The following is a 57671-nucleotide window of genomic DNA, read 5'->3' on the forward strand; positions in this document are numbered from 1 at the left end:
GACATGCTCAGCGCCAGCTGAGCGCAATGGAGCTTGATGTGACAAGCAAAGACAAAGACAACGGCACGCAGTCAGCCACAGTCATCACTCCGCTGCATCTGCTGCAGACGCTTACCCGCACGCTGAACGAACATCTGGCTGATGCCTGCCGCGAAGCCGAGAAGGATGCACGCAAGGCGATGGAAAAGCTCACCCGTCAGCACACCAAGCTGCAGGAGAAGCTCGCCGAAGCGGAAGAAAAACTGGCCCACCGGAAGGAATCGGATGCTGATCGCAAGGCAATCGAAAAGAGCGAGCAGAAAATTGCCTCGTTGCTCCAGGGACTGAATGAGCTGCAGGAAGCTCGCACCTCGGCAGAAGCCTACACCCGACAGCTCCAGAGTGATGTGCGACAGACCTTGCGCATTGCCAAGGGGCTCGAGCGCATCGAAAGCCAGGCCGATCTGGCTATAGAAAAACGGAACAACCCCAAACCGCCGCGCCAGACGGCCAACCGGTCGCGCAAGCCACGCGGACGCAAGCCAGCGGTGGCCAGCTCCGACGAGCAGAAAGCCAAGCCGGGCACCGAGGCAAGCAGTAACGCTTGAGAGAAGCAGGCTTCAGCCTACTTCGGCGGCCCGCTCGGCCAACTCCTCTAACTGGGCTCGCAGCCTAGCGTTAACCACCACACCCTGTCCCACGCAGCAGCTGATCAAATGCTGCAGGCAGTCGGGAGGTGCGTCGGCGTCCGGTATCAGACGCAGGCACTCGCCTTCAAGGCGCTGCAGTTGCAGCCACTCGGCAGCCTGCTCGCACTCCTTGAAACGGGCATACAATGCCACGTCCCCGCCCAGGCCCCGCACCGCCATTCGCGCTGCGCGCAGCGGACCGATAACCTTCTGGTGCCAAGGCGCCTGCCAGGCGCAGATCGTACGCCAGTCGGCCACGGTCGCCGCCCTGCCGCCACAACCCAGCCAGCAGGCTGCAAGCAACAGCAGCACGTCCAGATCCTGCTCATTTTGCAGACGCAAAAGCAGCGACTCGACGCCCGGATAGGGGTAAAGCTGCGATACATAATCTGTAAGCGACGTTTTTCTGGTCAGCATGTTCCAAGCTTACTCCCTGGCGAAGGATCATCACAGCGGGTCGGGGCGCTGATATACTCCCGCCATGATCAGAATAGAATCCCTTACGCTTCAGCGCGGCCCTTTGCGCCTGCTGGAAAATGCCAACCTGACTTTACACCCCGGGCAGAAGGTCGGCCTTCTGGGTACCAATGGGTCGGGAAAATCCAGCCTGTTCGCGCTGTTGCGTGGCGAGCTGACTACCGACGCTGGCACCTGCTCGCTACCGGAAGAATGGCGCATAGCGCACATGCAGCAGGAAATCGAGAACCTTGAGCGCCGCGCCGTAGCTTACGTTCTCGATGGCGACACCCGCCTGCGTGATATCGAAGCCCGCCTGAGCGCTGCACAGGAACGCGAGGATGCCCATGCGCTCGGCACCCTGTACGCCGAGCTCGAGGCCCATGACGGCTTCAGCGCAGACAGTCGCGCCCGCACGCTGCTGGCGGGCCTGGGGTTTTCCACTGAACAGTGTGACGCCCTGGTAGGCGACTTTTCCGGTGGCTGGCGGATGCGGCTTAACCTGGCGCAGGCATTGATGTGTCCGTCGGACCTGCTGTTGCTCGACGAGCCAACCAACCACCTGGATCTGGATGCCATCCTCTGGCTGGAGGACTGGCTGCGGGCCTACCAGGGTACGCTGATCCTGATATCCCACGACCGCGACTTCCTCGATGCGGTGGTAGAGCATATCGTGCATGTCGAGGGACGCCAGCTGACGCTCTACCGTGGTGGCTATACGCAATTCGAGCGCACCCGTGCCGAGCGCCTGGCCCAGCAGCAGGCCGCGTTCGAGAAACAGCAGGCCGAGCGCGAACACATGCAGAAGTACATCGCCCGCTTCCGCGCACAGGCGACCAAGGCCAAGCAGGCGCAAAGCCGGATCAAGGCTCTGGAGCGCATGGAAACGCTGACCGCCGCGCATATCGATTCGCCATTCTCCTTCAGCTTCCGCGAAGCGGATCATCAGTCCAGTCCGCTGGTCGATCTGCACAAGGGCGTGCTCGGCTATGGCGAGCGGCAGATTCTCGAGCAGGTCAAACTGCAGCTGGTACCCGGTGCGCGCATCGGTGTTCTAGGCCCCAACGGCGCCGGCAAGTCCACGCTGATCAAGACCCTGGCAGGCACGCTTGCGCTGATGGACGGTGAACTGAAAACCGGCGAGCATCTGGCGATCGGTTACTTTGCCCAGCACCAGCTCGACAGCCTCGACGCCAAGGCGAGCCCGCTGTTGCACCTGGCCCGCATCGCGCCCCAGGAGCGCGAACAGAGCCTGCGCAACTTCCTCGGCGGGTTCGACTTCCATGGCGCGCGGGCCGAAGAACCGGTGCTGAACTTCTCCGGTGGCGAAAAGGCCCGCCTGGCGCTGGCGTTGATCGCCTGGCAGAAACCCAATCTGCTGCTGCTGGACGAGCCGACCAACCACCTGGATATGGAAATGCGCCATGCGCTGACCCTGGCACTGCAGCGCTTCGAAGGGGCCATGCTTTTGGTGTCCCACGACCGTGCGCTGATCCGCGATACCACAGACGAGCTCTGGCTGGTTGCCGACGGACGCCTGCGAACCTATAACGACGATCTCGATACCTATACCAAATGGCTCGCCCGTTTCCGCCAGCAGCAACAGGACGAAGTAAAGGCAGCCAACGGCGACAGCAACGCAGCTGACGATCGCCCGGATGCCAAGACCCAGCGCCGCGAGGCCGCCGAGCGCCGCCAGCGCCTGGCCCCGATGAAAAAGGCGATCGAGAAACTGGAAAAGGAGCTGGCCAAAGCCCAGAGCGAGTTGGCGGCAATCGAGAGTGAGCTGGCGGACACGACCCTCTATGGCGCAGAGCAGAAGGATCAGTTGAAACAGGTGCTGGCCCGTCAGGCAAGCTGCACCCAGAAAGTCGAGGAACTGGAAGAGCGCTGGCTGGAAGGCCATGAAGAGCTTGAAGCGCTGGAACAGGCTGAAGCCGGCTGAAAACTGTCCAGACTGTTATATTTCCGTGTTACCAGGGGATAGCCTGGCCATCCCAGGCATAGAAGTTGCCGCTGTCTGCAGGCGAACGCTCGTCTATTACTGCCAGCAGACGGTCGGCCACGAAGCGGGCGGTAAACAGCTTGCCCTCCGGGACGTTGGTCTGGAAAGGCGCGGACAACCCGGTATCCGTGGTGCCGGGATGCAACAGCACACAGATGCTCTCACGGTTGAGTCTGCGCCATTCGATGGCGAAGGTGCGCATCAACATGTTCTGCGCGGCCTTGCTGGCCCGGTAGGCATACCAGCCGCCCAGGTGATTGTCGCCGATCGAACCGACCCGCGCAGACAGGGAAGCGAATACACAGTGACGATGGCCCCGCAATAGCGGCAACAGCGCCTGGGCAAGCAGAATCGGCACACCCGCGTTGACCGCGAAGCTGTGCTGCAGGGCCGCCATATTCAGCTGCCTCAGGCTTTTTTCCGGCTGTTGGCCGCCGGGCTCGTGCAGAAATCCGACCGTATTGATAACCAGGTCGAGCTGATCACAGCGCTCCGATACGGTCTGCGCCAGTGAGTCGCGCGCTGAGTCTGCGGTCAGATCGGACTCGATCAGCTGCACGCGCGGATCGGCGGACAGGGTGCGGTCGTCCCAGCTACGCGCAACGGCAAAAAGACAATCGAAGTCATCACGCTGCAACAGACTATCGACCAGGGCGCGGCCAATACCCCGGCTGGCCCCGGCAATCAGTACACCCCGGAGCCTTTCGTGCCGCACATTGGAATCCATACTGCATACCTCGCAAGTTTGCGCCACACTATCCAGATTGCTGACGGAGCCTCATATGACCCTGTGGATTGATGCCGATGCCTGCCCCAGACCGGTCCGCGACATTGTCGTGCGCGCCGCCCGGCGGCGTCAGATAGAACTTGTGCTGGTGGCCAACAGTGCGCAGACCCTACCGCCGGGGCCCGGCGTTCGCCAGGTCACGGTCGCCAGCGGCGCAGACGTAGCCGACCAGTACATAATCGACCATGCGGTACCCGGCGATCTGGTCATCACCGCAGATATTCCGCTGGCCGCCGGCCTGGTCGAGCGCCATGTCACCGCGATCAATCCACGTGGCGAGATCTACAACAAATCCAACGTCGGCGAACGTCTCGCCACGCGCAACCTGATGGACGAGCTGCGCGGTGCCGGGCTCGCCGGGCGCAGCGGCCCGCCGCCCTATAGTGACCGCGACAAGCAGGCATTTGCCAATTCACTCGACCGCCTGCTGGCCCTGCTCTAGACGCGGTTATTCTTTCCCACCACCGCGCTGGTAACAAACCGCATCGCGCGATTCTCCAGGGTCCCGCGCAGACTATCCAGTTCCTGTGACAGTCCGTCCAGGGCGATAGCCTCGCTGGCATTGTTCCGGGCAACCTCGCTAACGCCTCGCAGATGCTGCGAGACGTCATCACCCACGGTGGACTGCTCCATCGTCGCGGTGGCAATCATGTCATTCAGGCGCAGAATCTGACCGAACTCTTCGACCATGCTGGCGAGCGTCGCTGCACTGGTATCGGCAGAGGCCAGACAGCGTTGCACGGATATCTGGCTACGCTCCATCGCCGATGTCGCCGCTTCTGATGACTGCTGCAACCGACTGATGAGATCCTGTATTTCGGCGGTAGACTTGGCGGTACGCTGTGACAGGTTGCGCACTTCGTCAGCGACCACCGCAAACCCGCGCCCGTGCTCTCCGGCGCGGGCCGCTTCAATCGCGGCATTCAGGGCCAGCAGATTGGTCTGCTCGGCGACACCACGGATCATATCGACCACCTGGTGAATTTCGTTGGCCACCTCGGCCGTGCCATTGACCGCACTGCCGGTAACCCCAAGATCGCCATTCAGGGAGTTGATTTCCAGGCGGATCTGCTGCATCGCCTGATTGCCCTGCTGCGCATGCTCGTTCATGTTGCGGGCGGCGCCCGCCGCATCGTCTGCGCTACGCGCCACGTCAGTGGTCGCCGAATTCAGCTCCTGCATGGCCTGGCTCATATACTCGGCCTCACTGGCCTGGCGATCGGCACCCTCACGCACCCGACCGGACTTTTCGGCTACCGAACCGCTCAACCCTCCCAGCGTGTTCAGAATGCCCTGCACCCCGGATATCAGCTCATCAAGCTGCGCTACAAAACTATTGAAGTTGCGCAGTACCGGAGTATAGGCATCGGCGCGGCGCGTCAGGTCTAGTGCCTCGGGATCCCTGAGTATCGCGGTGGTCATTGACGCCAGCATCTCGCCGTCGCGCGCGTCCCGGTAGCTCTCCTGGGCCAGATAGACCAGCACCGCTGTTTCCGCGACCACATAGCCTGCATGCACGAATACCAGCCCCCAGGACGCTTCCGCAGCCAGCCATACGCCCATAGCCCGCGACTGCAGGTAGAAGAAAAGCAAATGGTGGACCGCGATCACCACGGCAGCGACCACGATAGGCAACCAGTCGCGGTAGAAGATCAGCACTGCCAGCAACACGAATATCGAAAAGTGCATTTCGACCGTGCCCTGGCTCTGGTTGATGTGCAGTATCGACATCACCATCAGGGCTGCGCCCATAGCGCAGCGGAACAGCCGTGTGCCGCCAATCAAGGCGTGCAGCCCGTGCATCACTGCCAGCGTGCCACCACCGACCAGTAACGCCTGAAACCAGGTGCCGTACCATGTCGCCAGCCCCAACGCGTATAGCTGACATACCCAAAGCACCACGAGCATGACGCGGTCGGCCTTGTAATAATGCGCTGCAAGGGAACTGGCCTGCGTGGTATTCATAACAAATGCCTCATTCAAGGTCACACAGGCACGCTACTGTGTCCTGGGTGACGATGCTGACCGGACGACCGGCCAGCAGTGTTTTGATTACCGGCTCGATAAAGCTGCTGTCCCTGTTGCAGTGAGCCCCGTCGCTGTATGGACCGACGTATGCGAGATTGCCCTGCGCATCCCAGATCGCTACCGAGGGCGCTCCGGGCCAATTCTTCCATTCTGTTGGTATCGGCCAATAGGGGAGTTTCTTAAGCACCCCGGGCAGACCTTCCACATCTGAAGGTCCCGCGCGCGCAAACAGCACCCCCTGCTGCGTGAAGCGTTCGGTCATGTTATCCAGATAAGCTTCGTGCCCGCCGTTGCACGGACAGCCTGGCTGCCAGACATGCAACACCTGAACCTTGCCGGGAGTAAACGGCGGCGCTACGTTCTGCGCGCTGAAGTAGGCAGGTCGCTCAAAAGCTTTCACATAGCGTCCTTCAAACCACCAGAACGCCCAGGCCAACCCGGCCAACCAGGTAATCAGCAACAGACCGACTACGAGTTTTTTCACGGTCGAATGACCCTCATTCATCTCACTCAATGCATGGAACTCCACATTTGGGCCTCACAAACCGCACGCAATTATTATACATGAGGAGTATATTGTACAGGTATTGCAAAAGACAGCTGCTGCATTGTGCTAACTCCTCCACAGCTTGCGGTATCGGCTGACGATGCCACTATCCTGCCACTGTTGGCGGGAGTATCCTTCTAGCGCTGATGTCAACGCATGCAAGGGATCCGGCTGCTCCTCGCCGGACAAGGAAGAATACCCGCTATGCTCGGTCAACTGGATCTCTCTTCACTGGGTGTAGCCCTCTCGCTGGTTACCCTGAGTATGACACTGCTACTGGCCGTAGCTGCCTGGCATGCCGGCAGCGGCAATGGTCTGCGTCACTGGGCGGTGGGCAGTTTTGCGCTGACGCTAGGCCTGTTGCTCAACGTCAACCAGGAATATATTCATCCGAGCCTGTCGATCGTGCTCGCGAACGGCCTGATGACCCTGGGTATCGGTGTCACCTGGCTGGGTATCCGCGCATTCAAGGGCAAGAGTCAGCCGCAGGCCTGGCCGATCATGGCGGCGCTGGTAATGATGAGCTCGCTTTGGCTTTTCCGCTTCCAGGTCGACAGCTTTACCGCCCGACTGGGCATCGCCTCCGTCATCCTCGCGGGCATGAGCCTGCTCTGTGCCCGCGAATTGTTCGTGGCCCAAGAGCAGCCACTGCGCACCGCCTACTGGTTGACCGGCAGCATTGCGCTGCTCTGCGGCCTGGGCCTGATAGCCCGCACCATCTTAAGCCTGACCGATCTGGCGCCCGCCGCGGCAATCATCGACAACCCGCTGCAAAGCGCCACCTTGCTCGGGGCGATGGTCGCCCAGATATGGCTGGCCAGCGGCTTCATCCTGATGACCCACTACCGCACCACCATGGCACTGCATCGGCTGTCGGAGCGAGACTCGCTGACTGGTACGCTCAATCGCCGCAGCCTCCACGCCCGGGCTACCGATGTTCTGCTCAAGGCCGGGGAACTGCAGCTGCCGGTGACCCTGATCATGATGGACGCCGACCACTTCAAGCGGATCAATGATGAATTCGGCCACCAGACCGGCGATGCTGTGCTCTGTCATATGGTCAGCCGGATTCGCCAGCATCTGCGCACCAACGATCTGCTCGGCCGCTTTGGCGGCGAGGAGTTCGTGCTCATTTTGCCCGCCCTGGATACCCAAAGCGCCAGCCAGGTAGCCGAGCGGATCCGGGTCGGCCTGTGTAGCCAGCCATGGCATTGCGCAGACACCCCGGTGAACCTGAGCATCAGTCTGGGCGTAGCCTGCTCGGATCAACATGGCTACAACTTCGACACCCTCCTCGGCGCCGCAGACGGGGCGCTCTACCAGGCGAAAGCGCTGGGTCGCAACCGTGTGGAGCTAGCCAGCGATCCCGGCCTCGATGCCGACGAGCAAATGGCATTACGCTTGCTGTCGCAATTCCGTCATAATCTGAAGGTATAACGTCCCTTACAGACAGGTTATCGTGCAGACTCCTGTTGCCCATCACAGCGCCTGCACCCGAACCTGAGGAGTCCCAGTGAGTTTCAATCCTGCCAGCCGACAGTTTCCCAATTCCCGTTTGCGCCGCCTGCGTCGCGATGACTTCTCCCGCCGCCTGGTGCGCGAAACCCAGCTCAGCGTCGATGATCTGATCTATCCGGTTTTCGTTCTCGAGGGCACCGGCCAGCGCGAAGCCGTCGCTTCGATGCCGGGCGTCGAGCGCCTGTCCATCGACCTGTTGCTGGACGAGGCTGCCGAACTGGTTGAGCTGGGCATACCCGCCATCGCGCTGTTTCCGGTCACCCCGGTGGAGCGCAAGTCGCTGGATGCCGCCGAGGCATACAATCCCGAGGGGCTGGCGCAACGCGCCACCCGCGCATTGAAAGCCCGCTTCCCCGACCTGGGGGTCATCACCGATGTGGCCCTGGACCCCTTCACCACCCATGGCCAGGACGGCATCATCGATGATCATGGCTACGTGCAGAACGATGTAACGGTCGAAACTCTGGTCAAACAGACGCTGTCCCATGCACAAGCAGGCGCCGACATTGTTGCGCCTTCGGACATGATGGATGGCCGCGTCGGAGCCATGCGCCAGGCCCTGGAAGCGGCCGGATATGTGAACACGCGCATTCTTGCCTATTCGGCCAAGTATGCCAGCGCCTACTACGGTCCATTTCGGGATGCGGTTGGCTCGGCTGGCAACCTCGGCAAGGGCAACAAGGCGACCTACCAAATGGACCCGGCCAATAGCGACGAGGCCCTGCACGAAGTTGCCCAGGACCTGTCCGAAGGAGCCGACATGGTCATGGTCAAGCCGGGCATGCCCTACCTGGATATCGTTTACCGGGTAAAAAGTACCTTCGGCGTACCGACTTTCGTCTACCAGGTGAGCGGCGAGTACGCGATGCATTGTGCCGCCATCCAGAACGGCTGGCTAAGCGAGGCGGTGATTCTTGAATCGCTTACCGCCATCAAGCGCGCGGGCGCCGATGCGATTCTGACCTATTTCGCCAAGGCTGCCGCCAGGCAGTTGCAGCAAAAAAACTGACTATCAGAGGTACCCATGCAGGAGTTGAAGAGCGTGCGTGAAGAAACCACCGAGCTAGCGGAGGATTCCGCGACGGCGTCCAGCCAGAATCGCGCCGACGCATCCACGCACCGGCTCCCTGCGCCCGCCCAGCCGACCTCCGAGCCCTCTGCGCCCTCTGCGCCGCTGGCCGACATCAACGCGCCAGAGTTATACATCCATCGCGAGCTGTCCCAGCTGCAATTCAACATCAGGGTTCTGGAGCAGGCTCTGGACGAGTCCTACCCGCTGCTCGAGCGGCTCAAGTTTCTGCTGATCTTTTCCAGCAATATCGACGAGTTCTTCGAGATCCGCGTAGCCGGACTGAAGAAGCAGATCACCTTCGCCCGCGAGCAGACTGGCCCCGACGGACTGCAACCGCAGCAGGTACTGGCCAAGATCAGCGAGATCGCCCATCAGCAGATCAGCCGCCAATACGCCCTGCTCAACGATATGCTGCTGCCGCAGCTGGCGGAAAAAGGCATCCGCTTTGTTCGCCGCCACCAGTGGACGCACAAGCAGACCCTGTGGATCCGCCGCTTCTTCCGTCAGGAAGTCGCGCCCATCATCAGCCCGATCGGGCTGGATCCGACCCATCCGTTCCCGCTGCTGGTGAACAAGAGTCTGAACTTCATCGTGCAGCTCGAGGGCATCGACGCCTTCGGACGCGACTCGGGCCTGGCGATCATTCCGGCGCCGCGCTCGCTGCCCCGACTGATCCGCATGCCCGACGAGCTCTGCAACGGCGGCGACAATTTCATTTTTCTGTCCTCGATGATCCACGCCCATGCCGACGATCTGTTTCCGGGCATGAAGGTGATGGGCTGCTACCAGTTCCGCCTCACCCGCAACGCCGATCTGATCGTCGATCCCGACGAGGTCGATGACCTGGCCCGTGCCCTGCGTGGCGAGTTGCTCTCGCGTCGATATGGCGACGCAGTGCGCCTGGAAGTGGCGGACAACTGCCCGAAACCCCTGACCGATTTCCTGCTCAGGCAGTTCGGCCTGAGCGAGTCGGAGCTGTACGAGGTCAACGGCCCGGTCAACCTGACCCGACTGTTCTCGATCACCGCCCTGGACAACCATCCGAACCTGCAATTTCCGCCATTCAGCCCAGGCATTCCGAAACTGCTGTCAAACAATGACACCCTGTTCCAGGCAATCGGCAAGCAGGACATCCTGCTGCAGCATCCCTATGAGTCCTTCAGCCCGGTGGTCGATCTGCTGCGTCAGGCCGCGCAGGATCCCAATGTGCTGGCGATCAAGCAGACGCTGTACCGCACCGGCGCCAACTCGGAAATTGTCAACGCGCTGGTCGACGCCGCCCGGAATGGCAAGGAAGTCACAGTGGTGATTGAGCTGCGGGCGCGGTTCGACGAGGAATCCAACCTGCAGCTGGCAAGCCGTCTGCAGCAGGCCGGCGCAGTGGTGATCTACGGCGTTGTCGGGTTCAAGACCCACGCCAAGATGATGCTGATTTTGCGCCGGGAAGATAAGGTGCTGCGACGCTACGTACACATGGGCACTGGCAACTACCATGCCGGCAATGCCCGTCTGTATACCGATTACAGCATTCTGACCTCGGATCTGGCGCTCACCGAAGACGTGCACAAGCTGTTCAACCAGTTGATCGGGATGGGCAAGACCCTGCGCATGAAAAAACTGCTGCAGGCACCCTTCACGCTGAAGAAGCGACTGCTCGAGCTGATCAACCGCGAGACCATGAACGCCCTGGCCGGCAGACCAGCGCATATCATCGCCAAGGCCAATGCACTGACCGATGCGAAAATCATCAAGGCTCTATACAAGGCATCCCAGTGCGGCGTAAAGGTCGACCTGATCGTACGCGGCATGTGCTGTTTGCGGCCGGGCGTCCCCGGCGTCTCGCACAACATCACGGTACGCTCGATCATCGGCCGCTTTCTGGAACACAGCCGGGTCTATTACTTTCTCAATGACGGCCAGGAACAGGTGTGGATGTCCAGTGCCGACATGATGGAGCGTAACCTGGACAAGCGGGTGGAGACCTGCTTTCCGCTGGAGGGCAAGAAGCTAATCACACGGGTCAAGCAGGAGCTGCTGGTATTCATGACCGACAATACCCAGAGCTGGATCCTGCAGACCGATGGCACCTACGTGCGCAGCTCACCGACCGGCCATCAGCTTGCCCGCAGCGCCCAGAGCAGTCTGCTGGAAAAGCTCGCCAGTTCGCCTCAGCGCACGGTCAACGTGTAACCGGCCTTGGCCCAGATATCAGCTTCCTGGGCAAAGTCGGCATGGGTCAGCGGATTGGCATCCAGCCAGCCTTCCGGGAATTGCAGCTGCAGATGATCTGAACCTGCCTCAACGGCGAGCTCCGGCATCGTCTGGTTGCCACGAATGTGGTGATAGAGAATTGCCAGACGCAGCACCATGCACAGCCGTAGCAGATGGGTGGCATCCTCGCCGAACTCTGCCAGTCGCTCTGCGCTGGGCAAGTTGCGCCGGTGGCCACGCACAAGCTGCGCCAGGGCCTGTTGTTCCTGCCTGGAAAATCCCGCCAGGTCAGCATGCTCGATCAGATAGGCGCCGTGCTTGTGATACTGATTGTGCGCAATATCCAGGCCCACCTCGTGGGTCCGTGCGGCCCAGCACAGCATGTCGGCGTGCCGGGACTCTGTCAGCCCCCAGGTTCCGGCCACCTTGCCCAGCAGACTCAGCGCCTTTTGCTCGACACGTGCCGCCTGCTCGGCGTCCACATGGCAGCGCTCCATTAGTGCGCTCAGAGTCCTCTCGCGGACGTCTTCATGCTGGTGCCTGCCGAGCAGATCGTAAAGCACCCCTTCGCGCAGAGCGCCATCGGAATGCGCCATCGTTTGCACACCCAGTGCATCGAAAGTCGCTTCGAGAATGGCCAGGCCAGCAGGCAGGGTCGCACGACGGTCAGCCTTGAGTCCGGGAATGTCGATCTTGTCGACATGGCCAGCCTTGACCACCCTGCGCTTGACCCAGTTAAGACCCTCCAGCGTGAGCTTGGCATCCTTCTGCCCGGCCCCCTGCATGCACAGGCCAAGGGTGCGAATGGTGCCCGATGCACCTACTGCTTCCTGCCAGCCGAGACGGCCTATCGCCTGCTCGATATTCATCAGCTCAAGGCGCGCCGTGGTGTAGGCCTGCGCGTAACGGCTGGCATTGACCTTGCCATCGGCAAAATACGCCCGGGTATAGGAAACGCAGCCCATCTGCAGGCTCTCGCGCAACAGCGACTCGAAGCGCTCACCGACGATGAATTCGGTACTGCCACCACCGATATCGACTACCAGCCGCTTGCCCTGGTCATCCGCCTGGGTGTGAGCCACGCCCAGATAAATCAGCCTCGCTTCCTCTCGGCCGGAGATCACATCGACCTTGTGGCCGATAATCTGCCGGACCTGACGCATGAACTGCCCGCGGTTGCGTGCCTCGCGCAACGCATTGGTGCCCACTATGCGCACAGCGCCGTCGGGCAGACCATTGGTCAGCTGGGCAAAACGTCGCAGGCAGTCCAGGCCACGCTGCATCGATTCCTCGCTGAGCTCGCCCTGATCGTTGAGGCCAGCGGCCAGCTGTACCTTTTCCCCCAGCCGTTCGAGAATCCGGATCTCGCCGTGATCCACCCTGGCCAGCACCATATGAAAACTGTTGGAGCCAAGGTCAATCGCGGCCACCAGCGGGAAATCGGACCGTTCTCTGTGCACCATGCGCCTGCCTCTGGGGATGTGTTCTGCGGATTCTAACACTGCATAGAAGCCTTGTGCCCGCGCCCGGCTGTTCACAACTGCTTACCAGCTGCCTTCCGCTGTTTGCCGAGGTGGTGCTATAGTAATGGCTGATTTGTCTTTGAACCCTGGAGAAACAGATGAGCGATTTGATCGTGCATGTCACAGACAGCAGCTTCGACAGTGAAGTGCTGAAGGCTGACGGCCCCGTGCTGGTCGATTATTGGGCAGAATGGTGCGGTCCGTGCAAAATGATTGCCCCGGTTCTGGACGAGATTGCCAAGGAGTACCAGGGCAAACTGAAGATTGCCAAACTGAACATTGATGAAAACGCCGATACACCGCCCAAGTACGGCGTGCGTGGTATCCCCACGCTGATGCTGTTCAAGGACGGCAATATCGAGGCGACCAAGGTTGGTGCTTTGTCGAAGTCACAGCTCTCTGCATTCCTCGACAGCAACATCTGAGAAACCGGCTCCCGGCTGCTATTATCTGGCCGGGGGCGTTTCCAGCGTCCGTACTTTCTACATCCAGACTATGGACGTCACCAGCCAGCAGTGCTAGATTTGCTTCTCAATTCCTTGTCGCACCCTGCGATTGTGGCTTTCCAAATCAGCCAAACCCATCGCCCCATGCTTTCATGGCGGCTTCTTACTAACCCGTCCTGCCGAAAGACTATATCCTACCGAACCTATGAACCTGACCGAACTCAAACAAAAACCTATTACCGAACTGCTGGAAATCGCCGAACAGATGGGCCTGGAAAACATGGGCCGATCGCGCAAGCAAGATGTGATTTTCGCAACCCTGAAAAAACATGCCAAAGGCGGTGAAGACATTCACGGCGACGGCGTGCTGGAAATCCTTCAGGACGGCTTTGGGTTTCTCCGCTCCGCAGATTCCTCCTACCTGGCCGGTCCGGATGACATCTATGTGTCTCCCAGCCAGATCCGCCGCTTCAATCTGCGCACAGGCGATACCATCGCCGGCAAGATACGGCCCCCGAAGGATGGTGAACGTTATTTCGCTCTGCTGAAAGTTGACTCGATCAACTTCGACAAGCCGGAAAATACCAAGAGCAAGATTCTGTTCGAGAACCTGACACCCCTGTTCCCGACCCAGCGTCTGCCGATGGAAGCGGGCAATGGCTCGACAGAAGACCTGATGGCGCGGATCATTGATCTCTGCGCACCGATCGGCAAGGGCCAGCGCGGCCTGCTGGTCGCTCCGCCGAAGGCGGGCAAGACGCTGATGCTGCAGAATATTGCGGCGAATATTGCGCGCAACAACCCCGAATGCCACCTGATCGTACTGCTGATCGACGAGCGCCCGGAAGAAGTGACCGAGATGCAACGCACCGTGCGCGGTGAAGTGGTTGCCTCGACCTTTGACGAGCCGCCAAGCCGTCACGTCCAGGTCGCCGAGATGGTTATCGAGAAGGCCAAGCGCCTGGTCGAGCACAAGCAGGACGTGATCATTCTGCTCGACTCGATCACCCGTCTGGCCCGCGCCTACAACACGGTGATACCCAGCTCCGGCAAGGTGCTGACCGGTGGTGTTGACGCCCATGCCCTGGAAAAGCCCAAGCGCTTCTTCGGTGCTGCGCGCAACATTGAGGAAGGTGGCAGCCTGACCATCATCGCCACCGCGCTGGTCGATACTGGCTCGAAGATGGATGAGGTTATCTACGAGGAATTCAAGGGCACCGGCAACATGGAGATCCACCTGGATCGCAAGATTGCCGAGAAGCGTGTATTCCCCGCGATCAACATCAACCGCTCCGGCACCCGTCGTGAGGAGTTGCTGACCAGCGAGGACGAGCTGCAACGCATGTGGATCCTGCGCAAGATCCTGCACTCCATGGACGAGATCGGCGCAGTCGAGTTTCTGCTGGATCGTTTGAAAGACACGAAGACCAACAACGAGTTCTTCCAGTCGATGAAACGCAGCAAGAATTAAGCTCAAAGCGGCAAGCCTCAAGCTGCAAGCAGATCTACGCTGCTTGCAGCTTGTTGCATTTTACGCCACCCCGCAGATTGCTTTACCGGCATAATGCCCATCACACACACCCTGACGGCAGGCTTGCACTGACAACTTGCCGCTTGCCGCTTGAGGCCTGTAGCTGAGATGCAATACTCCGATCTACGCGATTTCATCAAAGGCCTGGAGCAGCGCGGCGAACTCAAGCGCATCCAGACGCCGGTATCACCGGTGCTGGAAATGACCGAGATCTGTGACCGCACGCTGCGCAAGGGCGGTCCTGCACTGCTGTTCGAAAACCCCGTGGGCTACAGCATGCCGGTGCTCGGCAACCTGTTTGGTACCCCACAGCGCGTTGCGATGGGTATGGGCGCGACCGAGGTCAGCGAGCTGCGCGAAATTGGCAAGCTGCTGGCATTTCTCAAGGAGCCCGATCCGCCTAAGGGCCTGAAAGACGCCTGGTCCAAGTTGCCCATTTTCCGGAAAGTCATCTCCATGGCGCCCAAGGTTGTGCGCGATGCGCCCTGTCAGGCCGTGGTAATGGAGGGCGAGGACGTGGATCTGGGATCGATACCGGTCCAGACCTGCTGGCCTGGCGATGCCGGCCCGCTGATTACCTGGGGTCTGGTGGTGACCCGCGGCCCGAACAAGGAGCGGCAAAATCTGGGCATCTACCGCCAGCAGGTGATCGGTCGCAACAAGCTGATCATGCGCTGGCTGAGCCACCGTGGCGGTGCGCTGGATTTTCGTGACTGGTGCGAGAAACATCCCGGCGAACCCTTCCCTATCGCTGTGGCACTGGGTGCTGATCCGGCCACCATTCTGGGTGCGGTAACACCGGTGCCAGACAGCCTGTCCGAATATGCCTTCGCGGGACTGCTGCGCGGCCAACGCACCGAACTGGTCAAATGTCGTGGTTCCAACCTGCAGGTGCCCGCCAGTGCCGAGATCGTCCTGGAGGGGGTCATTCATCCCGGCGAAATGGCCGATGAGGGCCCCTTTGGCGACCATACCGGCTACTACAACGAGGTAGACCGCTTTCCGGTGTTTACCGTCGAGCGCATAACCCAGCGGGAAAAGCCGATCTACCACAGTACCTATACCGGCCGGCCGCCGGATGAGCCGGCGATTCTGGGTGTCGCGCTGAATGAAGTCTTCGTGCCCATACTGCAGAAGCAATTCCCGGAGATCACCGATTTCTATCTCCCGCCGGAAGGCTGTTCCTATCGGATGGCCGTGGTATCGATGAAGAAACAGTATCCGGGCCACGCCAAACGCGTGATGCTCGGCGTCTGGAGCTTCCTGCGTCAGTTCATGTACACCAAGTTCGTGATCGTGACCGACGACGACATCGACATCCGCGACTGGAACGACGTGATCTGGGCGATTACCACACGTATGGACCCCAAGCGCGATACGGTAATGATCGACAACACGCCGATAGACTACCTTGACTTTGCGTCACCGGTGTCCGGGCTGGGTAGCAAGATGGGTCTCGATGCCACCAACAAGTGGCCAGGCGAAACAAGCCGCGAATGGGGTGTAGCCATCGCCCAGGACCCGGCGGTAAAACAGCGCATCGACGACATCTGGTCCGAGCTCGGTATCGATTGATGTCGCCAACCATAATCAGGCCAGAGAACAGACTATGAAGGTAACGCTGCAACCGGCGGGACACGTACTTGATCTGCTGCCGGACGAACGCATCCTCGATGCAGCGCGCCGGCTCGGGTTCGATGCGCCGCAGAGCTGCCGCAACGGTAACTGCTACATTTGCAGCGCGGAACTGCTGCAGGGCAGGGTGCTGCAGAATGACAAACTGCTGAGTAGCGGTGAAATTCTCACCTGCATGGCAAGCCCGCAGGAAGACTGCGAAATATTCTGGGAGCATGTTCTGGCACCTGACGAGCTGCCCCAGCACAGCGTCGCATGCCAGGTAACTGCCTGCGAGCCAATAGGAGCAGACGTCTGGCAAGTCAGCCTGCGCCCTCCGGCTGGCAAACCTCTGCGCTACCATGCCGGCCAGTATCTGCTGCTGCAACGTCCGGACGGCGAATCGACACCGTTCTCAATTGCGTCAGCCCCCCACCAGGAGCGCACGCTCGAGCTGCATATCCTGGCCCGCGATCCCGCGACCGAAGCGCTTATCGCGCAAATGCGCCACGAACGTATCGCCCATGTGCAGGTGCCCTTTGGCGACTGTCATTTAGCTACCTTGCCCGATCGTCCGCTGGTACTCATTGCGGCAGGCACCGGTCTGTCGCAGATGCAGAGCATCATCGAGCATTGTCTGAAGCAGCGGTTTGCCTATCCGATCCACCTCTACTGGGGTGTGCGGCACGGCGACGATCTATACGAAGCGGCACACTGGCAACGCTGGGAACAGCAGGAAAACCTGATTCTGCACAAGATTGTCAGTGACCATCCCGACTGGTCCGGTCGTCAGGGCATGCTACATGAGGCCATACATGAAGACCTGGGAGACCTGAGCCAGTACGAATTCTATGTCAGCGGCTCACCGCCCATGGTCTATGGCACGCTGGATGCGCTGGTCGAGGCCGGCATGCCGGCAGAGCAGATGCACGCCGACGTGTTTGCCTACGCCCCCAGGGATTGAGGGGCGCAGTCTCCCTGGCAGGGAAAGTCAGCGCAGGACCGGCACCTGCGCTTCCGGCATGGGCAAATCGGGCAGGTCATGCACCATCAGGTCGAACCCCTGGCGCAGCATCTGCTGGCTGCCCTTCTGGTCACCCAGGTGCTCCAGCAGCCTGACCAGCTCAGCACAGGTCTGGATATCTCGCTTGCTGGCGAAACTGGCATCCAGGTACTCCCTGGCCTTGCCCCACAGACTGTTGCGCAGTGAGAGGCGTCCCAGTGCGAGCAGCAACGATGCATTATGCGGATGATCGGCAAGCCAGTGTTCGGCACTGGCCAGCTGCCGAGCGGGATCCTTGCCCTCCACCAGGCCGTAGAGATGGATCAGGCGCTCGTTGAAACCCTGGCGCAGCGCAGCGCGCAGTGCCGTCTCGGCCTCTTCGCTCCTGCCCTGATGGCGTAGCTGCACGCAGTAGGCCTCGACCAGCGCCGGGTCATGCCTGAGATGCTTGGGCATACGCTCCCACACCGCGGTAAGCGCATCGCTCTGGCCTGGTTCAAGGTGCCGACGCTGACCGGCCTCGCCCAGCAGCGCAATATACACCTCGTGCTCCAGGCTCTGCTGATCGCCGGGCTTGAGCAGCTTGTGCCGGCGCAGCTCGGGCAACAGTTCCTCGAGCCGTGACCAGTCCTCGAGCCTTGCATACAACTGGCCCATCAGTTTCAACGCATACAGGTGCTTGGGGTGATCCTTGCGCAACCGCGTCAGGGTCGCCAGCGCCTGCTCCAGCTGGCCGCGGGCAATCTGTAACTGGGCCTGAGTTACCGCAATAGCGACGTCTGCCTGGGGTGTTGTTTCATAGGCTTCGCGCAGCAGGCCGTCACACTGGGCATAGTCTTCCAGTTCATGTGCGGCTCGGGCAGCAGCCAGATAATTGATCAGAGGCTGCTCGGCGTGCGGGGCCGATCGCTTGAGCAGGCGAATGGCCTCGGCCCAGTGGCCCTCGGCGAACTCTAGCAAACCCCTGGTGGTCACCTGATTGGCGCGGCGCTGGCGATTATGCCGGGACCAGGGATTGATCCTGCGTCCGGACACGTTGAGCAGGCGAATCAGAGCGCGCAGCAAAGAAAGAACCAGCCACAGCGCCAGCAGAAACGCGATGCCAACCCAGATACTGGTTTCGATCGACATGTTGCGCCAGGCGATCAGCAGATAACCGGGGTCCTCGGCCACCGCCATACCCAGCAGCGCAGCAACCAGCAGTACCGCAAGAACGGCCAGATAGCTTTTGCTCATTGGCCATTCTCCCCGTTATTGGCCGGACTGCGACGGCTCTGGATATACGCAGCGAGATCCTGCTGTAACTCCGACAGGTCCGGCGGATCGAGATCGACCTGGCGCTCGGCCAGCGTGGCGAGCTGATTCTGCATGGCCTTGACCTGCGGATTTTCCAGCTCGAAGAACTGCCGTAGAATATTTTTCGCCTGCGCCAGACTGGCCTGATAGATCGCGCTCTCACCCCGCAGCGCAGCCCATTGCGCCTGCTCCATGGTCAACTGCAGGGTCCGCCGTACGCGTTGCATCTCGGCCTCGTCAAGCAGCGGGGTGATCACCTTGCCGCGCTGAAAATCGACCCGCACATAACGCTCCAGACGCATCAGCACGCGCTCGGCGCGGGTACGGCGTGCCAGGCGGTCCGTGTATTCTTCCTCGACACTGACTTCATCCGGATCGAACTCCGGCACCGGCAGCAGCACCAGGCGGTTGACCTGCTCGTGCAGCGCTGCGAGCCGCAGATAGACACCGGAACGGTCGATCTTGGGCAACGCCTCGATTTCGGCCTGAACCTGCGCCAGCTCCTCACGCACGGAGAAGACGCCACTGTCGGGCTGCTCACGCAAGATGGAGTCCACTGCTTCAAGCAACTCGCGGGCCGACTCGACGTCCTGGGCGGCAAGCAATCGCAGACTGGCCAGACGCAGCAGGTATTCTGCCTCGGCCAGCTTCCAGTCGGCACGGGCATCGCCGCGCAGCACATCGAGCTCCTGACTCAGCGCCTGTTGACTGCGTTGCAGCTCGGCTGCCAGGTTTTGCATCTGCTGCCAGTCGCTCTGCTCGGGCAGCCCTTCCAGCCTGGCCTGCATCGATTGCTGGGCGCGCCGCTGGCTGTTGGCCAGCTGTTCCAGCTGTTGGTCCAGATCTTCGACCTGCGCTGCCTGTTGCTCACCGCCTCGCTGCCACTGCCAGGCCTGCAAGCCCAGCGCAACAACGGCAACCACCAATGCCACGGCCGCCAACCCCCGACCCTGGCGACCGGCGCCCTGGGGCGGTTTACCCCGCGGCGGGCCTGACTTGCCCTTGCCGCCAGCACTGGCATCTGCCGCGGAAGGGCCAACGGTGGATTTGGCGCTGTCGGCTTGCGCTCCGGCCCGGGAGCCGGAGTCCGTAGCGGAACCGGTCGTGGTCTGCGGCCTGGCCTCGCTGGGCGCTGCAGCGCTCGCATCGGTTTTTTTCGAATCGGACCGGCTACGATCACCGCTCGCATCATTCTCGGCAGCTGTTTCCTTGCCGGTGTTCTTGTTTGGGTCGATCGGTTCCACGCTATTCTCCTTGTGCTTTCAGCGGATGTGCTTCGATGGCGGCTATCACGGCGTCATCATCCGCTCCGCTGCACATGACTATGTCCTTGCAGCCCAGCTCGGCAGCCCGTTCGGCTACTCGCGCGCCGGGCACCCAGCAACGCCAGAGACGTTGCTGCGACCATTCGTTGCCGGCCGCGTTATGCCAATATTCGAGCGCCTGAATGCTGAGTACCACTATGCCACGGACCCCGGCCTGACGGGCAGCCCTAATCGATTGCGGCAGATTGTCGGCGGGCAGCCGCCGATACAACTCAAGATAGTCCACCTGACCGCCGGCAGCCCGTATTTGCGAAGCAAGGTGTTCACGCCCCCCCACGCCACGCCAGATCATGACACGCAGGTTCGGCTCGGCAAGTAATGCCTGCCAGCGCGGCAAAGCCAGCAACGCTTCACTGTCCTGCCCTTGCTCCGGCGCGCGGGCAGGCAACGGGTAATCACGCAGGATACCGGCCGTAGTCTCGCCGACAGCAAACCAGTCGATACCCACCGGCACCTGAGGCCAGTAACGGTCAAGTCGCTCCAATCCTAACCGGGCCGCCACCGGACTCACTGCTATCACGGCCTGATAACGGTCCAGATCCAGCAGCAAACTGCGCTGCTCGCTGCTCTCTTCCTCAAGCCGGATCTGTAAAAGGGGCATGCAGCAGGTCTGTATGCCCAGCGCGTCCAGTTTCGCGGCCAATCGCTGATTATCCTCAGGCAGCCGCGTAAGCAGCACTGCGGGTGTCACCGACCCTCGGCTCCTAGATAGACCGCATCAAGAATCTTCTGTGCACCCTGGCTCAGCAGATCTTCAGCCACCCGTATACCCAGCTCCTCCGGCGTGGCTTCCGGTCCGCGTCCCTCCGCCGTCAGCAGCAGGCTGCCATCAGGATCACCGACCATGCCACGCAGCCAGATCTCGCCATTCTGACGCTCGGCGTAACAGGCAATTGGTACCTGACAACCTCCATTCAGATGCGTGTTCAGTGCGCGCTCTGCGCGTACACGCAAGGCGCTGTCCTCATCGTTCAGCGGTGCCAGCAGGGCGTGCAGCTCCAGGTCGTCGCTGCGACATTCGATGCCCACTGCGCCCTGACCTCCCGCCGGAAGACTTTCCTCCGGCGGCATCGCATAGCGAATCCGGTCATGAAAACCCAGACGCATCAGACCCGCCGCGGCCAGGATAATCGCGTCGTATTCACCGGCATCGAGCTTGGCCAACCGCGTATTCACGTTGCCACGCAAAAAGCGCACCTGCAAATCGGGCCGCCGGGCCATCACCTGCGCCTGACGACGCAGGCTCGAGGTACCGACGACACTGCCTTGGGGCAAGCTATCGACGGAATCGTGGTGATTGGAGACAAAGGCATCGCGCGGGTCCTCGCGCTCACAGATCACGTACAGGCCCAGGCCTTCGGGAAAGGCCATGGGCACGTCTTTCATCGAGTGCACCGCCAGGTCGGCCTGATCGCTGATGATCGCCGCTTCGAGCTCCTTGACGAACAGGCCCTTGCCGCCAATCTTGGCCAATGGGGAATCCAGCAGCTGATCGCCACGGCTGACCATTGGCACCAGCGTGACGGTAATGTCGGGGTGGAGTTGCTCCAGGCGCGCCTTGACGTACTCGGCCTGCCACAGGGCCAGGGCGCTCTTGCGGGTGGCAATACGCAGATGTCGACTCATGGGATTCTCGCTCAAAACCAGCCTGCATGATACGCCATGCTCCGGCAGGCATCCACGCGCCCTTGCGCCGCATCCGGTATCACAGGTGATCCATCAGCTTGCGCACTCCGGGCACGTGGCGGCGACTGACTGTCAGGTTCTCGTCCGGCAGCCCCTTGAGATGCAGGTGGAAGTGGCCGACCGAGCTGCGCTGCAGACGCTCGATACGATGCCGCGCAACCAGCGCATTGCGGTGGATCCTGACGAAATAATCACCAAACTCGTCCTCCAGCGCTTTCAGCGGCTCATCCAGCAGAACCTCGCCTCCGCTGTGACGCAGGGTCACGTATTTGTGATCGGCAATGAAGTACAGCACCTCGTCGATCGGTATCAACTCGACGCCTTTGCGGGTACGCGCGCTAATGTGGCTGCGCGCCGGACTGCCATCGCCCTGCGCACTGGCGCGACCGAGACTGCATAGCTGCACCCGGTTGAGCTTCTGCGCCTTGGCCAGTGCATCGATCAGCGACTCGGTACGCACCGGCTTGAGCAGGTAGCCCACCGCGCTGACTGCGAAAGCATCGAGTGCATATTCGCCATGCGCGGTGCAGAAGATCACTGCGGGTGCATCGGGCATCTCGCACAGCTTGGCCGCTGTCTGTAGGCCGTCTAGGCCGGGCATACGTATATCCAGCAGAACAATATCCGGATGCTCACGCTCCACCAGCTCGAGCGCCTCCTGTCCATTGCTCGCCATATCCGGCAAGGGCTCATAACCGGGCAGCTCATCGAGCAAACGTGACAAGCGTTCCCGGGCCAGCGGTTCATCGTCGGCTACAAGTACTTTCATGCCTTCATGCCTTAATGACTTCTCTGCAAAATTGAGGACGTTTGAGTAACAGGATAGACCAGCCTGCTGAAGAAGCGCTCTCCTTCGCGCCAGGCTTCCAGTTTTGCCCGCGGACCGAACAACGCGTTCAGCCGCGCGCGCACATTTTCCAGCGCCATACGGCTACCCTGATGGCTGGCCGCCTGTGGTGGACAACTGTTTGACACCAACAGTTCGACAACGCCCCCATGTAATACTGCCCGAATGTGGATATCGCCGCCCGCCAGGCTAGGTTGCAGTCCGTGCAGGATGGCGTTTTCCAGCAGCGGCTGCAGCGTCAGCAACGGCATCGGCGTGGCCGCCGGCAGGGCGCCCTGCCATTCGACCTTCAGCCTGTCACCCAACCGATAGTGTTCGATGCGCAGATACCCTTCGCACAGGTGCAGCTCCTCCTCCCAGGTACCCACACCGCCTACCTCGGAAAGATTGGCGCGAAACAGGTCAGCCAGATCGAGCACGGCAAGCTCGGCCTTGGCCGGGGCACTGGCAATCAGGCTGACAATGCTATTGAGACTGTTGAACAGAAAATGCGGCTGGATGCGCGATTGCAGCGATTGCAGCCGCGCCTTGAGTTCGGCTTCATGCTGACGTTGCCATTGTTGTTGCAGATAGAAGTAACGCAACAACAGCCCGGTCATGATCATCGCGATCAGCCCGTGACGCAGCATCTGTTCCGACCGCAGTTGCGGATAGCCAAGCATGCCCTGCTCAAGCACCCACTCGGCCAGCACTGTAAACATCAGCGTCAGCCCGACCACTACCGCAAAACACACGGTGATCGCGACCCAGAGCGCGCGCCGCTGCATCCAGCCACGCAGCCGACATAGCAAAGCGGCGGACAGCAGCACTATCCACTGCACGAACAGGGAGGCCATAGCCAGACTCAGCCAGTCGAATCCGCTTGCCGATGGCACGGCCAGCACCCAGGTCAGCACCAGCAATTCGGCCAGCACGACCAGGGTAAAAACAGCAAACGACGAGCACAGATCGGGAAGGAAGAAATCTTCCCCCGAATAAGGTTGCCCGAGCAGTGACCAGAGTCCGTTCTTCATCGCCCAAGTGTCCGCCAGCGGGGCGGCATCGCGCAAGCCTGAAGTGGTATGCTATGGACTTTTGCCAGCGGAACGATCCGACTTATGAGCCAAGACCAGACAACCAACCAATCCTGGGGCGGACGCTTCAGCGAGCCCGTCGATGCCTTTGTGGCCCGCTTCACCGCCTCGGTCGATTTCGACAAGCGCCTGTACAAGCAGGACATCCAGGGCTCGATAGCCCACGCGACGATGCTTGCCCGCGTCGGCGTGCTAAGCGATGAAGAGCGCGACAGCATCATCGCCGGGCTGCGCAGCATCCAGAGCGAGATCGAAGCCGGCCAGTTTGACTGGCGAGTCGACCTGGAAGACGTCCACATGAATATCGAGGCGCGGCTGACTGCGCAGATCGGCGTTACCGGCAAGAAGCTGCACACCGGCCGCTCGCGCAATGATCAGGTGGCGACCGATATCCGTCTCTGGCTGCGCGAGGAGATTGACGTGATCCTGATCGAACTGCAGCGCCTGCAGACTGGCCTGCTGGACCAGGCCGAACGCCACGCGGCAGTCATCATGCCCGGCTTTACGCACCTGCAGACCGCGCAGCCGGTAACCTTCGGCCACCACCTGCTGGCCTGGTTCGAGATGCTCAGCCGCGACCGCGAGCGTCTGCTCGACTGCCGCAAGCGGGTTAATCGCATGCCCCTGGGCAGTGCCGCACTGGCCGGCACAACCTATCCGATCGACCGCAACGTCACCTGCGAGCTGCTTGGCTTCGATGCGGTCTCCGGCAACTCGCTGGACGGTGTGTCGGATCGCGATTTTGCCATCGAGTTCTGCGCTGCTGCCTCACTGGCGATGATGCACATGTCGCGCTTCTCCGAGGAGCTGGTGCTCTGGACCAGCGCGCAGTTCAACTTCATCGAACTGCCCGACCGCTTCTGCACCGGCTCCTCGATCATGCCGCAGAAGAAGAATCCCGACGTGCCAGAACTGGTACGTGGCAAGACCGGCCGCGTGTATGGCCAGCTGATGAGCCTGCTAACCCTGATGAAGAGCCAACCACTGGCCTACAACAAGGACAACCAGGAGGACAAGGAACCGCTGTTCGACGCGGTGGATACCCTGCGCGACTGCCTGCGCGCCTTTGCCGACATGATCCCGGCGATCCAGCCGAAGGTCGCGACGATGCGCGAGGCTGCACTGCGCGGCTTTTCCACCGCAACCGATCTGGCCGACTATCTGGTGCGTCGCGGCCTGCCATTTCGTGACTGCCACGAGATCGTCGGCCATGCGGTCAAGTACGGCGTGGACAGCGGCAAGGACCTGGCCGAGATGAGCCTGGACGAACTGCGTCAGTTCAGTGACCAGATCGAAAAGGACGTGTTCGATGTGCTGACACTGGAAGGCTCGGTGAATGCCCGCGATCATATAGGCGGCACCGCACCGGCTCAGGTGCGCGCTGCGGTAGCCCGCGGGCGCGAGCTACTGGCTGGCTGAGCCAGGCTTGCGGCCCGAGCCGGTCGCCCGATCAGGCGGCGGGCTGCTGCTGGGTAATGCAGTGAATGTTGCCACCGCCGAGGAGGATTTCGCGCCCCGGCACCATCACTACCCGGCGGTCCGGAAACAGCTGCTGCAGTAGCTCGCGGGCCGGCTCATCCTGCGGGTCGTCGAAGCTCGGCGCAATAACACCGTCATTGACGATCAGGAAGTTCACATAGGATCCGGCCAGACGAATCGACGCATCACGCGGCTGGCTGCCGGCTACGCGGTCGACGCCGGCACACTCCTCCACGGTCGCATACAGGGGCCCGGGAATCGGCATCTTGTGCACTACCAGTTCCCGCCCCTGGGCATCACGACTTGCCTGCAGCACCCTGAGAGCGGCCTGGCAACGTGGATAGTTCGGATCGGCCTCTTCGTCGGTCCATGCCAGCAACACTTCACCGGGGCGCACGAAACAGCAGAAATTGTCCACGTGGCCATCGGTTTCGTCGTTGTAGAGACCTTCCGGCAACCAGATCACCTTGCTGATACCCAGGTGATCAGCCAGTACCACCTCGATTTCCTCGCGCAGCAGGTGCGGATTGCGGTTGCTGTTGAGCAGGCATTCCTCGGTGGTCAGTAGCGTGCCCTCGCCATCCACATGGATGGCCCCGCCTTCAAGCACGAACCCCTCGGTGCGATAGCGCGGGCAGCGCTCGATCCCGAGTATCTTGTCGGCCACCTGATCGTCACGCTGCCAGGGCCAGTACAGTCCACCGTTGAAGCCGCCCCAGGCATTGAAGGTCCAGTCCACGCCGCGCAGCGCGCCCTGGCCATTGGTCACGAAGGTCGGGCCGGTGTCGCGCACCCAGGCATCGTCAGAGCTCATCTCGATCACCCGTATGCCCGGATGGCTGAGCTGCAGGTTGGCATTCTCGTATTGCGCTGCCGAGACGCAGACGGTAACCGGCTCGAAACCGGCGATAGTCCTGGCGACTTCGGCAAATGCGGCCTGGGCTGGCTTGGCGCCCTGGCGCCAGTTATCCGGTCGCTCGGGCCAGACCATCCACGTCTGGCTATGCGTAGTCCATTCCGCCGGCATGCTGTAGCCATCGGCGCGGGGGGTGCTGTGCAATGTATACATCAGGACTCCAGAGACCCATCCAGGGTTTTGATCGGGCCGTACAGATTCGGCCGCCGATCGCGGAAGCTACCCCAGGCGCTGCGGATATGCTCCAGGGCGTCGAGATCGAATTCCTGCACCAATACAGTCTCGTCGGTCTCGTTGGCCTCCTGCAGCTTCTCACCGAACTGATCGGCTATGAAAGAGGAACCATAGAAGGTGATCTCGTAACCGTCCTGCTCTTCGCGACCGATGCGGTTGCTGGCTACCAGCGGCATCAGGTTCGCGCCGGCATGGCCCTGCTGCACGCGCTGCCAGTGATCCCGTGAACTGATGGTCGGGTCGTGCGGCTCACTGCCGATTGCAGTCGGGTAGAACAGTATCTCGGCGCCCATCAATGCCATTGAGCGGGCACATTCGGGGAACCACTGATCCCAGCAGATACCCACCCCGATCTTCGCGTAACGCGTCTGCCATACCTTGAACCCGGTATCGCCGGGGTTGAAGTAGTACTTCTCGTGGTAGCCGGGGCCATCGGGAATGTGGCTCTTGCGATAGAGCCCCAGATTGCGCCCGTCGGCATCGATGATCACCACACTGTTGAAGCGCGCGCGGCCGGCCAGCTCGAAGAAGCTGATCGGCAACACCACCTCCAGTTCCTTGGCCAGTGCCTTGAAGTGGGCTATCGCCGGATTCTTATCCACCTCGGTAGCCAGTTGCAGGTATTCGGCGTTCGGCTTCTGACAGAAATAGGGCGTCTCGAACAACTCCTGAATCAGGATTATCTGCGCACCCTTGGCGGCAGCTTCACGCACCAGCTTCTCGGCTTTGGCGATGTTGTCCTGGCGATCCCAGGAACAACTCATCTGGCTGGCGGCGACACTGACAAGGCGGGACATGGCGATCTCCTGATAGGTTTGTGGAAGCTTTATACCGGATAAATATCGGCCGAACAAATGTTAATTACCATAACTTAAACACATAAAGCGATTAATACCGATAATTATCGGCTAACTACTCTAGAAGTCAGCTCCGCGGATCCTGCCGGTAAAAATCACTCAAATGCTGATACACCGCGGGCCAGGTGTCTGCCAACGGGCCTGGCTGCTCGAAAAACGCTTCGGTGAGCACGGCGAAGAATTCGGCTGGCGCTTCCAGCGCATAATCGTCCACCGGACTTGGCCGGCCACTGTGGATCCGCCGCTCGAGGTCATCCCAGGCAGCGGAAAAATCCTTTTTCCATGCCGCTGCATCCATTCCAGCATGCAGCGGCGGAGCGCCGTTGGCCCCTTCGCGGCGCATGTCCAGGGTATGCGCCAGCTCATGCAGAACCACGTTATGGCCGTTTTTGCCGCCGGCCGAGCGCACATCATCCAGCGACAGCACCACCGGACCATGGGAGGCGGCCTCACCGCAGAGCGCGCTACGCTCGGCATGAGCGATGCCGTATTCATCCAGCCACTCATGCCCGGCGATGAACGGGCCTTCGTAGATCACCAGGGTCTGCCAGCCGTCATACCAGTCCAGGCCCAGCTGCAGCACCGGCACCACGGCCATGCCGGCAATCCGCAAACGCATCTGGTCGCTGAGCTCGAGCTCCTTTGCACCCACCACAGCCTTGCGCAGCAATAGCCGCAGGGCCATGTCATGCAACCGCTCTCTTTCGCTGGCAGCAAAGCGCCGATACACCTGCCAGTCGCCCAGTGCCTGCCGCCAGTCTTCCTCTGTCACCTCCAGGCTTTGCAGGCGACGCCCCTCGCGCCATTCAGCCAATCGGGAGATCAGCCCCATGGGCAACCTCCGTTTCGACTGGGCGCCGCGGTGCGGGTGGTAGCACTGGCGGCAGATAGAGCCCGAGATAGGCGACCATCATCCTTTTCGCTTCACGGCGCATCGGCGAGGTCAGGGCGCCGTGCTGCTGATGATCGAGCGCCAGCAACTTGTCCGCGGCCTGCATTGCCAGCGTAAAAACATCCACATCACCGGGCAGGACCGGCAACTGATAGTAGCGCGCGAGGTAGCTGCGCAGGCTGTGACCCAGAAAATTGTCATGCTGGCGGTCGGCCTGGCGCACGCCTGCCAGCTCATGGGCGCCCAACAGCAATTCGCGGGCCGCCGGATGGGATTGATAGTACTGCTGGAAGCGGTCCTCCAACTGCTCGATCAGATCCATCCAGCTGGTCGGCCGAAGATCTTCAGGCGCCGCACCCAATACTGCATCGAGCTCGGCAAAGACACGCTGCGCCAGCGCAGCGAGCACATCGGCAAGCTGGGGAAAGAAATGATAAACCGAAGACGGCGGAATATCCGCCTGGGCCGCGATAGCGTAGATCGATAGCTCACTCAGCGAACGCTGGTCCAGCAGGTCCGCCGTTGCATCAAGAATACGGGCGATCCTTTCCTGGCTGCTGGCTCGGCGTCGGGGATGGGGTTTTACCGCTGTCATGGTGTCTCGCATCTGTGGGCATGCCCGCAGAAGATAGCACAGGTAGACGCAGTGGCCGGCAGCGCTGGGCAATACAGCTGCGCGCGTACCGCAGATTACAGGCATAAAAAATCCCGCCAGAAGGCGGGATTTTTACAGCGTACGGCAATGTCAGACCGTGTGCAGGTACCACATGTACTCAAGATCAGAGATGGTGCGCTCGAACTCCTCCTGCTCGCTCTCCTTGCACAGCACGAACACATCCAGATACTCCTCGCCGATGTATTCCTTCATCACCTCGGAGGTTTCCAGCGCCCGCAGGGCATCACGCAGGTTGGTCGGCAACGACGCCTCGTGCTGATCGTAGGCATTGCCCTCGGTCATTTCCGGCGGTTCGATCTTGTTGCTGATACCGTAGTGGATAGCCGACAGCAGCGCTGCCATCAACAGGTAGGGGTTGGCATCGGCGCCCGCCAGACGGTGCTCGATACGCATCGCATCCGGCTCACCACCAGGAACGCGCACGGCAACGGTGCGGTTGTCGATACCCCACGTGGCGGCGCAGGGCACGAAGAAGCTGGGGCTGAAACGGCGATAGGAGTTCACATTCGGGCACAGGAAGGCCATGTACTCGGGCAGAGTCTGCAACAGACCGCCCACCGCCCACCGCAGGGTATCGCTCAGTGAGCCGTCCGCATTGGGCGCGAAGATATTCTTGCCCTGCTCGTCTTCCAGGCTGATATGCACATGCATGCCATTGCCGGCCTGATCATAGTAAGGCTTGGCCATGAAGGTGGTGTCCATCTCATGATCATAGGCTACGCTCTTGATCACGCGCTTGAGCAGGACGTTGTAGTCACAGGCGACCACCGGATCATCCACATGATGCAGATTGACCTCGAACTGGCCCGGTGCCGATTCCGCGACAATGGCGTCAGCGGGGATGCCCTGTTCGTGGGCAGCTTCGATGACGTCCTGGAGGAATTCGGCGTATTCGTCCAGATCATCCATCGAATAGACCTGAACGGAATTGGGTCGCTTGCCGGACATAGGCGAACGCGGCGGCTGGGGTCGACCGGTAATGTTCTCCTGATCGATCAGGTAGAACTCCAGCTCAAAGGCCGAAACCGGCTTCAGGCCCAGCTCGCTGAAACGCTGGACGATCCGCTGCAGCACATAGCGCGGGTCGGCAAAGAACGGCGTCTTGCGATCGACCTCGTACATGGTCATCAGCAACTGGCCGGTGGGGCGCTTTTGCCATGGTTCGACATTCAGCGTGCCGGGAATCGGCAGACAGATCCGGTCGGCATCGCCAATCTCCAGTCCGAGGCCGGTTTCTTCAACCGTGGTGCCCTGGATGTTGAGCGCGAAGATCGATGCTGGCAGGGCGATGCCCCTCTCGTAAGCCTTGATCAATGCCGAGCGATCAATGCGCTTGCCGCGAACGATGCCGTTCATGTCGGCAATAAGAAGGTCTATAAAATGGATTTCCGGATGCTCGGCTAAAAAGGCCTCAGCTTCCTGGACACTGACTGGCGCCGCGATGGCTACCGCAGCGTCCGCTCCGGGTTGGGATTGCATGGGATATCACCTGTTTTTTGTAAAATATATCAATCACGTTGTCTGTAAGATGAGAGTAAATCCGAAAGCCTGTGGCGAGTCAATAGAATCGCCAACGCACGAGGATGGTGCATGCCGCACCAAATAAGGCCGCAAACAGGGCGGCGAGGCAATCTGCCGGCCTGTATCGAAGCCCCAGGAGCGGGTTTTGTGTTAATTATTTTTTGTTGCTATTGTATGAAAAATCGAACAACAATGATTTCATGTACGTTATTCACTACAGGCTGTAAAACATGTCATCCGCTCGAAAACCACTGATTGGCATCACCTGCTGCACCGATCAGCTGGGTCTGCATCCATTCCATATAGTAGGTGAAAAATACATCCTTGGCATCGTCGACGGTGCGGACGGTCTGCCGCTGCTTGTTCCCGCTCTGGGCGAGCGCCTGGCTATTGATCAGCTACTCGATACCGTTGATGGCCTGATGTTCACCGGATCACCCTCCAATGTCGAGCCGCATCACTATCAGGGGCCCGCGAGTGCCGCCGGTACGCGCCACGACCGCAAGCGCGACGCCACCACCCTACCGCTTATAAAGGCCGCGATCGATCGCGGCATTCCGGTACTGTGTATCTGCCGGGGATTTCAGGAAATGAATGTGGTCTTCGGCGGCAGCCTGCACCAGCGTCTGCACGAGGTGGGCGGCTATATAGAGCATCGCGAAGACAAGGAACAACCGGTGGAGATCCAGTACGGCGTGTCCCATGAGGTTCAGCTGGAACCGGGAGGATTGCTGCAACGAATTGCCGGTCGCAATTCGGCACAGGTCAACTCCCTGCATACCCAGGGCGTGGACCGGCTGGGTGTCGGATTGCGGACTGAAGCTACCGCTGCAGATGGGTTGATCGAAGCCTTCTCGGTTGTCGACTCCCCCGCGTTCGCGCTGGGGGTGCAATGGCATCCGGAATGGAAGGTTGGCGAGAACCCCTTCTATCTTTCCCTATTCCAGGCGTTTGGAGACGCCTGTCGCGCTCGAGCGGCGCGGCACTCCTGAGGACTTTATGAACAATATCGAAGCATGGCTGAAAGAACACAAAATTACCGAAGTCGAGTGCATGGTCAGCGACCTCACAGGCATTGCCCGGGGCAAGATCGCTCCTACCATGAAGTTCATTTCGGAAAAGGGCATGCGCCTGCCCGAAAGCATCCTGCTGCAGTCGGTCACCGGCGACTATGTCGAGGACGACATCTATTACGACCTGCTAGACCCGGCCGACATCGACATGATCTGCAAGCCGGATTTCACCGGGATTTACCTGGTGCCATGGGCGATCGAGCCGACCGCGCAGATCATCCACGACTGCTATGACAAGTCCGGCGAACCGATCGAGATGTCGCCACGCAACATCCTCAAGAAGGTGCTCAAGCTGTATGCCGACAAGGGCTGGCAACCACTGGTCGCTCCCGAGATGGAGTTCTACCTGACCAAGCGTAACGAGGACCCCGACCTGCCGCTGCAGCCACCGATAGGCCGTTCGGGGCGCCAGGAAACCGGACGTCAGTCGTTCTCCATTGATGCTGCCAACGAATTCGACCCGCTGTTCGAGGACATGTACGACTGGTGCGAGGCCCAGGGCCTGGATCTGGACACGCTGATCCACGAGGAAGGCACCGCGCAGATGGAGATCAACTTCCGTCACGGCGACCCGCTGCACCTGGCCGACCAGATCCTGGTATTCAAGCGCACCATGCGTGAGGCGGCGCTCAAGCACGACATGACCGCCACCTTCATGGCCAAGCCGATCACCAACGAACCGGGCAGCGCGATGCATTTGCACCAGAGCATTGTCGACCGCAAGACCGGCAAGAACATCTTCTCCAATGAAGACGGCAGCATGAGCGAGATTTTCCTGCACCACATCGGTGGCCTGCAGCGTTACATCCCGGAAGTGTTGCCGCTGTTCGCACCCAATGTGAACTCGTTCCGCCGCTTCCTGCCGGATACCTCCGCGCCAGTGAATGTGGAATGGGGTGAGGAAAACCGCACTGCCGGCCTGCGCGTGCCGGATTCCACGCCGCAGAACCGCCGCGTCGAAAACCGTCTGCCCGGCGCGGACGCCAACCCCTATATTGCCATCGCAGCCAGTCTGCTGTGCGGCTACCTGGGCATGGTCGGCAAGATGGACCCCTCGGCGCCGGTCAAGGGCCGGGCCTACGAGCGGCGCAATCTGCGCCTGCCGCTGACGCTGGAGTCTGCGCTGGAGCGGATGGAACAGTGCACGGATGTCGAGGCCGTGCTGGGCAGCAAGTTCTGCCGCGGCTATGTCGCGGTGAAGCGCGTGGAACACGAGAACTACAAACGCGTTATCAGCAGCTGGGAGCGCGAGTTCCTGCTACTCAGCGTATAGGGCGCCAGGCGCGCAACATGAACAGGTACCGGCGAGCACAACATCGGCTCGCCGGGATTAAGGACTGACAATGACTACACAGACTGCATACAGCACCGCACAGCTGCAGGCCATGGACCACGCTCACTACCTGCACCCGTTCACCGATCACAAGGATCTGGGTGCCAGGGGTACGCGTATCATCGAGCGCGCCGAGGGGGTCTATCTCTGGGACACTGATGGCAACAAGGTGCTCGACGGCATGGCCGGACTCTGGTGCGTGAACATCGGTTATGGTCGCCGCGAGCTGGCCGATGCGGCCTACCAGCAGATGCTCGAACTACCCTACTACAACAGCTTTTTCCAGTGTGCCAATCCGCCGGCCGTCAAGCTCGCCAGCGCCATTGCGGGCATCGCGCCGGCGCACATGAACCATGTGTTCTTCACCGGCTCCGGATCGGAATCCAACGACACCGTGCTGCGCATGGTACGTCGCTACTGGGACCTAAAGGGCAAGCCGACCAAGAAGACCGTGATCGGCAGGATCAATGGTTACCACGGCTCCACTGTCGCCGGTGCCAGCCTGGGCGGAATGTCGGTGATGCATGAGCAGGGCGACCTGCCGATTCCCGGCATTGTGCATATTCCGCAGCCATACTGGTTCGGTGAAGGCGGCGACATGACGCCCGACGAGTTCGGCCTGTGGGCCGCTCGCCAGCTGGAAGCGAAGATTCAGGAAGTCGGCGAGGACCAGGTCGCTGCATTCATTGCCGAGCCGATTCAGGGTGCAGGCGGCGTGGTCATCCCGCCGGATACCTACTGGCCAGAGATCAAGCGGATCCTCGCCCGCTACGACATCCTGCTGGTAATCGATGAAGTGATCTGCGGGTTTGGCCGGACCGGGGAATGGTTCGGTAGCCAGCATTATGATCTCAAGCCTGACTTGATGCCGATCGCCAAGGGCATGACCTCAGGCTACCTGCCGATGGGCGGAGTGATCGTGGGCGAGCGCGTGGCGGAAACGCTGATCGAGCATGGCGGCGAATTTTTCCACGGCTATACCTATTCAGGACACCCGGTGGCAGCCGCCGTCGGCCTGAAAAACCTTGAGATCCTGCGCGACGAGAAAATAGTCGAGTATGTGAAACAGGAAGCGGCACCGTATTTGCAAAGTAAAATTGCCCAGCTGGCGGAGCATCCGCTGGTGGGCGAAGTACGCGGTGTGGGACTGCTTGGCGCGATCGAGCTGGTCAGCAACAAGACCACGCGGGAGCGTTTTGCGGAACAGGGCATGGCCGGCAGTATCTGCCGCGACATGTGCGTTCGTAACGGCCTGGTGATGCGGGCGGTGGGCGACACCATGATCATGTCGCCACCCCTGATCATCAAGCCGGCGGAAATCGATGAGCTGGTCGACAAGGCATGGAAGGCGCTGGACATGACTGCCGAACAACTCGGTGTAGCTGTCTCCCCGCGCTAGCAGTTGGCGAAGACTCACGATAACGCGACCCGGGCCGCGTGGATAATAACGCAATGGAGAAGTCTGCAATGAGCATATCCAACAGCAAGACATTGTTCGCCGCGGCCTGCGTCATGGCCTTCAGCAGCACCGCTTTGGCCGAGGAAGTAGTCAACGTCTACAACTGGTCGGACTACATCGCCGAAGACACCCTGGAAGAGTTCCACAAGGAAACCGGCATCCGGGTGGTGTATGACGTGTTCGACAGCAACGAAGTGCTCGAGGCCAAACTGCTGTCCGGCAGCTCGGGATTCGATATTGTCGTTCCTTCCAACCAGTTTCTCGGCAAGCAGATCAAGGCTGGCGCTTTCATGCCCCTGGACCGCAGCCGTCTGGACAACTGGGACAATCTCGACCCGGTACTGCTCAAAGCACTGGAAACCAACGATCCCGGCAACCAGTATGCGTTTCCCTATCTCTGGGGCACCACCGGCATTGGTTACAACGAGGCCAAGGTGAAGGCAGTGCTCGGCGACGATGCGCCGGTTAACTCCTGGGATCTGGTGTTCAAGCCGGAGAACATGGAAAAGCTCGCCGAGTGCGGCGTGGCTTTCCTTGATGCTCCAGCAGAAGTCATTCCCTCTGCGCTGTTCTACCAGGGCCTGAATCCCAACAGCACCAACCCGGATGATTATGAGCAGGCAGAAGCGCTGATGCAGAGCGTTCGCCCGCATATCCGCTATTTCCATTCCTCCAAGTTCATCACCGATCTGGCCAATGGTGATATCTGCGTAGCCGTCGGCTGGTCCGGAGACATCCTGCAGGCCGCCTCGCGGGCCGAGGAAGCGGGCAATGGCGAAGTGGTCAAGTACGCCATCCCCAAGGAAGGTGCGGCGATGTGGTTCGACATGATGGTGATGCCGATCGACGCCAAGAATGTGGATAGCGCCTACGTGTTTCTCGATTACATCCTGCGCCCGGAAGTGATAGCCGACGTCACCAACTATGTCGCCTACGCTAACGGCAACAAGGCTTCCCTGCCGATGGTGGACAAGGAAGTACTGAATGATCCAGGTGTCTATCCGAGCGACGAAACCTTGAATAAACTCTTCACGCTGGCAGAGCTGCCAGCCAATATCGAACGGGTTCGCACCCGCGCCTGGACACGTATCAAGTCCGGACGCTGAAGCAGGAAATGGGTTCACCACCGGCCGGCGTCAATGGGCGCCGACTTCCAGCAAGAAAACAGACCAGGCCCGTTACGGGCTGGAGTCTGAAAGAGGAGAAGTCATGAAAGTTTCAGTGAAAATGCCAATAAAAATGAGCCTTCTGGCCCTGGCTACTGCCGGTTTGCTCAGCACCGCTTCAACCGTCAGCGCACAGGACGCCGGGGAGCTGAAGATATTCAACTGGTCGGACTACATAGCCGAAGACACCATCGATAATTTCAAGAAAGAAACCGGCATTGACGTCACCTACGACGTCTACGATTCCAACGAAGTGCTCGATGCCCGGCTGCTGACCGGTCGCTCGGGCTTCGACGTGGTGGTGCCCTCCAACCACTTCCTGACCAAGCAGATCCAGGCCGGCGTCTACCAGGAGCTGGACCACAGCAAGCTGCCCAATGCCGAGAACCTGGACCCCAAGCTGCTCAAACAGCTGGAGTCCGTGGGCCTGGGCACCAAGTACGCGATCCCCTACATGTGGGGTACCAACGGCATCGGCTACAACGTCGACAAGGTCAAGGCGATTCTTGGCGAAGATGCACCCACCGATTCCTGGGATCTGGTGTTCGATCCGGTCGTGGCCGGCAAGCTGTCCGAGTGCGGCATCTCGATGCTCGATTCCGGTGACGACATGATGACCTCGGCCCTGGGTTATCTGGGCCTGGATCCGAACAGCACCGACAAGGCGGACCTGAAGAAAGCCGAGGAGCTACTGCTTAGCGTGCGCGACTCGGTGCGCTATTTTCACTCCTCACGCTATATCAGTGACCTGGCCAACGGCGACATCTGTGTCGCGGTCGGTTTCTCCGGTGACGTTTTCCAGGCTGCCGATCGTGCTGATGAAGCAGACAACGGCGTGAACATTGCGTACACCATCCCCAAGGAAGGCACCCAGCTGTGGTTCGACATGATGGCGATCCCCAAGGATGCTCCGAACCCGGATAACGCGCACGCCTTCATCAACTATATCCTGCGTCCCGATGTGGTGGCTCCGATCACCGATTATGTGGCCTATGCCAACCCGAATGTCGGCGCCAACAGCCTGATCGATCCGGAGATCCTGATGGACCCTGCGATCTATCCGACCGCTGACGTTATGGACAAGCTGTACATTGCCGAGCCACGGCCGCTGGCAGCACAACGCACCGTGACCCGCTCCTGGAACCGGATCAAGTCCGGCCAGTAAGGCGACCGGGGCTGCCGCTGGCAGCCCCCTTTTTTGCCCTACCCCACATTGACAAGTTCATGCGCATAATGACGCGTGGACCACTGAATCGTACTCGCGGAGAATATTATGGTTGGTGCAGCAGGAGCCATGAAACAGGCAATGGCCAAGGCCGAACCCGACGAATTTGTGCGTATCGACCGGATCAGCAAGCGCTTTGACGACGCCCTGGCGGTCGACGATGTCAGCCTGACCATCAACCGCGGTGAAATCTTCGCCCTGCTCGGCGGCTCGGGATCGGGCAAGTCGACCCTGCTGCGCATCCTGGCCGGCTTCGAGCGCCCCAGCGAAGGCCGGGTATTCCTCGACGGTCAGGACATTACCGACCTGCCGCCATACGAACGTCCGATAAACATGATGTTCCAGTCCTATGCGCTGTTTCCGCACATGACGGTCGAGCAGAACATTGCCTTCGGCCTCAAGCAGGACAAGCTCAGCCGGGCGGAGATCAACGCGCGAGTCGCCGAGATGCTCAAGCTGGTGCACATGACCGAGTATGCCCGGCGCAAGCCCAACCAGCTATCGGGCGGCCAGCGCCAGCGCGTCGCCCTGGCCCGCTCCCTGGCCAAGAGCCCCAAGGTGCTGCTGCTGGATGAGCCGATGGGTGCGCTGGACAAGAAGCTGCGCTCGCAGATGCAGCTTGAGCTGGTCGAGATCATCGAGCGGGTCGGCGTGACCTGCATCATGGTCACCCACGACCAGGAAGAGGCGATGACCATGGCCCAGCGCATCGCGATCATGCACCAGGGCTGGATCGCCCAGGTCGGCTCGCCGATGGATATCTACGAGAGCCCGGCCAGCCGGCACGTGGCCGAGTTCATCGGCAGCGTGAACATCTTCGAAGGCCAGCTGATCGCGGATATGGAAAACCACGCGATCATCGAATGCGCCGAACTGGACCGGCCGATCTACATCGGCCACGGCATCACTACCCGTGTGCAGGACAAGAACATCACCTACGCGCTGCGTCCGGAGAAAGTCTGGGTGACGGTGGAAAAGCCCGAGTCGGAATACAACTGGGCCCATGGCGAGATCCACGATATTGCCTACCTGGGCGGCCACTCGGTGTTCTACATCAAGCTCGCCAGCGGCCATATCGTGCAGACCTTCTTTGCCAACTCCGAGCGCCGGCTGCCACGCATGACCTGGGAAGACCAGGTCTATATCAGCTGGGACGATGACAGCGGGGTAATCTTATCCTCATGAAAACCACGCTCTCGCGCCTGTTGCCCAGCGGCCGCTTCTGGGTAATCAGCGTTCCCTACCTGTGGCTGTTCCTGTTCTTCCTGCTGCCCTTCGCCATCGTGCTGAAGATCAGCTTCTCGCAGGCAGCCATCTCGATTCCGCCCTACAGCCCGCTGCTCGAATATGCCGAGCAGTCACTTACGGTGATGGTCAACCTGGGCAACTACATCTTCCTCAGCGAGGATTCCCTGTATCTGGCCGCCTATCTGGGCTCGCTCAAAATCGCGCTGATCTCCACGATCGTCTGTCTGCTGCTCGGCTACCCGATGGCGCTGGCAATTGCCCGCGCCCCGAGGGAGAAGCAACTGGTCTACCTGCTGTTGGTAATGATGCCGACCTGGACTGCGATCCTGATCCGGGTGTATGCCTGGATGGGCATTCTCAGTACCAACGGATTGCTCAACAACTTTCTGATGTGGGCCGGGCTGATCAGCTCGCCGATGGAGATTCTCAACACCAATACAGCGGTATATATCGGTGTGGTCTACGCCTATCTGCCATTCATGGTCTTGCCGCTGTATGCCAACCTGGTCAAGCACGACAATAGCCTGCTCGAGGCGGCCATGGATCTGGGCGCCGGCCGGCTCAAGGCCTTCTGGAAAATTACCGTGCCGTTGTCGAAAACCGGCATCATTGCCGGCTCGATGCTGGTATTCATCCCGGTGGTCGGCGAGTTCGTGATTCCCGAGCTGCTCGGCGGGCCGGAAACCCTGATGATCGGCAAGATCCTCTGGCAGGAATTCTTCAACAACCGCGACTGGCCGGTGGCCTCGGCGCTGGCGATCATCATGCTCGCCGTCCTGTTGATACCGATCATATTCTTCCATTACAACCAGTCCCGGGCAATGGAGAAAAACGCATGAGCAAGCGCCCCGATTTCTCCACCGTTGCACTCTGGGCAGGCCTGGCATTCATCTACATACCCATGGTGATCCTGGTAATCTACTCGTTCAACGCCTCACGTCTGGTGACGGTGTGGGGTGGCTGGTCGATCCACTGGTATGTCGGCCTGCTGGACAACACCCAGTTGATGAATGCGGTCAAACGCAGCCTGCAGATCGCCTTCTATACCGCCTGCGCCGCGGTGGCCCTGGGCACTCTGGCCGCATTCGTGATGACGCGGATCAAGCGTTTTCGCGGCCGCACGCTGTTCTCCGGTCTCGTCACTGCGCCACTGGTGATGCCCGAGGTGATCACCGGTCTGTCGCTGCTGCTGCTGTTCGTATCAATGGCGCAGCTGCTTGGCTGGCCGGCCGAGCGCGGCATCATGACGATCTGGATCGCGCATACCACCTTCTGTACTGCCTATGTGGCAATCGTGGTCAGCGGACGCCTGGGCGAGCTGGATCAGTCCATCGAGGAAGCGGCAATGGACCTGGGCTCGCCGCCGTGGAAGACATTCCTGTTGATCACGGTGCCGATGATTGCACCCTCGATCGCGGCCGGCTGGCTGCTCTCGTTCACCTTGTCACTGGACGACCTGGTTCTCGCCAGTTTCGTCTCCGGTCCCGGTGCGACCACCCTGCCGATGGAAGTGTTCTCGGCGGTACGCCTGGGGGTAAAACCGGAGATCAACGCGATCGCCAGCGTAATCCTGCTCGCGGTCGGTCTGTTTACCCTGCTGGCCTGGTTCCTGGTGCGCAGCGCAGACAAGCGCAGTCGCATTCCGCCGCCCGAAGACGACGAGCAGGTGACCTGGCACTCGGTCATCGAGAGCCGCAGGAGCTAGCCAGAGAGGCACAATCGGGTGACAAATCGGTTAGGATAACGCCTTTGATCACGCCGGCCCCCAGAGGGGCGCCGGCGTTACCTGACGCTTCCAAAGGAGAAACCCAACGTGTCCAGCCTGGTTCCCACCATTGATCCCGATGGTCTGCTCGAATACTCCGTGGTCTTCACCGACCGCTCGCTCAACCACATGTCCGCTGCGTTCCAGCAGGTCATGCGCGACATCTCCGGCACCCTGAAAGACGTCTATCAGGCCGCTGGCGTGGTGGTGGTTCCGGGCGGCGGCACCTACGGGATGGAAGCGGTCGCGCGTCAGTTCGCCCAGGACAAGCGCTGCCTGGTGCTGCGCAATGGCTGGTTCAGTTATCGCTGGAGCCAGATATTCGAAATGGGTCGTCTGCCCGCTGAAGAAACCGTTCTGAAAGCGCGGCAACTTCAACCCGGGGACCAGAGCCCGTTCACCCCGGCGCCAATCGACGAAGTGATCGCCGAGATCCGCGCCAACAAACCCGATCTGGTGTTTGCCCCGCATGTGGAAACGTCCTCCGGCATCATGCTCAGTGATGACTACCTGCGTGCGGTGGCCGATGCGGTGCACGAGGTCGGGGGGATGTTCGTACTCGATTGCATTGCTTCGGGCACCGTCTGGGTCGACATGCGCAACTGCGGCGTGGACGTGTTGATCAGCGCGCCGCAGAAAGGCTGGAGCGCCTCGCCCTGCAGCGCGCTGGTGATGCTAAGCCAACTGGCACTGGAGCGTATTGAAGGCACCACCAGCAACAGCTTCGCCTGTGACCTGAAGAAATGGCTGAACATCATGCAGGCCTATGAAAATGGTGGCCACGCCTATCACGCGACCATGCCCACCGACGCATTGCGCCAGTTCCGCGACACCATGCTGGAAACCCGTGACTACGGATTTGACAAGGTCAAGCAAGAGCAGCTGGCCCTCGGCCGCTCAGTGCGCGCACTGCTCAAGGAGAAGGGCTTTCAGAGCGTGGCCGGCGAAGGTTTCGAAGCGCCCGGCGTGGTGGTCAGCTATACCACCGAAGACAGCATCCAGAACGGCAAGGCGTTCGGTGCCCACGGTTTGCAGACTGCCGCCGGCGTGCCACTGATGTGCGACGAGCCGAAGGGCTTCAAGACCTTCCGCATCGGCCTGTTCGGTCTCGACAAGCTGCACAACATCGAGCGCACGGTAGGTAATCTGAGGAACGCACTGGAAGCGATCTAACCCGCCAATCCGAATGTCTGCGCCAGGCACGAGCGGCGCAGATTATTCTGTCTTGAGCCAGGGCGCAGGCCGGTTTGCTACCGCTGGTGACTTGCCGCTCAGCCCTTCTTCTGCTGCACCATGATCTCTTCCATCTTCAGCCCGGTCAGGCCATGGATGGTGCGCCACAGATAGACCATGATCAGGATCATCATGATCATTGTCGGGATCGCAATCATCGGATAGCTGATCAGGGTCATCTGCCCCAGCTCCTCGTTGAAGGCCTGGGTGCCGGACGGACTGACGACGATCCATTTGGCCAACACGTAGTTCATGCACGAAGAAAAGAAGAAAGTGCCAGCCAGAAAGTAGGTGGCCTTGAGCAGACGCAACTCGAAGATGTCCACCAGCCCGCGCTGCGACAGCCGGTCGTGGACCAGATCCACGTTGAGCACCTTGGGGTTGTAGAGAATGGTGCGGATCAACGGATACTTCGTTTTGGTCGATACCAGTACGGCGATGCCGATCGCACCCGGCACCGCCGCTTCCTTGATTGCCAGCCACTGCGGATCGAGCTTCATCAGACCGATACCTCCGGTCAGGAACACACTGATCAGACCCAGCAGCGCGATGAAGTTGAACTTGCGATAGCGGATCAGCTCGAACAGACCCCAGCCCAGCGGAAACGCCAGCGCCAGAACCAGCGCCTGGTTGGCTCCCAATTGCTCGGGGCCGCTGAATTTCATCAGGATGACCGAAGGAATCACGATGCTGACCAGCAGGTCTACCATCGGGCGCGGTTTGTGAACGGGTCTGGCGCGGGTTGCTTCTGTCATAGGTTTCGGCAATGCTCGATTGGGTTCGCCGCCATGATACATGGCGGCGGCGGCTCGGCTCCAATGGATCCGACCGACAGTAGCGGCAGCCTGATCAGACCGCCGATATGATGGTCCAGGCCAGGTAACCGGTATAACAAACGTAAGCCGTGACCAGCGCCGAGCCTTCCAGGCGATTGATACGACCCGCACGCTTTTTCGTCGTCATGGCCATCATCAGCAGGGCTACCGTCAGTACGAACATCACCACCCAGTCGCGATACAACACCACCGACTCGACCGCCAGCGGCATGATGCCCGCTGCTATACCGACCACCGCCAGGGTATTGAACAGGCCAGAGCCGATCACGTTGCCCAGCGCCAGGTCATGCTCGTTCTTGCGGATCGCCGCGAGCGCGGAGGCCAGTTCCGGCAGGGAGGTGCCGATGGCAACCACCGTCAGACCGATAATAAGGTCACTGACGCCCAGGCTCTGTGCGATATAGACGGCACCCCAGACCAGCACCCTCGAGCTGATGATCAACAATACCAACCCGACTACCAGCCAGATCAGCGCCCGGCGCAGCGGCATCGCATTGGCCTTGAGTTCGGCGTCGTAATCGACGGCCAGGGCGTCGCCCCGGCCGCGCATGCCCTGCATGATGGACCAGCCCATCAACAGGAAGAACGCGCCCAGCAGCACCCAGGCGTCGTTACGGCTGAGGCTGCCATCGATCAGTTGGTAGCCCGCCAGCAGCGTCACCACTAGCAGGATCGGCAACTCCTTGCGCACTACCTGGGAATGCACGTTGATCGGGCTGATGATCGCCACCAGGCCGATAATCAGCGCGATATTGGTAATGTTCGAGCCATAGGCATTACCCAGCGCAAGACCGGGATTGCCCTGGGACGCGGCCAGCGCGGAAACTACCATCTCCGGCGCCGAGGTGCCGAAACCGATAATCAGCATACCGATCAGCAGCGGGGGCATGCCGGCGTGAGTGGCGGTAGCCGAGGCGCCGTCGACAAACTTGTCGGCACTCCAGACCAGCAGGACCAGACCGGCGACAATGGCAAGTAGAGCTAGCAACATGATCGGTAACACCTCTGGCTGAAACGATGGGGCGCATTATCCGCTAAAGCCCGCGCGGATAATAGGGCAGCGCCCCGTCATACACTCAGCCGGCGCTGGTGGCCGCGGCGCGCTGACGCTCCTCTTCGACCAGCTCCTTCTTCGAAAGTTTTCCCACTGGCGTGCGCGGCAATGCATCGCGGATTTCCATCGCCTGAAGGCGCTCATGCTTGCCCAGCCGCGGCTCAAGGAAAGCCTGCAGCGCGGCGAAATCGAATTGCTCGGCGCCGGACTTGAGCTTGATGAACGCCTTCGGCGCCTGGCCTCGATAAGGATCGTCAACGCCGATCACCGAGACTTCCTCTACCGACGGATGCTCATAGATGGCCTCCTCGATGGTGCGGGGGTAGACGTTGTAACCGCTGCACAGAATCATGTCCTTGGTGCGGTCGACTATATAGACCCAGCCGTCTTCATCCATGTAGCCGACATCCCCTGTGCGCAGGAAACCGTCTGCAGTCATCGCCTCGGCCGTGGCATCCGGTCGCTTCCAGTAGCCGGCCGTGACGTTGGGGCCATCGATACACACCTCGCCACGCTTGCTCACCGGCATTTCGCCGCCGGAACCATCCAGCGACATGATGCGAATTCGCGATCCAGGCACGGGCAAGCCACAGGAACCCGGATGCGGCTCGGCTTCCTTCGGCGTGAAAGTGCCGCTGGTCGTGGTTTCGGTCATGCCCCAGCCTTCGCGCAAGGCGCACCCGGCGACATCCTGGTAGCGCTGTTGCACGTCGATAGGCAGCGGCGCACCACCGGAGTTGCACATCTTCAGCGAGGTCAGGTCCAGCTCACTGGTCAGCGGATGCGCAAGCAAGCCGATGAACATCGTCGGCACGCCGGGGAAGGTAGTGATACGGCTGTCGGCAATTTCACGCAACACGGTTTCGGCATCAAAGCGCGGATGCAGATAGACCTCGGAGGCCAGGCGCAAGCTGAAGATCATGTTGATCATCAGTGCATAGATATGAAACGGCGGCAGCACTGCCAGCACCCGCTCCTGACCCGCCTGCAGCGAACTGTCGAGAATCGCCTCCAGCTGCGCGCAGGAACCGGTGATATTGGCGTGGGTGAGCATCGCACCCTTGGGCGCGCCGGTAGTGCCGCCAGTGTATTGCAGCACCGCCAGTGCGGTACGTGGATCATCAATCGGGTAGGCAGTGAAGTCGCCGGCGTTGTCGAGGAGTGCACCGAATGCATGACAGCTGTCGTTGTATGCCACTTGCGCGGATGGCCCCAACTGACCAGCCTGAGCTTCGCTTACGGCGCCGCAGAACTCAGTCAGGCGCCCGACCACCAGGGTCTTCAGCCGGGTGGTATCGAGCAGCGTTACCATCTTCGGATAGAAGGCAGCCAGATCGAGCGTAACCATGATGTCGGTTTCGCTGTCCTCGATCTTGTGCGCCAGGGTGCGCTCGGCGTCCAGGGGAGAATAATTGACCACCGTGCCACCCGCGCGCAGCACGCCCAGGAAGGCGATGAAATAATGTGGACAGTTGGGCAGGTAGATACCCACGTGCACGCCAGGCCGCACGCCGAGATCCTGCAGGCCGCGGGCGAAGCGTGCCACCAGCGATTCGAGCTGCCGATAGGTCAGCTTGTGGCCGAGAAAATCGATGGCAGGATTGTCCGGATAGTCGCGTACTGCCGCTTCCAGCAGCTCCGAAACCGGCCGCAGGGCCAGCGGCGCATCCCATTTGACGGTCTCCGGATAGGATTTCAACCAGCGCATTTCAGTATTCACGATCCACCTCTCCCACTATTGTCTTTATGCGGTAAAGCTACCCGTTGGCTGCCGCGACGGGAATACAAATCCACCCGCCATATATCCGGTCATATCCCGAGGCGGACGGGGCAACACTCTTTTGCAATTGCAGCCCTTGCCCCGCCCAGCCAGCACAGGCTATACAGGGCAGTTACATATCCCGCAGAGACTCGCTATGCGCAAGCGCCTGGTTCCCGTTCTTATCATTGTGGTCGGCATTATCGGTTTCATCCTGCTCAAGGCCACCCGTTCGGAGCCCGAGCCGGTTACGCCCCAGGAGCGCACCTGGCGCGTGGAAACGCTGCAGGTTGACCCCGAGGCGCGCCAGCCTAGCCTGACGCTGTATGGCCAGCTGGAATCACCGCGGCGCTTTACCGTGGTGGCTCCGATGACTGGACGTATTGACCAGCTGCCGGCGCGCGATGGCCAGACCGTCGCCGAAGGCGAGCTGCTGGTCGCCCTGGATGAGCAGGACATCGAACCGCGGGTACGGCAGGCCGAGGCTGACCTGGCCGACGCCAGGGCGCAGCTCAGTCGCGAGCGCATCGAACACGCCAATGATCAGAAAGCGCTGACACTGGAGCGGCGTATTCTGGAGAACGCGCGCAAGGGCCTCGGCCGCATCGAACAACTGGTAGAACGCGAACTGGTGTCACGTACCGAACTGGAAAGCGCGCAGGATCTGGTTGAGCGTGCTGCGCTCACCGTTGCGGTGCGCCAGCGCAGTATCGAAAGCCACGAGGCCCGTCAGGCTGCGCTGCAGGCGCGATTCGAACGCGCCCAGGCAACCCTCGAAACGGTGCAGCGTGATGCCAGGCGCAGTCGCTTCATCGCGCCATTCGATGGCGTGGTCGCCGGCGTTCAGGTGGCCAGCGGCGACCAGGTGAGCAACAGCCAGGCCTTGATGGACTTCTACCCGGTCGAGGCGCTGGAGCTGCGCGCCACGTTACCCCAGATTCATGCCCTGGACTTTACCCGCGCCCTGGCCGCGGGCCAGACACTGGTGGCTCACACCCTGGAAACCACGCCGCAGCTGAGCATGACCTTGCAGCGCATTGCCGGGGAAGCCGATGCCACGGGAGTGGAGGCGATCTTCGTGCTCGACCAGCCCGCACCCGGCCTGCGCCTGGGCAATCTGCTCGCCATCAGCGTACCCAAACCGGCTGCACCCGAGAGCGCCGCGCTGCCGTATAGCGCCCTCTACGGCAACCGCACGGTGTATGCGCTGGAGGACGGCCGCATGAGCCGCATCGACGTCGAGCGTATTGGTGAAACCCTGATGGATAACGGTGAGCGCTGGTTGCTGGTGCGTTCGCCCGAACTGACGCCAGGCACCCAGGTCATAACCACCCATCTGCCCAATGCAATGCAGGGGCTGAAAGTGGATACCACCGCACCGAATCAGGCGGAGTCGGCGCAATGACCCGTCAGGCCAGCCCGATCGGATTTTTCGTACGCCACAAGGTCGCCGCCAACCTGGTCATGCTGGTGATGCTGATGGCCGGTGTACTCGGCCTGATGCGCATGAACATCCAGTTCTTTCCGACCTTCGCGCTGGACTTCGTCACCGTGCAGGTGGTCTGGAGTGGCGCGGCCGCCGAAGACGTCGAGCAGGCGATCACCCAGCCGCTGGAGCAGCGCCTGCGCAGTCTGGAAAATCTCAAATCGATGACCTCTACTTCGGCCCAGGGCATTTCCAGCATCACGCTGGAATTCAATGAGGATGCCGATTCCATTGTCGCGGTGGACGACACCCGCCAGCGCGTCGACGAATTTCGCAATCTGCCCGCCGATGCCGAGGAACCCAAGGTATCGCGCGTCGCCCGTTACGACCCGATCGCGACCCTGCTGGTATTCGGTCCCTATGCCGATCACGAACTGCGCGCGCTGGCCTATCGCTACGAGCGCGACCTGCTCAGCCGCGGTATTGACCGAATCGTGATCAACGGGCTGCCGAGCCAGCAGATCAGCATCGAGGTGCCGAACCGGCAGCTGCAGCAACTGGGCATGTCGCTGGATCAGATAGCTGATCGCGTAGCGGCAGAATCACGCGATCTGCCAGCCGGCCTGGCCGGCGAGCAGGATGCGGCCCGGGAGCTGCGGGCCATCGAGCAACGCCGCGGACCGGACGAGTTTGCCAATCTGCCGGTTACCCTCGGCGGCATCAACTACGTGCGCCTGGGTGACGTCGCCGATGTGCGCCAGGAGGCGATGCGTAATCAGGTGCTGCTCAATCACCAGGGCTATCCGGCGGTGGAATTGGTCCTGCAGCGGGCCGAGGACGGCGATTCACTGGAGTCGGCGCAGATTCTCAATGACTGGATTGACGAGGTGGAACCGACACTGCCCCCCGGAGTAAGCATCAGCGTCTACGACCAGGCCTGGCAATTGATCAATGATCGTATCGGTCTGCTGGTGAACAATGGCATTGGCGGCCTGGCCCTGGTGCTGCTGCTGCTTTATCTGTTTCTGCCCGGTCGCGTCGCGCTCTGGGTGGCAGTAGGCATACCCACCGCGTTTCTTGCCGCGCTGGGCGTGTTCTGGCTGATCGGCGGCTCGATCAACATGATTTCACTGTTTGCACTGATCATGGCGCTGGGGGTGATCGTCGACGATGCGATCGTGGTCGGCGAGGATGCCGACGCGCACTTTCGCAGCGGGGAAAACCCCGACTATGCCTCCGAGGGCGCTGCTGACAGGATGCTCTGGCCAGTGGTTGCATCCTCGCTCACTACCGTGGCGGCGTTCATGCCGTTGCTGGTGGTCGGCGGAATCTTTGGCAATATCCTCGGCGATATCCCGGTGGTGATGATCTGCGTGCTGATCGCTTCGCTGCTGGAGTGTTTCGTCGTGCTGCCCCACCACCTGCGCTCCGCCTTCGAGCCCGCCGTGGCCTCGACCGGAACCAGCCTGCTGCAACGCAGCGGGCGGCGGCTCGATGGCGTGCGCCAGGGATTTGATCGGCGCTTCGACCGGTTTCGGCAGGGACGCTTTCGCGACCTGTCCGAGCTGACGCTCAGGCACCGCAGCGCCACGCTCGCCTGCGCGCTGGTCAGCATCATCCTGACCATCGGCCTGATCAGTGGCGGACGCATCGGCTTCAGCTTCTTCCCCACGCCCGAACCACAGGTAATCTACGCCAACGCCAATTTTGTTGCCGGCACCCCGCGTGCCGAGGTCGACCGTTTTATCGACCATCTGCAGGAGAGCCTGAACGCCACGGAAGAGGCGTTCGACACCCGGATGATCGAGAATGCGATCGTTCGTCGTGGCGAGGCAATCGGCTCCTCGGGGGCGGGTCGCACGGGTGATCAGCTCGGTTCGATTCTGGTCGAGCTGGTATCCCCGGATAACCGCGAGATCCGCAACACCGAATTCATCCGCGCCTGGCGCGAGCGCATCCGGATGCCGGCCGGCATCGACCAGCTGGTGATTACCGAGCGAACCTCCGGTCCGCCAGGCAAGGACGTCAACGTGCGCCTGACTGGCGATAGCCCTACCCAGCTGAAAAAGGCGGCCGAGGAGGTGGGTGTGATGCTCGGCGGCATCGAGGGCGTCATCAGCACCCAGGATGACATGCCCTGGGGACGCGAGCAGCTGGTCTACAGCCTGACGCCTTACGGCCAATCGCTGGGCCTGAGCACCCAGAGTCTCGGCCGACAGCTGCGCGCAGCCTATGACGGACGCCTGGCGCAGATCTATCAGCAGCAATCGGATGAGATCGAGGTGAGGGTGCAATTGCCCCGAGAGGAACGCGAGCACCTGTCGAGTCTCAATGCTCTGGCGATTCGCCTGGACGACGGCCGTTTCGTGCCGCTTAGCCAGGTCGCCGAATTCGACAGTCGCCAGGGATTTGATGCGCTGCGTCACGCTGAGGGCCGGCTTGCGGTGGAGGTGACGGCTGATCTGGATCCGACCCAATCGACTGCCGGCGAGGTGCTTGCCAGCCTGCAGGAGACGCTGCCGGCGCTCGCCACCCGACATAATGTGCGCTACAGCTTCGAAGGCCGCTCGGCGGATCAGCGCGACACCCTCGCCGACATGCGCACAGGGCTGATCATTGGCCTGCTGCTGATGTATGCGGTGCTGGTCTGGGTATTCTCGTCCTGGACGACGCCGCTGATCGTGATGGCGGTGATTCCGCTGGCACTGGTCGGCGCTCTGCTCGGCCACTGGGTGATGGGCCTGAACATGACCATTCTTTCACTCTTTGGCCTGTTCGGCCTCTCGGGAATAGTGGTCAACAACTCGATCATTCTGGTCAGCTTCTACCAGCGCCAGCGAAAGGCCGGCATGGCCATCAACCAGGCGCTCAATGAAGCGGTGGTGCAGCGTCTGCGCGCGGTACTGCTGACATCGCTGACGACCATTGGCGGCCTGCTGCCCCTGCTGTTCGAGACCTCGTTGCAGGCCCAGTTCCTGATTCCGATGGCTACATCGATTGCGTTCGGGCTGGGCTTCTCTACCGTGCTGGTGCTGTTCGTGATTCCGGCACTGCTGTCAGTGCTCGAAGGTTTCAAGGAACATCGTCAGCCGCTACCGACAAGTAGCTAGAAACGCAGAAGCCCCGCAATGGGCGGGGCTTCTGGTTTCAGTATCTCAGCTGCGCAATGCAGCGCTGGATGATACCTACTTGACCGTTTCCATGGTCTTGGTGATGGCCGCTACCGCTGCACCGATATTGCTCAGTTCAGCCGGCAGGATCATCGTGTTGTTGGTCTTGGCCAGCTTGCCGAACTCACGTACATATTGTTCCGCCACGCGCAGCGCTACGGCATCCTTGCCGCCCTGGGTATTGATTGCCTCAGCCACGCGGCGCAGACCTTCTGCTGTCGCCTCGGCGATCAACTCGATCTCGCGGGCACGACCTTCGGCCTCGTTGATCTGACGCTGCTTGTCAGCTTCTGACAGGTTGATGGTTTCCTGTTTCACACCCTCGGACACATTGATCTTGGCTTCCCGTTCGCCTTCGGACTGGGCGACCACGGCGCGACGCTCCCGCTCGGCGCGCATCTGCTTTTCCAGCGCATCGAGAATGGTAGCCGGCAGTTCGATGTCGGCGATTTCGTAGCGCAATACCTTCACGCCCCAGGGCTTGGCCGCTTCGTCGAGCGCCAGCACGACCTGGGTATTGATGGTTTCGCGCTCCTCGAAGGTCTTGTCCAGCTCGATCTTGCCGACCACCGAACGCAGGGTGGTTTGCGCCAACTGCATCGCCGCGTAGCGGTAATCATTGATGCCGTAACTGGCCAGCTTGGCGTCAACCACCTGAAGATAAAGTACGCCGTTGACCACCACCTGGATGTTGTCCTTGGTCACGCACGCCTGGCTGGGCACGTCTATCGCCTCTTCCTTGAGCGTGTGCTTGTATGACACCCGGTCAACGAAGGGAACCAGGACGTGGAAGCCCGCCTCCAGCGTCTTGGCATATTTGCCCAGACGCTCGACGATGAATGCCGATCTTTGCGGCACGATGCGTGCGGTTTTCGCTAAGGCTATGATCACCAGAGCCAGAATGGCCAGTGAAATCATTGTCGTAATATCCATATCAGATACTCCATATGAGAGAAAATGGGTTTAACGGGAAGGCAGAGCTGGCACTGCTCAGGACTGTTGCCGGGTAACCTTGAGCACAATGCCGCGGTGGTCGACTACTCGGGCATGCTCACCCGCGCGCAGGGCGTCACTGGATTCGGCATCCCACTTCGCGCCGTTGAGCAGCACGTCACCAAAGCCATCTGAGAAATCGGTCAGCACCTCGACCCGGGCACCGATAAATCCGGCGTCGTCCTGGTCGGCGGAGGCGAGATCTTCCTCGCTACCCTGCAACCAGCGCTTGAAGTGCCTGCGCAGACCGAATAACGCCACCAGGCTGAAGGCGGCGAAAAGAATCACCTGCACTGCACTGGTCTCGACCACGCCAAGCAGCGTCAACAAGCCGACCGCCAGCGCCCCGATACCGAAAAAAGCGGCTATCAGACCCGGGAAGAAGAATTCGGAAGCCAGCAGCGCGAGGCCGAACAGCAGCCAGAACGCGTACCCGTTGATAAAAGTGCTCTCCAGCATGATCCAGCTCCTGTGCAGCGATTGCGCCGTCGCCAGAGATTAACAGATTGCGTAACGCGAAACCTTGCGATCACGTTACCGATCTATTCGCGCGCGCCCGAAAAGCAGGGTTCCTTGCCTTCTGGTCGAGACAGGGCTGGCCCTACCAGGAACCACCCGGACCGGCGGTAGTCATGCAGGTAGGGTTTGCTATGCTGTCGCAAAGCCATAGGGAATCCGATCATGCTCCACAACCGCTGCGTCATTGTTATTCTAGCTCTGCTGCTGAGCCTCTCCTTCCAGACCAGTGCCCAGACCCAGAGCACGACAATGCGTGTGGGTATCACCCAGGTGCCGCCCTTCGTGATGACCAATGAGGAGGGCGAGTGGGAAGGCATCAGCATCGATCTCTGGCGTACCATTGCCGAAGAGCTGGAGCAGGAGTATGAATTCGTCGAGCTGAGCTTCGACCAACTGCTGCAGAGCGTTGAGTCCGGCAATGTCGATGTTGCCGTCGGCGCGCTGACCATGACTGCCGACCGCGAGTCGCGCTTCGATTTTGCCCATCCGTTCTATCAGACCGGCCTGTCAATTGGCGTGCCGCACAATCCCGGCGGCGGTCTCTGGCAGAGTTTGCGTGCGCTCTTCTCCTGGCAATTCGCCAGCCTGATAGCCAGTCTCGGTCTACTGCTGCTGGTCGTTGGAGTGCTGCTGTGGCTGGTGGAACGCCGGCGCAATCCCGAGCAGTTCGGCGGCACCCCGATCGAAGGCATCGGCTCCAGCTTCTGGTGGGCTGCGGTTACCATGACCACTGTCGGTTACGGCGACAAGGCGCCCACCTCGCTGCCGGGCAGACTGATTGCGCTGGTCTGGATGTTCGCCGGCTTGATCATGGTCGCGAGCTTCACCGCCGCGATCACGTCTTCCCTGACGGTCAGCAATCTTCAACGTCAGATCGAAGGCCCCCAGGACCTGCCCGGCAATATCGTCGCGACGATCGCCAATACCGCCAGTGAACGACACCTGCGCGAAGAACGTATCCGCCGCGAAACCTATCCCGACCTGACCTCGGCGATGCAGGCAGTACTCAACGGAGAGGTTGATGCGGTGGTCTATGACCGGGCTCTGATGCAGTATCGCAACCAGCAGTTCGGCAACCAGCGGCTGGACATTCTGCCCGCCGTGTTTGAACAACAGCTTTACGCTTTCGCCCTGCCCAGCGACAGCCCCTACCGGGCCGCGATCGCGCAGCAGGTGCTGCAGGCTACCGAGTCCCCGGAGTGGCAAGCGGTGCTCCAGCGCTACCTCGGCCGCTGAAGAACTCATTCCAGCAGGCAGGCCGCATACTCTGAATTACCATTCATCGGATAACCTGAATGAATGATAGCGAAGCAGAGCTATCGACCTGATGGTCACTAATCGGATGCATTAGTCAGTTCGGTGTTAGGCCGGCCTCACCTTCTTCTACTGTAACCCGCTGTCTATGCTGCTTCAGCGATATGTCAGATGTTGTCGCCTACAAGAAAAACAATGTTTCAAGACACAGGACACAAGCTATGCACAGAAGAACCCGGCTATCCATAGCCCTGGGTATTGTTGCCACCGTGGCCATTTGCGCCCCGGTCCAGGCGAGCTACACCCAGACCAAATATCCCATCGTATTGACCCACGGCATGCTCGGATTCGACAAGCTGCTGGGCATCAACTACTGGTACGGCATTCCCTCCGCACTGCGCAGCGGCGGGGCGACTGTCTACAGCACCTCGGTGAGCCAGCTCGATACCTCGGAAAAGCGCGGCGAACAGCTGCTCACTCAGGTCGAGAACATTGTCGCGATCACCGGCAAGAGAAAGGTCAATCTGATTGGTCACAGCCATGGCGGACCAACCATTCGCTACGTTGCCGCTGTGCGCCCGGATCTGGTCGCATCGGTTACCACCGTGGGGGCGCCGCACAAGGGCTCCAAGGCTGCAGACTTCATCCGCAATGTACCCGAAGGTTCTGCTGGTGAGGCCATGCTGGCAGGCATCATCAACGGCCTGGGCTCGCTGATCAACTTCCTGTCCGGCAGCAACACGACCAGCCCGCAGAATGCACTGGGTACGCTGGAGTCGCTGAACTCCGAGGGTGCAGCGCGTTTCAATGCGCGCTTCCCCCAGGGCCTGCCGACCAGCTCCTGTGGTCAGGGCGCCTACTCGGTCAATGGTGTGCGCTATTACTCCTGGGGCGGCACCAGCCCGCTGACCAATGTCTTCGATGTGTCCGATGTACTGCTTGGCGCTACCTCGCTGACCTTCGGCTTCGAAGCCAATGACGGCCTGGTTGGCCGCTGCAGCTCGCATCTGGGTATGGTCATCCGCGACAACTATCGGATGAATCACCTCGACGAAGTCAACCAGATGTTCGGTCTGACCAGCATCTTCGAGACCAACCCGGTATCGGTCTACCGCCAGCACGCCAACCGGCTGCGTAACACCGGCCTGTAAGCCTGCGGCCGGCTCGCCAAGAGCCGGTCGTCGTGTTTCGATCATTTCAGACTGCATGGAGCGTCGATGCGATCATTGATTTATGTACCTTTCCTGGCCGCAGCACTGCTGCTCGGCTGGCATTATCTGGCACCCGAACCCCAGGCCTCAGCTACGACCGAGCAAACACCACCCGCACCGTCCTCGCCCGACGTTCCGCTGGTTCTCGCGAAGGCCAGCGCCAATAACACGAATGCGGCGCCTGTTGCGCCTTCACTGCAGGGCACCCATGTCGATGGCATGCTCGAGCTCGATCACAAAGGCAATCTGCTGGTCACCGAGCAGATCCGGCACCTATTCGACTACTTCTATACCACCGTCGGCGAGATCAGCTTCGAGCAGGCCAGCGCCAACATCCGTCAGCACCTGGCAGGTCAACTGCAGCAACCGGCACTGGCTCAGGCACTGGGCCTGCTGGATGACTACATTGCCTACAAGACCGCGCTGGTCGAGCTGGAGCAGGCCTTTCCGGTCATCGCTGATATCGACGGGCTGCGGGGCCGCGCCGATGCGGTCCAGCGCCTGCGTGCCGGCATTTTCAGTACCGAGGCACACCAGGCTTTTTTTGCCGCAGAAGAGGTTTTCAACAGTTTCAGCCTGGAGCGTCTGGCAATCATGCATGACGCCAACATCCCCGACGCAGACAAGGGCGCAATGATCGAGGATCTGCGCAATAGTCTGCCGCAGGAGATGCAGGACCTGCTGGTGCCACAGATTCACCAGGTACTGACCGACCAGACCGAAACCCTGCAGGCCGGCGGCGCCGATGCCGGGCAAATCCGTGAGCTGCGAATGTCACTGGTCGGACCCGAGGCAACCGGTCGGCTCGAGTCGCTCGATGCTCAACGCCAGCAATGGCAACTGCGGGTGGCCGAGTTCGGTGCCGAACGCCAGTCAATTATCGAGCATCCCGGACTCGCCGAGGTCGACAAGCGACGGGCAATAGAGGATTTGGCGGCGCAGCGTTTCGCACCAAACGAACGGCTGCGCCTGACATCCCTGCTGAGTGAATAGAGCACAGCTGCCTGCGCGAGCGCGGACAGACCCTGATACAGCTTGCTCCGACAATTGACTCGCGGCCGACGCATACTGGAATGAATGCTCAATCTGAAGGAGCAAGCCAATGCGTGCTGACGAATTTTTGAAAAAGTACGGCCTCGACGGCGATGACGACAACCTAAAGGACACCAGCCTGCGCGGCAAATCCCTGGAGCGCGCCCTGCACCCGGGTATGCCGCATGCCGGCACGCCGCATGACTGGGAGGACTGGGAGAAGTTCCAGGCCGAGGAGCGTGCCCGTGCGAACAACCCGGCTGCCGACGATCCTGATGGCACACCGTCTGGAAAAACCGATGACAAGTGATCTTCATCCGCCATCGGCGTCACTGACCAGCGTCCTGCTAATGGTTTTCTGCTCTGCCGGCGCGAATGCGGCAGCCGTCATCCAGCCTGCCGACATGCTCAAATGGGAGCGCCGCGACTTTGCCCAACCGACTGACTACAGTCTGCGCCAGCGCGACAGTCAGACCCTGCTCCAGGCCCAGTGCCGGGATGCAGCATCGGCCCTGTACATGGAGCAAGCCATCGATCTACGCGAGACGCCCATCCTGGAATGGTCATGGACGGTAGACAGGGTATTTGACAATATCGACGAAACCCGAAAGAGCGGGGACGACTATCCGGTGCGGCTATACGTGGTCAAGGATGGCGGCTTGCTGGCCTGGCGTACCCGCGCGGTGAATTATGTCTGGTCCAGCAGCCAGCCGGTGGGCGCAGTATGGGAAAACGCCTATGCCAGCCAGGCGCAGATGCTGGCACTGCGCAGTGGCGCGCCACCAGTGTCCACTCCGGTGACCGAAAGGCGCAATGTGCGCGAAGATTTTCAACAATTGCACGGCGTTGAGCTCGATTCCATAGACGGTCTGGCCATCATGACCGACTGCGACGACAGCGGACAGCCTGCCACCGGCTGGTACGGTGACATCCGCTGGTTGCCGCAGGACTGAACGACCCTATTTGGGCATCCAGACGCCGTTGAGCTGAATATACTGGCCAGGAGGGGTACGCTCGATCGCCTTCTTGCCGGCGATCGCCTCGACGTCACGCAGCTTGATACCGTTTTCCTCGGCCAGCCGCTGGTATTCTGCACGTCGCGCCGCGTTGATCTGCCTGGCAATGTCCGCAGCATCGCGCTGCGGCGTTACCACACCTACATAACCGTCCGGACGCTCGCCCAGCACCCCGGCAGCCTTGGCTGCGGGTAACGCACCCATCGCCTGATTGAGACTCATGGACCAGGCCGGCGCGCTCAGCAGTAATGCCGCTGCCAGCAGAAAAAATCGGATACTCATGCGCATGTCATGATCCTCTAGAACAAGCCACTGGATTCGCTGAACATGTCATCCAGCTCGCGATCTACCTTGATGTAGATTTCGTGCTGGATCTTCACATTCAGATTGATGTTGATCGGCTCGCTGGGAGCCTGGACCTTGACGGTAGGGGTACAGCCCGCCAACAGTCCGATCGTCAGTGCCACAACCGGTAACAGATGCCAACGCATACTGGTGATTCCTTCGGATGATGGGGGTTCACGGATCCGCGCGCTGTTGCAACAGGCGCTGCCTGACCCGCTCCTGGATAACCTCGCTGACCTTCCCGCTCAGCTGCAGACTTGCCAGCAGCGCAGGAATATCCTCTTCCAGTCGAATATTCAGATGAATCGGCCGGCCGTCCTGCACCGCCGGATTGCGTCCCTGCAACTCCAGACCCAGCACGAGTATACCCCCTTCGCGATAAGTTACATCGGCAGCAAGCAGATCGTAGTGGAAATCATCCAGCGCCTGCGCCACCTGGCGCATACCAGGAGCACTCTCAGCGAGATTCTTCAGCTTCTCCGAGCGGTACTTGAGAAATCCGCCGGGGGCCCGCGCATCCAACTCGCCTTCCTCGATAACCAGTTCACCGTCGACCAGTGTCACCGGCAGACGACCATCCAGCGTACCCCGTCCTTCGAGTCCCTCGGCAGGGTAGGCCGCAAACAGGCGGTCGAGCTCCACGCCCCGGATGTCCAGCACCAACGCGTGGCTGGCAGAGGACAGGTTCAGCACCGCAGGCTCCACTAAGACCTGGCCACCAAGCACCTGCACCTGCGCATGCTCGATCCTCAGCAACCCGGCCAGAAGCCGCTCCAGATGAGCAGCATAACGCAGGTCCACACTCAATGGCCCCATGGCTACGCCCGGGTCCAGCGTCTCGAGCGTGAGCGCCGGCATGTCCAGTTGCAATCGGTCTCCGGCCAGATCGATATCCATCCGGGTACTCAGCCCCTGGAAAGCCATCCGGTCATAGATACCGGCGGCGCCGTCCAGTTCCAGCCAGCCACTGGCCCGCTCCAGCCCTGCTGCACCGCGCAGGCTGATCTGGCCGAGCAGGCGACCTCTACTTAGCGCCAGCAGCTCCGGCCAGCCAGCCAGAGTAGTTGACAAGGGGTCACCGGCGCGCAGGAAGGCCGGCTCCAGCTCTACATCCATGCGCCATGCCTCCTCAGCCGGCCAGGCAAACGCGACCTCAAGCGCCAGATCGCTGGCAGCAGCCACCGAGCCCTGCCAGCTCAGGCTGTTCGGCTCACGCGTCAGCGTTCCCTTAACAGTCCAGGCCTGTGGTTTGAAAAGGGGATGCTCGACGCGACTGGCGCTGATGGTCAGCGGGCCCGCTGCGCCGATCGCTGTTGGTTCGGCCAGGGGTATCTGCAGCGCCAGCCCGGAGAGGTCGGCGCGCACGCCGCTCAACGCCATCTGATCCGGCGCCTGTATGCTGGCCAGGCTGATGCTCGCTCCCTGGCCCAGCCGGAGGTCCAGCTGCTGCTCATCGACACTGCCGCTCAGCTGCCAGTCGAGGCCGAGCTGATGCAATTGCAGCGAAGCCAGATCCAGGCGCTCGGCAGCCACTTGCAACTGCAACTTGTCCCACTGCGCCTGCCACTGCGGCTGAGAAACCACTGCGACTGGTCCTGCCAGAGTGGCCTCCACAGATCCCGTTGCCCTGGCCTCAACAATCAGCGGCAACCGGCGGCTCCAGGCCAGCTGGCTGTCCGCCTGCGACTTCACGTCGAGCTCGACAGTCTGCGGTCGGATCTCGGCAGGCAGATCCAGCAGTGCCGGCAGCAGTGGCTCGCTCAAGTGCAGGCGGGCGTGGCCCTGACGTAGTTGCCAGAGGCCGTCATCGCCCAGCAGATCAATCGCCGCTTCACCTTCGACAGCGCCCAGGTCGGGAATGTGCCAGGCATCGGCCAGGGCCAGATTAGCGCGGATTTCGACACTGCCGGCAAGCAGACCTGCGGCCGTTTGCGGGCGGCCTGCTGGTTCGAGCAACCAGCTGACCTCGGCGCTGAGCCCGGTCGGCAGCGATTTCACCGCCGGGTTTGCGCTACCCAGCCAGGGCTGCGCATAGGCCAGCAGCCAGTCAGCCCGCGGCCAGTCCGGCACCGTCAGAACGCCCTGAGAGCGTGGCGCCGAATCCCCGTATAACCATTGTGTCTGCAAGCTTGCCGCCGGATTGGCGTCAAGCTGCAAGTTCAGATCCGCTTCAAGGCCTGCCGCATCGCTGCGCAGGTAGCCATCCAGCGCGATGCTGCCTTGTTCTGCCAGAAGCTCGAGCTGCAATGCAAACCGGCCCGAGGCCTCCCGCGCGACAACCAGCCCGCCATTCAGCGTGCAGCGACGGATACCGCAGGGCAGATGAATCTGGATACGGGGTAT

The 57671-nt window shown here is 60.9% G+C and carries 50 protein-coding genes and 1 pseudogene (1 of these 51 running past the window's edge); 27 read left to right on the forward strand and 24 right to left on the reverse strand.

Annotation, left to right across the window (positions count from 1 at the left end):
* Positions 1 to 587 (forward strand): annotated as a pseudogene (locus ABYA88_RS03970) (hypothetical protein); the annotation flags it as partial.
* A 12-nt stretch (positions 588 to 599) separates the two neighbouring features.
* Here the strand turns inward: ABYA88_RS03970 and ABYA88_RS03975 are convergent.
* Positions 600 to 1085, reverse strand: a complete 486-nt coding sequence (locus tag ABYA88_RS03975; RefSeq protein WP_373185590.1) for a TIGR02444 family protein — start codon at positions 1083 to 1085, stop codon at positions 600 to 602.
* 64 nt (positions 1086 to 1149) lie between these two features.
* Here ABYA88_RS03975 and ABYA88_RS03980 point away from each other — a divergent pair, with 64 nt between their 5' ends.
* On the forward strand, positions 1150 to 3069 hold the full coding sequence (locus ABYA88_RS03980) for an ATP-binding cassette domain-containing protein (protein ID WP_373185591.1): 1920 nt from the start codon (positions 1150 to 1152) through the stop codon (positions 3067 to 3069).
* 28 nt (positions 3070 to 3097) lie between these two features.
* Here the strand turns inward: ABYA88_RS03980 and ABYA88_RS03985 are convergent, their stop codons facing one another.
* Positions 3098 to 3856 (reverse strand): SDR family NAD(P)-dependent oxidoreductase, encoded by a 759-nt coding sequence (locus tag ABYA88_RS03985; RefSeq protein WP_373185592.1) that lies wholly within the window; start codon positions 3854 to 3856, stop codon positions 3098 to 3100.
* Between the two features lie 55 nt (positions 3857 to 3911).
* Here ABYA88_RS03985 and ABYA88_RS03990 point away from each other — a divergent pair, with 55 nt between their 5' ends.
* On the forward strand, positions 3912 to 4358 hold the full coding sequence (locus ABYA88_RS03990; protein WP_373185593.1) for a YaiI/YqxD family protein: 447 nt from the start codon (positions 3912 to 3914) through the stop codon (positions 4356 to 4358).
* Here the strand turns inward: ABYA88_RS03990 and ABYA88_RS03995 are convergent.
* Positions 4355 to 5881, reverse strand: coding sequence for a methyl-accepting chemotaxis protein (locus ABYA88_RS03995; RefSeq protein WP_373185594.1), 1527 nt, complete (start codon positions 5879 to 5881; stop codon positions 4355 to 4357). The genes ABYA88_RS03990 and ABYA88_RS03995 overlap by 4 nt on opposite strands.
* A gap of 10 nt (positions 5882 to 5891) precedes the next feature.
* Positions 5892 to 6449 carry a DUF6436 domain-containing protein gene (locus ABYA88_RS04000; RefSeq protein ID WP_373185639.1) on the reverse strand — a complete coding sequence of 186 codons (558 nt, stop codon included), beginning with the start codon at positions 6447 to 6449 and terminating at the stop codon, positions 5892 to 5894.
* 246 nt (positions 6450 to 6695) lie between these two features.
* On the opposite strand from ABYA88_RS04000, the gene ABYA88_RS04005 reads away from it, so the two are divergent.
* From ABYA88_RS04005 to ppk1, 3 genes are all read left to right on the forward strand, one after another.
* Complete coding sequence (locus ABYA88_RS04005) at positions 6696 to 7928, forward strand: GGDEF domain-containing protein (protein ID WP_373185595.1); 1233 nt, start codon at positions 6696 to 6698, stop codon at positions 7926 to 7928.
* Positions 7929 to 8004: 76 nt separating this feature from the next.
* Positions 8005 to 9018 (forward strand): porphobilinogen synthase, encoded by a 1014-nt coding sequence (gene hemB, locus ABYA88_RS04010; protein ID WP_373185596.1) that lies wholly within the window; start codon positions 8005 to 8007, stop codon positions 9016 to 9018.
* Positions 9019 to 9033: 15 nt separating this feature from the next.
* On the forward strand, positions 9034 to 11271 hold the full coding sequence (gene ppk1, locus ABYA88_RS04015) for a polyphosphate kinase 1 (RefSeq protein WP_373185597.1): 2238 nt from the start codon (positions 9034 to 9036) through the stop codon (positions 11269 to 11271).
* Here ppk1 and ppx read toward each other — a convergent pair.
* Positions 11250 to 12755 carry an exopolyphosphatase gene (gene ppx, locus ABYA88_RS04020; RefSeq protein ID WP_373185598.1) on the reverse strand — a complete coding sequence of 502 codons (1506 nt, stop codon included), beginning with the start codon at positions 12753 to 12755 and terminating at the stop codon, positions 11250 to 11252. The two genes, ppk1 and ppx, sit on opposite strands and share 22 nt — an antisense overlap.
* Positions 12756 to 12913: 158 nt before the next feature.
* Between ppx and trxA the strand changes: the two genes are divergently transcribed.
* From trxA to ABYA88_RS04040, 4 genes are all read left to right on the forward strand, one after another.
* Positions 12914 to 13240 carry a thioredoxin TrxA gene (gene trxA / locus ABYA88_RS04025; protein ID WP_150276226.1) on the forward strand — a complete coding sequence of 109 codons (327 nt, stop codon included), beginning with the start codon at positions 12914 to 12916 and terminating at the stop codon, positions 13238 to 13240.
* Positions 13241 to 13466: 226 nt separating this feature from the next.
* On the forward strand, positions 13467 to 14732 hold the full coding sequence (gene rho / locus ABYA88_RS04030; RefSeq protein WP_373185599.1) for a transcription termination factor Rho: 1266 nt from the start codon (positions 13467 to 13469) through the stop codon (positions 14730 to 14732).
* Between the two features lie 168 nt (positions 14733 to 14900).
* Positions 14901 to 16367: a 4-hydroxy-3-polyprenylbenzoate decarboxylase gene (ubiD, locus tag ABYA88_RS04035; RefSeq protein ID WP_373185600.1), complete on the forward strand. Its 1467-nt coding sequence runs from the start codon at positions 14901 to 14903 to the stop codon at positions 16365 to 16367.
* Between the two features lie 34 nt (positions 16368 to 16401).
* Positions 16402 to 17370, forward strand: a complete 969-nt coding sequence (locus tag ABYA88_RS04040) for a 2Fe-2S iron-sulfur cluster-binding protein (protein ID WP_373185601.1) — start codon at positions 16402 to 16404, stop codon at positions 17368 to 17370.
* Between the two features lie 27 nt (positions 17371 to 17397).
* Here ABYA88_RS04040 and ABYA88_RS04045 read toward each other — a convergent pair whose 3' ends face one another.
* The 6 genes from ABYA88_RS04045 to ABYA88_RS04070 form a co-directional block, all read right to left on the reverse strand.
* A complete protein-coding gene (locus ABYA88_RS04045) occupies positions 17398 to 18645 on the reverse strand; it encodes a heme biosynthesis HemY N-terminal domain-containing protein (protein WP_373185602.1) in 1248 nt (415 codons plus the stop codon).
* Positions 18642 to 19949 carry a uroporphyrinogen-III C-methyltransferase gene (locus ABYA88_RS04050; protein WP_373185603.1) on the reverse strand — a complete coding sequence of 436 codons (1308 nt, stop codon included), beginning with the start codon at positions 19947 to 19949 and terminating at the stop codon, positions 18642 to 18644. The genes ABYA88_RS04045 and ABYA88_RS04050 overlap by 4 nt, the downstream gene beginning before the upstream one ends.
* A gap of 1 nt (position 19950) precedes the next feature.
* A complete protein-coding gene (locus ABYA88_RS04055) occupies positions 19951 to 20721 on the reverse strand; it encodes a uroporphyrinogen-III synthase (protein WP_373185604.1) in 771 nt (256 codons plus the stop codon).
* A complete protein-coding gene (gene hemC / locus ABYA88_RS04060; RefSeq protein ID WP_373185605.1) occupies positions 20718 to 21656 on the reverse strand; it encodes a hydroxymethylbilane synthase in 939 nt (312 codons plus the stop codon). Before hemC ends, ABYA88_RS04055 begins: the two co-directional genes overlap by 4 nt.
* Before the next feature lie 79 nt (positions 21657 to 21735).
* Entirely contained in the window at positions 21736 to 22485 is a 750-nt protein-coding gene (locus tag ABYA88_RS04065; RefSeq protein WP_373185606.1) for a LytR/AlgR family response regulator transcription factor, read from the reverse strand.
* 11 nt (positions 22486 to 22496) lie between these two features.
* On the reverse strand, positions 22497 to 23576 hold the full coding sequence (locus ABYA88_RS04070) for a sensor histidine kinase (RefSeq protein ID WP_373185607.1): 1080 nt from the start codon (positions 23574 to 23576) through the stop codon (positions 22497 to 22499).
* 84 nt (positions 23577 to 23660) lie between these two features.
* Between ABYA88_RS04070 and argH the strand changes: the two genes are divergently transcribed.
* Positions 23661 to 25055: an argininosuccinate lyase gene (argH, locus tag ABYA88_RS04075; RefSeq protein WP_373185608.1), complete on the forward strand. Its 1395-nt coding sequence runs from the start codon at positions 23661 to 23663 to the stop codon at positions 25053 to 25055.
* A gap of 31 nt (positions 25056 to 25086) precedes the next feature.
* On the opposite strand, the gene aguA is transcribed toward argH, so the two are convergent.
* The 5 genes from aguA to ABYA88_RS04100 form a co-directional block, all read right to left on the reverse strand.
* Positions 25087 to 26184 carry an agmatine deiminase gene (gene aguA / locus ABYA88_RS04080; RefSeq protein ID WP_373185609.1) on the reverse strand — a complete coding sequence of 366 codons (1098 nt, stop codon included), beginning with the start codon at positions 26182 to 26184 and terminating at the stop codon, positions 25087 to 25089.
* On the reverse strand, positions 26184 to 27062 hold the full coding sequence (aguB, locus tag ABYA88_RS04085) for an N-carbamoylputrescine amidase (protein ID WP_373185610.1): 879 nt from the start codon (positions 27060 to 27062) through the stop codon (positions 26184 to 26186). The genes aguA and aguB overlap by 1 nt, the downstream gene beginning before the upstream one ends.
* A gap of 127 nt (positions 27063 to 27189) precedes the next feature.
* Complete coding sequence (locus ABYA88_RS04090) at positions 27190 to 27954, reverse strand: zinc-dependent peptidase (RefSeq protein ID WP_373185611.1); 765 nt, start codon at positions 27952 to 27954, stop codon at positions 27190 to 27192.
* Positions 27929 to 28609: a TetR/AcrR family transcriptional regulator gene (locus ABYA88_RS04095; RefSeq protein ID WP_373185612.1), complete on the reverse strand. Its 681-nt coding sequence runs from the start codon at positions 28607 to 28609 to the stop codon at positions 27929 to 27931. The genes ABYA88_RS04090 and ABYA88_RS04095 overlap by 26 nt, the downstream gene beginning before the upstream one ends.
* Positions 28610 to 28759: 150 nt before the next feature.
* Positions 28760 to 30169, reverse strand: a complete 1410-nt coding sequence (locus ABYA88_RS04100; RefSeq protein WP_373185613.1) for a glutamine synthetase family protein — start codon at positions 30167 to 30169, stop codon at positions 28760 to 28762.
* A 272-nt stretch (positions 30170 to 30441) separates the two neighbouring features.
* Between ABYA88_RS04100 and ABYA88_RS04105 the strand changes: the two genes are divergently transcribed.
* From ABYA88_RS04105 to ABYA88_RS04145, 9 genes are all read left to right on the forward strand, one after another.
* Positions 30442 to 31203 carry a gamma-glutamyl-gamma-aminobutyrate hydrolase family protein gene (locus ABYA88_RS04105; protein WP_373185614.1) on the forward strand — a complete coding sequence of 254 codons (762 nt, stop codon included), beginning with the start codon at positions 30442 to 30444 and terminating at the stop codon, positions 31201 to 31203.
* A gap of 7 nt (positions 31204 to 31210) precedes the next feature.
* The gene (locus ABYA88_RS04110; RefSeq protein WP_373185615.1) at positions 31211 to 32557 is read left to right on the forward strand and encodes a glutamine synthetase family protein; all 1347 of its coding nucleotides are present in this window, start codon (positions 31211 to 31213) and stop codon (positions 32555 to 32557) included.
* Positions 32558 to 32627: 70 nt separating this feature from the next.
* The gene (locus ABYA88_RS04115) at positions 32628 to 34016 is read left to right on the forward strand and encodes an aspartate aminotransferase family protein (protein WP_373185616.1); all 1389 of its coding nucleotides are present in this window, start codon (positions 32628 to 32630) and stop codon (positions 34014 to 34016) included.
* 68 nt (positions 34017 to 34084) lie between these two features.
* On the forward strand, positions 34085 to 35182 hold the full coding sequence (locus ABYA88_RS04120; RefSeq protein WP_373185617.1) for an extracellular solute-binding protein: 1098 nt from the start codon (positions 34085 to 34087) through the stop codon (positions 35180 to 35182).
* Positions 35183 to 35285: 103 nt separating this feature from the next.
* Positions 35286 to 36407, forward strand: coding sequence for a polyamine ABC transporter substrate-binding protein (locus ABYA88_RS04125; RefSeq protein WP_373185618.1), 1122 nt, complete (start codon positions 35286 to 35288; stop codon positions 36405 to 36407).
* 108 nt (positions 36408 to 36515) lie between these two features.
* Positions 36516 to 37652 carry an ABC transporter ATP-binding protein gene (locus ABYA88_RS04130; RefSeq protein WP_373185619.1) on the forward strand — a complete coding sequence of 379 codons (1137 nt, stop codon included), beginning with the start codon at positions 36516 to 36518 and terminating at the stop codon, positions 37650 to 37652.
* Entirely contained in the window at positions 37649 to 38554 is a 906-nt protein-coding gene (locus ABYA88_RS04135) for an ABC transporter permease subunit (RefSeq protein WP_373185620.1), read from the forward strand. The genes ABYA88_RS04130 and ABYA88_RS04135 overlap by 4 nt, the downstream gene beginning before the upstream one ends.
* Entirely contained in the window at positions 38551 to 39420 is an 870-nt protein-coding gene (locus ABYA88_RS04140; protein ID WP_373185621.1) for an ABC transporter permease subunit, read from the forward strand. Before ABYA88_RS04135 ends, ABYA88_RS04140 begins: the two co-directional genes overlap by 4 nt.
* A gap of 108 nt (positions 39421 to 39528) precedes the next feature.
* A complete protein-coding gene (locus ABYA88_RS04145) occupies positions 39529 to 40653 on the forward strand; it encodes an aminotransferase class V-fold PLP-dependent enzyme (RefSeq protein ID WP_373185622.1) in 1125 nt (374 codons plus the stop codon).
* 98 nt (positions 40654 to 40751) lie between these two features.
* Here ABYA88_RS04145 and ABYA88_RS04150 read toward each other — a convergent pair whose 3' ends face one another.
* From ABYA88_RS04150 to ABYA88_RS04160, 3 genes are all read right to left on the reverse strand, one after another.
* A complete protein-coding gene (locus tag ABYA88_RS04150) occupies positions 40752 to 41468 on the reverse strand; it encodes a VC0807 family protein (RefSeq protein ID WP_373185623.1) in 717 nt (238 codons plus the stop codon).
* Between the two features lie 94 nt (positions 41469 to 41562).
* On the reverse strand, positions 41563 to 42540 hold the full coding sequence (locus ABYA88_RS04155; RefSeq protein WP_373185624.1) for a calcium/sodium antiporter: 978 nt from the start codon (positions 42538 to 42540) through the stop codon (positions 41563 to 41565).
* Positions 42541 to 42625: 85 nt separating this feature from the next.
* Entirely contained in the window at positions 42626 to 44323 is a 1698-nt protein-coding gene (locus tag ABYA88_RS04160; RefSeq protein ID WP_373185625.1) for a long-chain fatty acid--CoA ligase, read from the reverse strand.
* Between the two features lie 196 nt (positions 44324 to 44519).
* Between ABYA88_RS04160 and ABYA88_RS04165 the strand changes: the two genes are divergently transcribed.
* Together ABYA88_RS04165 and ABYA88_RS04170 are read left to right on the forward strand one after the other, a co-directional pair.
* Positions 44520 to 45767, forward strand: a complete 1248-nt coding sequence (locus tag ABYA88_RS04165; protein ID WP_373185626.1) for an efflux RND transporter periplasmic adaptor subunit — start codon at positions 44520 to 44522, stop codon at positions 45765 to 45767.
* The gene (locus ABYA88_RS04170) at positions 45764 to 48898 is read left to right on the forward strand and encodes an efflux RND transporter permease subunit (protein ID WP_373185627.1); all 3135 of its coding nucleotides are present in this window, start codon (positions 45764 to 45766) and stop codon (positions 48896 to 48898) included. Before ABYA88_RS04165 ends, ABYA88_RS04170 begins: the two co-directional genes overlap by 4 nt.
* Positions 48899 to 48973: 75 nt before the next feature.
* Here the strand turns inward: ABYA88_RS04170 and ABYA88_RS04175 are convergent, their stop codons facing one another.
* Entirely contained in the window at positions 48974 to 49891 is a 918-nt protein-coding gene (locus tag ABYA88_RS04175; protein ID WP_373185628.1) for an SPFH domain-containing protein, read from the reverse strand.
* Between the two features lie 57 nt (positions 49892 to 49948).
* Positions 49949 to 50410 (reverse strand): NfeD family protein, encoded by a 462-nt coding sequence (locus ABYA88_RS04180; protein WP_373185629.1) that lies wholly within the window; start codon positions 50408 to 50410, stop codon positions 49949 to 49951.
* A gap of 222 nt (positions 50411 to 50632) precedes the next feature.
* Here ABYA88_RS04180 and ABYA88_RS04185 point away from each other — a divergent pair, with 222 nt between their 5' ends.
* The 5 genes from ABYA88_RS04185 (at position 50633) to ABYA88_RS04205 (ending at position 54920) form a co-directional block, all read left to right on the forward strand.
* The gene (locus tag ABYA88_RS04185; RefSeq protein WP_373185630.1) at positions 50633 to 51706 is read left to right on the forward strand and encodes a transporter substrate-binding domain-containing protein; all 1074 of its coding nucleotides are present in this window, start codon (positions 50633 to 50635) and stop codon (positions 51704 to 51706) included.
* Positions 51707 to 51945: 239 nt separating this feature from the next.
* Complete coding sequence (locus ABYA88_RS04190) at positions 51946 to 52875, forward strand: triacylglycerol lipase (protein ID WP_373185631.1); 930 nt, start codon at positions 51946 to 51948, stop codon at positions 52873 to 52875.
* A gap of 66 nt (positions 52876 to 52941) precedes the next feature.
* Positions 52942 to 53928 (forward strand): lipase secretion chaperone, encoded by a 987-nt coding sequence (locus tag ABYA88_RS04195; RefSeq protein ID WP_373185632.1) that lies wholly within the window; start codon positions 52942 to 52944, stop codon positions 53926 to 53928.
* A 109-nt stretch (positions 53929 to 54037) separates the two neighbouring features.
* The gene (locus tag ABYA88_RS04200) at positions 54038 to 54277 is read left to right on the forward strand and encodes a hypothetical protein (protein WP_373185633.1); all 240 of its coding nucleotides are present in this window, start codon (positions 54038 to 54040) and stop codon (positions 54275 to 54277) included.
* Positions 54267 to 54920: a DUF3047 domain-containing protein gene (locus ABYA88_RS04205; protein WP_373185634.1), complete on the forward strand. Its 654-nt coding sequence runs from the start codon at positions 54267 to 54269 to the stop codon at positions 54918 to 54920. The genes ABYA88_RS04200 and ABYA88_RS04205 overlap by 11 nt, the downstream gene beginning before the upstream one ends.
* A 6-nt stretch (positions 54921 to 54926) precedes the next feature.
* Here the strand turns inward: ABYA88_RS04205 and ABYA88_RS04210 are convergent, their stop codons facing one another.
* The 3 genes in view from ABYA88_RS04210 to ABYA88_RS04220 are tightly spaced (at most 28 nt apart) and all read right to left on the reverse strand, a layout consistent with a single transcriptional unit that may run on beyond the window.
* A complete protein-coding gene (locus ABYA88_RS04210; protein WP_373185640.1) occupies positions 54927 to 55265 on the reverse strand; it encodes a YdbL family protein in 339 nt (112 codons plus the stop codon).
* Positions 55266 to 55282: 17 nt separating this feature from the next.
* The gene (locus ABYA88_RS04215) at positions 55283 to 55474 is read right to left on the reverse strand and encodes a YnbE family lipoprotein (RefSeq protein WP_373185635.1); all 192 of its coding nucleotides are present in this window, start codon (positions 55472 to 55474) and stop codon (positions 55283 to 55285) included.
* 28 nt (positions 55475 to 55502) lie between these two features.
* A protein-coding gene (locus ABYA88_RS04220) for a YdbH domain-containing protein (protein WP_373185636.1) crosses the window boundary here: on the reverse strand, positions 55503 to 57671 show its 3' portion. The gene runs 393 nt beyond the window's last position; the window shows 2169 of its 2562 coding nt (coding positions 394–2562); its start codon lies beyond the right edge, outside the window; it ends in the stop codon at positions 55503 to 55505.

Source organism: Halopseudomonas sp., from assembly GCF_041579695.1.
Taxonomy (GTDB): domain Bacteria; phylum Pseudomonadota; class Gammaproteobacteria; order Pseudomonadales; family Pseudomonadaceae; genus Halopseudomonas.

Coding starts and splice junctions, on each gene's coding strand:
- ABYA88_RS03975 (WP_373185590.1), bottom strand. CDS start 1,085: ATGCTGACCAGAAAAACGTCGCTTACAGATTATGTATCGCAGCTTTAC.
- ABYA88_RS03980 (WP_373185591.1), top strand. CDS start 1,150: ATGATCAGAATAGAATCCCTTACGCTTCAGCGCGGCCCTTTGCGCCTG.
- ABYA88_RS03985 (WP_373185592.1), bottom strand. CDS start 3,856: ATGGATTCCAATGTGCGGCACGAAAGGCTCCGGGGTGTACTGATTGCC.
- ABYA88_RS03990 (WP_373185593.1), top strand. CDS start 3,912: ATGACCCTGTGGATTGATGCCGATGCCTGCCCCAGACCGGTCCGCGAC.
- ABYA88_RS03995 (WP_373185594.1), bottom strand. CDS start 5,881: ATGAATACCACGCAGGCCAGTTCCCTTGCAGCGCATTATTACAAGGCC.
- ABYA88_RS04000 (WP_373185639.1), bottom strand. CDS start 6,449: ATGAATGAGGGTCATTCGACCGTGAAAAAACTCGTAGTCGGTCTGTTG.
- ABYA88_RS04005 (WP_373185595.1), top strand. CDS start 6,696: ATGCTCGGTCAACTGGATCTCTCTTCACTGGGTGTAGCCCTCTCGCTG.
- ppk1 (WP_373185597.1), top strand. CDS start 9,034: ATGCAGGAGTTGAAGAGCGTGCGTGAAGAAACCACCGAGCTAGCGGAG.
- ppx (WP_373185598.1), bottom strand. CDS start 12,755: ATGGTGCACAGAGAACGGTCCGATTTCCCGCTGGTGGCCGCGATTGAC.
- trxA (WP_150276226.1), top strand. CDS start 12,914: ATGAGCGATTTGATCGTGCATGTCACAGACAGCAGCTTCGACAGTGAA.
- rho (WP_373185599.1), top strand. CDS start 13,467: ATGAACCTGACCGAACTCAAACAAAAACCTATTACCGAACTGCTGGAA.
- ubiD (WP_373185600.1), top strand. CDS start 14,901: ATGCAATACTCCGATCTACGCGATTTCATCAAAGGCCTGGAGCAGCGC.
- ABYA88_RS04040 (WP_373185601.1), top strand. CDS start 16,402: ATGAAGGTAACGCTGCAACCGGCGGGACACGTACTTGATCTGCTGCCG.
- ABYA88_RS04045 (WP_373185602.1), bottom strand. CDS start 18,645: ATGAGCAAAAGCTATCTGGCCGTTCTTGCGGTACTGCTGGTTGCTGCG.
- hemC (WP_373185605.1), bottom strand. CDS start 21,656: ATGAGTCGACATCTGCGTATTGCCACCCGCAAGAGCGCCCTGGCCCTG.
- ABYA88_RS04065 (WP_373185606.1), bottom strand. CDS start 22,485: ATGAAAGTACTTGTAGCCGACGATGAACCGCTGGCCCGGGAACGCTTG.
- ABYA88_RS04070 (WP_373185607.1), bottom strand. CDS start 23,576: ATGAAGAACGGACTCTGGTCACTGCTCGGGCAACCTTATTCGGGGGAA.
- argH (WP_373185608.1), top strand. CDS start 23,661: ATGAGCCAAGACCAGACAACCAACCAATCCTGGGGCGGACGCTTCAGC.
- aguA (WP_373185609.1), bottom strand. CDS start 26,184: ATGTATACATTGCACAGCACCCCCCGCGCCGATGGCTACAGCATGCCG.
- aguB (WP_373185610.1), bottom strand. CDS start 27,062: ATGTCCCGCCTTGTCAGTGTCGCCGCCAGCCAGATGAGTTGTTCCTGG.
- ABYA88_RS04090 (WP_373185611.1), bottom strand. CDS start 27,954: ATGGGGCTGATCTCCCGATTGGCTGAATGGCGCGAGGGGCGTCGCCTG.
- ABYA88_RS04095 (WP_373185612.1), bottom strand. CDS start 28,609: ATGACAGCGGTAAAACCCCATCCCCGACGCCGAGCCAGCAGCCAGGAA.
- ABYA88_RS04100 (WP_373185613.1), bottom strand. CDS start 30,169: ATGCAATCCCAACCCGGAGCGGACGCTGCGGTAGCCATCGCGGCGCCA.
- ABYA88_RS04105 (WP_373185614.1), top strand. CDS start 30,442: ATGTCATCCGCTCGAAAACCACTGATTGGCATCACCTGCTGCACCGAT.
- ABYA88_RS04110 (WP_373185615.1), top strand. CDS start 31,211: ATGAACAATATCGAAGCATGGCTGAAAGAACACAAAATTACCGAAGTC.
- ABYA88_RS04115 (WP_373185616.1), top strand. CDS start 32,628: ATGACTACACAGACTGCATACAGCACCGCACAGCTGCAGGCCATGGAC.
- ABYA88_RS04120 (WP_373185617.1), top strand. CDS start 34,085: ATGAGCATATCCAACAGCAAGACATTGTTCGCCGCGGCCTGCGTCATG.
- ABYA88_RS04125 (WP_373185618.1), top strand. CDS start 35,286: ATGAAAGTTTCAGTGAAAATGCCAATAAAAATGAGCCTTCTGGCCCTG.
- ABYA88_RS04130 (WP_373185619.1), top strand. CDS start 36,516: ATGGTTGGTGCAGCAGGAGCCATGAAACAGGCAATGGCCAAGGCCGAA.
- ABYA88_RS04135 (WP_373185620.1), top strand. CDS start 37,649: ATGAAAACCACGCTCTCGCGCCTGTTGCCCAGCGGCCGCTTCTGGGTA.
- ABYA88_RS04140 (WP_373185621.1), top strand. CDS start 38,551: ATGAGCAAGCGCCCCGATTTCTCCACCGTTGCACTCTGGGCAGGCCTG.
- ABYA88_RS04150 (WP_373185623.1), bottom strand. CDS start 41,468: ATGACAGAAGCAACCCGCGCCAGACCCGTTCACAAACCGCGCCCGATG.
- ABYA88_RS04155 (WP_373185624.1), bottom strand. CDS start 42,540: ATGTTGCTAGCTCTACTTGCCATTGTCGCCGGTCTGGTCCTGCTGGTC.
- ABYA88_RS04165 (WP_373185626.1), top strand. CDS start 44,520: ATGCGCAAGCGCCTGGTTCCCGTTCTTATCATTGTGGTCGGCATTATC.
- ABYA88_RS04170 (WP_373185627.1), top strand. CDS start 45,764: ATGACCCGTCAGGCCAGCCCGATCGGATTTTTCGTACGCCACAAGGTC.
- ABYA88_RS04175 (WP_373185628.1), bottom strand. CDS start 49,891: ATGGATATTACGACAATGATTTCACTGGCCATTCTGGCTCTGGTGATC.
- ABYA88_RS04180 (WP_373185629.1), bottom strand. CDS start 50,410: ATGCTGGAGAGCACTTTTATCAACGGGTACGCGTTCTGGCTGCTGTTC.
- ABYA88_RS04185 (WP_373185630.1), top strand. CDS start 50,633: ATGCTCCACAACCGCTGCGTCATTGTTATTCTAGCTCTGCTGCTGAGC.
- ABYA88_RS04190 (WP_373185631.1), top strand. CDS start 51,946: ATGCACAGAAGAACCCGGCTATCCATAGCCCTGGGTATTGTTGCCACC.
- ABYA88_RS04195 (WP_373185632.1), top strand. CDS start 52,942: ATGCGATCATTGATTTATGTACCTTTCCTGGCCGCAGCACTGCTGCTC.
- ABYA88_RS04200 (WP_373185633.1), top strand. CDS start 54,038: ATGCGTGCTGACGAATTTTTGAAAAAGTACGGCCTCGACGGCGATGAC.
- ABYA88_RS04205 (WP_373185634.1), top strand. CDS start 54,267: ATGACAAGTGATCTTCATCCGCCATCGGCGTCACTGACCAGCGTCCTG.
- ABYA88_RS04210 (WP_373185640.1), bottom strand. CDS start 55,265: ATGAGTATCCGATTTTTTCTGCTGGCAGCGGCATTACTGCTGAGCGCG.
- ABYA88_RS04215 (WP_373185635.1), bottom strand. CDS start 55,474: ATGCGTTGGCATCTGTTACCGGTTGTGGCACTGACGATCGGACTGTTG.